Raw genomic sequence first — 54,313 nt, forward strand, 5'->3', positions numbered from 1 at the left:
AAAAATTAGGCTACCACACACCAAAAGAGTTTGGTGGCATGGCAGCCTAATAAGGGTGTTTTATTTGTGTCTCACATCGCTATGTCAGTCTAAATTCCCAGCTTTTTTACCATCTTGAGATTATTATCCCGAATCAATTCTTTTGTATAGGTATGGAAAAGGCAGTTTTATATACCTCAAGAATTAACTCTTTTGTACATGGACGTGGGTTACCTCCTGTACACACATCTGCCATTGCAGCGTCTGCTAAAGCATCTAGATCTTCTTCTTTGACACCAATTTCGTCCAATGATTGAGGGATGTTTAGATCAATGGATAATTGACGAACAGCTTCGATTGCAGCCGTACGATATTCGTCTTGCGTCATATCGTCAACCCCTTCAATCCCCATAGCACGCGCGATTTCCTTGAACTTTTCACCAGTATGATCTTTGTTGAACTCCATTACATATGGAAGTAATACGGCATTGGCTATACCGTGAGGTGTATTATAGAATGCACCTAATGGATGGGCCATACCGTGAACTACACCAAGACCGACATTAGAGAAAGCCATACCTGTCATGTATTGACCGAGAGCCATATCTTCGCGTCCTTTGGGATCATTATTGACAGCATCCCGAAGTGAACGGGAAATCAATTCAATGGCCTTTAAGTTTAACGTATCAGCAAGCTCCCAAGCAGCTTGTGTAGTATACCCTTCGATAGCATGCGTCAGTGCATCCATCCCAGTGGCAGCAGACAATCCATGCGGCATGGAGGACATCATATTAGGGTCAACTATTGCAACGACTGGGATATCATGCGGGTCGACACAAACGAACTTACGGCGTTTCTCTTCATCCGTAATTACATAATTGATCGTAGTTTCAGCGGCTGTCCCCGCCGTTGTCGCAACAGCAATCATCGGAACAGCTTTGTTTTTAGTTGGGGCCGTACCTTCCAAGGAAACAACATCAGCAAATTCTGGGTTATTGATGATAATCCCGATACCTTTACCAGTATCTTGTGGGGAACCTCCGCCTATAGCGATAATATAGTCAGCACCAGCCTTCTTGAAGGCTTCCACACCAGCTTTCACGATAGCAACACTTGGATTAGCTTTCACTTGGTCAAAGATTTCGTAAGGCAGGGTAGCATCATCTAGTAAATCAGTTACCTTTTTCACAACACCAAATTTAACTAAATCAGCGTCAGTAACAATCAATGCTTTTTGAAATCTACGATTCTTAACTTCACCGACGATTTCATTGATAGCACCAGCACCATGATAACTAGTCTCATTCAAGATAAAACGATAAGCCATTTTCTATGACCTCCATTTTCATTTTTTAAGAAACTGATCAATCCCTTGTAGTTGCTTCATACTGTTTGTGTATATTGGCCTCTCATACTTCCTCCGCCATATGGGCATCCCGAAAGTACTATCGCTATATGTGATTTTTCCAATGGGGAATATGATTTGGGAGACTGTGAATTCTTACCGAAGATGAAGATGTTCTGTTACTAAAAATACTATTTCTTTTCTTGATTATATTGAAGATAGACTACATGCGTTTGCAAGTACTCATCCAGCCCATGTTTTCCATCTGCTCCACCGATACCTGATTTTTTCCATCCAGCATGGAAACCTTGTATTGCTTCAAAGTTTTCACGATTGACATATGTCTCCCCGAATTCCAATTCCTTGCTTGCACGCATCGTTACATCAAGGTTTTGTGTATAGATGGAGGACGTCAAACCGAATTCACAATCATTTGCCAAGTTTAGTGCATCGTCCAAATCCTTAAACGTTGCAATAGGAAGAACTGGGCCAAAGATTTCTTGCTGCATGATATCCATATTATTATTTACATTGACGAGTACAGTTGGTTCATAGAAGTACCCTTTTTCTCTTGCGGCACGCTTTCCGCCTGTCAATAGCTTGGCTCCGTCAGCTACTGCTTCTTGTACCATTTGATCTACGGATTCCAGCGCATCTTTACTTATAAGTGGTCCCATATCGATATCTCCATCAATTAATGGGTCACCATACCTTACTTCTTTCATTGCATTTGTTACTTTTGTGATGAACTCCTCGGCAATGCTTTCATGTACATACACACGTTCAGTGCAGTTACATACTTGTCCTGTATTAATGATGCGGGAATCGATGACAGAACGTACCGCCAAATCGAGATTAGCATCATCCATTACAATGGCAGGAGCCTTTCCTCCCAATTCCAGGGATACTTTTGTAATATTATCGGCAGCAGCACGCATAACAGCAGCTCCAGCGTTATAGCTCCCCGTCAGACTGACCATACCTATGTCTTCATTTTTTGCCAATTCTTGTCCAATCGTCCGTCCGCTGCCGGTCACGATGTTTATCACACCTTTAGGCAAACCAACTTTTTCAATGATCTTTGCAAATTCCAAAGCATTATTAGGGGATAAATCACTTGGCTTCAAGACGATTGTATTCCCTGTGACCAAAGCAGGCGCTGCTTTGCGAGCAACCAGGAAAAACGGAAAATTCCATGGTAAAATACCAGCAATTACTCCAATAGGTTCCTTGTGAAAAAAAATCTGTTCATTCGGACGATCACTTTGGACGATTTCCCCTTCATAGCGTCTGGCCCAGCCAGCCATATAATCAATATAATCCGCTGTAAAGTTTACCTCAGTTTTAGCCAGAGCCAGCGTTTTACCCATTTCCTCTGAAATCGTTCTTGCCAAGATAGCTTCATTGTTACGAATCTCTTTGGAAATCTCCAGTAAGTAATTCCCTCTTTCTACAGCAGGGAGCTTCTTCCATGCTTTCTGTGCTCGCTTAGCAGAGTCAATGGCTTGTCGTACATCTGCTATCGTTCCTCTGGGAATCTCTGAAATAATCTCCTCCGTTGATGGATTGACAACGTTTATTGTCTCCTGGGAGCTAGAATCCACAAATTCCCCGTCTATGAACATTTGATACTTTTTAGTAGTAACCTCCATAATCCTTCTCCTTTCTACTTTCATGTAGTCGGAAATTACGTTTAAGTAATTTCCTGTCTTTTCACATGCTGCGAGTTCGTCCAGAACGATGTAAGCGTTATCATTTTTCTTCAAGCCATAACTCTTCTTTTGGTAGTCCAATGAAATCATTAACTCACATATAAACTATCTTTAACCTTTCTCAACCACCTTTCTTCTTATTCACTTGACATCCAGTCATCATACGACCTGATGTGTAAGATAATGCTATTTAACCATTGATTTGATACAATTGTCAATCCAATTGTTTATTTTTTCAGAAAGTTAATATTTATACGAATGCGCAAAGCTTCGAAATATATGTAACTCTTGAGAAAAGAGAAAGTGTTTCTCATCCAGTGGTGCGATCAACCAAATCAGGTGTATATCCCAGGAAATAATCAAACAAACAAGAACCGTTCATCATCCAGACGAACGGTTCTATCTTTTAAACTGTGAATTCTATTCCAATTTCTTTGTATCGCTTACCAATTGCTGAATGATTCCCTGCATCAGCTTGTCTCGGGTTGCAGCCATGCTGCTTACGTCAAATACTTCATCCAATTGATCATTTGATCGTTTCAGCTCTTTTACTTCATTATGGATCATTTCCATCTTCTCATCCAGTGCTGCGGCGGAATCGGCCGCTTCCTTTAATTCATTCGCCAGCCTGTTTGGTATTTCCTTATCGTATTTGTAGTAAATCTTATGCTCCAGACTGGCCCAGAAATCCATCGCTATTGTCCTGATTTGAATTTCCACACATACTTTCTCCTCCCTGTCAGACAAAAATACCGGTACTTTCACAATCAAATGCAGGCTCTGATAACCGTTTGGTTTCGGGTTCTTTATATAATCTTTCCGTTCTATAAGCTCAATATCTTTTTGTTTCTGGATCATTTCGCCTAATGCATAGATATCCGATTTGAAAGAACAAATGATCCTGATACCAGCGATATCTTTGATATTATCTTTTATATTATCTAAGGAAAACTCAATATTCTTCTTATAAATCTTCTTCAGGATGCTTTCTGGAGATTTTAATCGCGAACTGCAATGTTCAATCGGGTTATAATCATGAATATAAGAAAATTCGTCTTTTAGGATATTGATTTTCGTATTCACTTCATCCAAGGCAAACTTGTAAACGGCAGTGAATCTTGTCAGTTCTGTTCTCATTTGCTTAAGCTGCGTCAGATTCTCTTGTGTCAATGGTTGCATCATCTGATTTTCCCTTCTGATCTGCAATGATAATTTATAATTCTTTCATCTACTCAGTTTACCAATTCTTTCTTTACAAAAAAAGAAACGTCCTCTAAAAGAACGTCTCTTTCTTTACACTCAGCTTGTTTTTCTTTCTTTTTCTTTCTCATGAAGGAGTGCTTCCCCTTCTACGTCAATATTCGGTAAGATCTTATCGAGCCATTTCGGCATATACCATGCTGCTTTCCCTATCAAGGACATGATAGCCGGAACGATCGTCATTCGAACAACGAAGGCATCGAATAGGACACCAAATGTCAGTGCCATTCCGATAGATTTGATCATCGCATCAGGCGTCACCATGAATCCGATGAATACCGACATCATGATCAATCCTGCTGCCACCACGACTTTACCGCTATCACGCATACCAGCAAGTATCGCTTCTTTTGGATCTTTCGTTTGGGAATAGACTTCCCGCATCCGGCTGACCAGGAATACTTCATAGTCCATTGCCAGACCGAATAGGATACCAATCGCGATGATCGGCAGGAAGGCTAGAATCGGACTTTCACCTGGGAATCCAAACAGATTGATCATATTGCCATCCTGGATGACGAACGTGACGAAACCTAATGTTGCCCCGAGGGAAAGCAGGAAGCCCAGTACCGCTTTAAGCGGGAGAAGGATCGACCTGAATACAAGGACGAGCAGCACATAAGCCAATCCAACTATCAATAATGCGAAAATAGGCAATGCGTCATTCAATTTCTGTGCAATATCAATATTAACTGCAGCCGTACCTGTGACGAGCATATCCACATTTTCATTGGACATGTCCCTGATTTCATGGACGATATCTTTTGTTTCCTGATCATTCGGTCCAGTCTCCGGTGTCACACTGATGATGAACACATCGCCAGCTTCATTCGGCATTGCCGGTGTGACACTCCGCACGTTTTCCAAGTCAGTGATTTTCTCACTGATTGTTTGCAAATCCTGCTGGACTCCTTCGGCACTTTTATCTGCATCGATCTTAGCTGCAACAATCAGGGTGGAATGGAAGCCTTCCCCGTAAGCATCCGAAAGCAGATCATATGCCTTACGCTCTGTCGTGTCTTCTGCTTTTGCTGTTCCATCATCCGGCAATCCTAGATTCATATGCGTAAATGGAATAGCAATGACCAAAAGGATCACAACTGCAAGGAATGTAACGATCCATGGTCTTCTGGTAACGAACTTGCCCCAAGCATTTTTACTAGGCTGTCCTTCTTTTGTCCGTGTGATATTCTTCAGGAAACGGTTACCGCCGGTAGGAGAAATTTTGGTTCCAAGCATACCAAGTATAGCTGGCAGCACCGTAATCGATACAATTACAGCCAGCAAAATACTAATCGAAGCTGCTACGCCCATCACTGTCAGGAACGGAATGCCAGTAACAGCAAGACCTAACAAACCAATGATAACTGTCAAACCAGCGAAAACGACTGCACTTCCGGAAGTACCGACAGCGATAGCCACAGATTCCTTCACAGCATGTCCCTCTGCAAGCTGCTGTCTGTACCGTGTCATGATAAACAAGGCATAATCGATTCCAACTGCAATTCCAAGCATCGCCGCCAAAGTCAAGGAGACATTCTGCATCTCGAAGTAGTTGGAGCCTATCACGATTGTCAGCAAGCTTATTCCCAGTCCGATCAATGCAGATAAAATCGGCATGCCCGCTGCCAGGAAACTAGTGAATGTCACTGCCAGCACTAGGAAAGCCACGATGATCCCGACGATTTCACCTGCACCCAGATGCATGCCGGAGAATTCCACGTCACCAGTCAATTCCGTCTGGATCCCCGCATCACGAGCCTCTTCTGCCTTTTCTGTTACATTGTCGATCGAAGTTTGTGATACTTCTGCTGCTTCGTCTTTGAAAGTGACGGTACCGTAACCGACTGTTTTATCTTCATTTAAGTTTTGAAGCTGGGTTGGCGTTGCTACGGAGACAACGTCGGCATCCTCTTCTTGAATGCTGTTCAGCATGTCTGTAATAACTTTATTGGTTTCCTCCGAGTCGAGTGTGTCCCCATCTGATGCCTTGAATACAACTTGTACTTGTGCTCCTGCTTCAGAATCAGGGAAAGCATCTTTCAGCAGATCATTGGCTTCTTCAGCAGGCGTATTCGGAATCGACAGGTCTTCATTGAACGCCGTTCCCATTTGCACCGTTACTACTGCCAAAACGATAAGGATGGCCAAGGCGCCAAATACAACGCTCTTTTTATAGTTTACCGCCCAATTCCCCAACTTATATAAAAGCTGTGCGATTTTAATCTCCTCCAATTGTCTTTATTTATAAAGTACAATCGCGGCAACATTGACATCGTTGCAACGTTCTTATACACTTTCAGCATATTTAAAGCTTACGTTTGTACTTACATTTGTAAGTATACTAATGTATTAAATTCTTTCAATGATAATGTGATAATTTGAGCATAAAACGAACAATCTGAAGGGAAGTGTTAGCTTTTGAGAAAATCCAGACAGGATAGTTTGTATTCGCAGCAATATATCAGGGAAGCATTGGATCATTTACTGGAGGAAAACGATCTGGAAGATATCACAATCACAGATATTTGTAAAAAAGCAGGAGTTGCCAGGGTTACATTCTACAAGTACTACCATACGATTTATGATGTAATGTCAGCATCTGTCGAAGTATATGTGAAGAGTGCTATTGAACAACTTTCCAACATAAATCCACAAGAGAACATACAAGATATGCTTACAGATATGATCGCAGGGCTAGCGGAAAGCCCCATGTCATTAAAACGTCAAATAAATTCCAATACACATGGAATGGTGCTTGATTATTTCATTTACGCAATCGATCGGCTCTCACAAGCTGATACGGTCTTCAGCAAAAAGCTGACGCAAGCAGAGGTGTTATTCATAGCAGGCGGCATATTCAGTATCATCACATACTGGTTTAAGAATGACTTGCATGAGCCACCAGAATCCATAGCTGCGATGATTACGGATGTATTACCGAGCGCAGCTATAAAATAAACGGACAATATATAAAAAATTAGAAAAACGAGAAAGGATCGAACCCTTTCTCGTTTTTCTATTTAGAATCTCCGCTACTAAATTACCAATTCATCCTGCCCCATTCTTCTTTAAACGATTGATATCTTTACGGGGAGGATATCCAAACAGCCTCGCATATTCCCTGCTGAATTGTGACGCACTTTCATATCCTACGTGAAGGGCAGCTTCTATTATGTCTGCATCTTCATACAATAAAAGCTGACGAGCCTCCTGCAGTCTTATTTGTTTTTGAAATTGAATTGGGCTCATTGCCGTCACTTCCCTAAAATGCCGGTGGAGTGACGACACACTCATCCCTGCAATATCGGCAAGATCCTCTATACGGAAGGATTGATTAAACTCCCTTCTGATATGATCAATCACATCCCGGATACGCTGTGTATTGCTCCCTTGGATAGCCATCTGTCCCAAAGCACTGCCATGTTTTCCTTGCAAAACACGATAAAGAATCTCCTTTTTGATCAAGGGCGCAAGCACGGGGATATCTTTCGGTGAAACAAGCAGGCTAGTCAGCCGTACAGCAACATCCAATATAGGACGTTCGACTTCACTCACATACATACCACGCTTTGGATCTTCTGCTGTACTGAACTGCAAAGCACCTTCCTCCATCACCTCTAATATCTCTGCTGGTGTAAATTCCATTTTCATTGCCAAATACGGGGCAGAATCAGACGCTTTCAAAATCTGACCGGAAACGGGCAAATCCACCGAAGCCACCAAATAATGATTGGGACCATAAAGTAAGCGCTCGCCGCCTAACAGTAGTTCTTTTTCTCCTTGCACGATAATACAAACAGAAGGTTTGTAGACGCTGTGCACAGGCCCGTAAGCAGTTGAATGCTGGATGAAAAACAAGGAAGGGATGCTAGTCTCACAAATTCCCTCTTTCGGGGCCGATCGCTTGATCACTTCGGCAAGTGCCGATTGCTTATCAGAAGTTGCTTTTATCATAAAACCTCCCCCTTCTCCACATCATTATATTAATAGTATAAATCATTTCTTCCCGTGTGGCAGGATTAGGCATGTATCCGATAAGAATAAGATAACGCTCCTTTGCCATCTCACTGCATAATAGAAAGACAGTTCATCAATGCTAGGATAGGAGTCCAATAGAGATGCTTGAAAAAAACTTTTATGTAACCATTGAAACAGGATTTGCACGTTACGCAGCAGGCTTAATCAACGTTGCAGGAAAATTCTCATCCAACATACACATTCAGTGCCAAGGTAAATCTGTTGAATTAAAGAATGCTCCTGAATGTATCATGCAGATTATGAATCTTGGCATTTATACACATAGTTCCTTTATGATTAGAGCTGATGGAACCGATGAAATCCAAGCAATAGATGCAATCTCTGATCATTTTAGGATGTTGGATACAAGGAATGGCATGGTGAACTTGCAATATAAGGAATGATTTCGGTCAATGCTGTATCGCAATATATTAGCGATCATACCATCCGAATTTTCGGGCCAGATTTGCTCTGCTGTCGGATTTCCTTTGCAGATTCCTCTAAATTGGTATCTGCCAGCATCCAGAAAAATCATCGTATTACAGGCTAGTGTCTTCTTCCCTATCTCAACATGTGTACAACTCCATCTCATCCCCATAACCAAGCTGCTATTCGATAATTTATTCCAATCCATTAAGAAAAGGATTGGTGATATGGGAGGCATTAAATCCTTTCGACGCTTGTTTGTGATACTTTCCTGGTTTTATAGAGAAGCCAATATGGATGACCTTCCATTTCATGTAGTTGTCTGAAGCAAGCTTTCATTTATCCGTATTCTCTTTGCTCCAGTCTCTTATTGGTTGCAAGATAATGTTTCTCTGTCATTCGTTCATCCGCTCCTTACTCACATCGTATACAAGAATCATGCTATACTGTCATCACGCTATAACAAGCTATAACACATAGGAGCAAACAAATGATTACCATAAATAAAAACGAAGCAATTCCGCTTTCAAAGCAAATATATATGTCATTCGTAGATAAGATTCGATCCGGTTTATTGATGGACGGAACGAAATTACCCACGGTGCGGCAGCTGTCCAAAGATCTCGAGGTTAGTCTCGTCACGGTCATGAAAGCTTACAAACAGCTTGAAGAAGATGGTTTTTTGGAATTGAGCAAGGGCAAAGGCACTTATGTTAAAACCCAACAGCAGCCGGAAAGCGTTCATACAGCATCTGATTTGGATTGGCAGCTCAGCATTCCTGATTACTTGCATCGTTCTCAATATGCTCGTTTTCAAGATTCGGATGCGAATTACCATTTCTCTTCATCTATGATCGATCCGGCTTTGTTTCCGAATCAATATATGGATCAGCTGATTGCACAAGTATTCATGCAGAATCCACGCATACTGTCGCAATACGGCGGTATTCAAGGCGACCTGGCATTACGCGAAAAGATGGCACAAAATCTGCAAAAATCAAAAATCACCACTTCACCAGAGAACCTGCTGATCACTAGTGGTTCCCAGCAAGGTATCGACCTTGTTGCTCGTACTTTCGTTGGTCCGGGTGATGTTGTGATCATGGAAGCTCCGACCTATCCCGGTGCTATCGATGTCTTCCGCAGTCGTGGTGCCACCATTCTTACCGTCCCGGTTGATCAAGACGGTATGCGAGTCGATATGCTGCATAGTTTATGCGAGAAACACAATCCAAAATTGATTTATACAACGCCCACCTTCCATAATCCGACGGGTACGATCATGCCGCTGCGGCGACGAAAAATATTGCTTGATATCGCCGAAAGTCATCACTGCCTGATCATGGAAGATGATCCATTCAGCGATATCTACTTTGACCGCAAGCCGCCGCTTCCGATCAAAAGCATGGATAAAGCGGGTCATGTCATCTACTTGAAAGGTTTAAGCAAGACGATTGCACCAGGCTGCCGCATCGGTCTGATAGCAGCTTCCGGTTCCATCTTCAAACGGCTATATGCAGCAAAAGCGAATATGGATCTCGGCAGCCCGCTGCTTCCTCAAAAGGTGATTTTGCCACTCGTCGATTCCACCAAAATGGAACAGCATACCAAGCGGCTCCGTGCTGCCTTGAAGAGCCGCCGTGATAGTGTACTGAAAGTCCTGGCAGAGCAGGCTCCCGCCGGTGTAACATGGCTTAACCCCAAGGGAGGCTTAAATATCTGGATTCAGCTGCCAGCTTGGCTTGACAGTAATGATTTACTCACGGAAGCAAACAAACGTCATGTCTCCTTCCTGACAGGCTCTGCTTGTTTTGCCATTGAGAATGAGCATAGCACGTTTCGATTAAGCTACTCCTATGCCAATGAAAAACTGTTGGAAGAAGGCGTCCAGATCCTTTGTGATATTATGCAGGCGCTGAAGCCATCAAGCTCCTCTTCGCCTACGTTTTGAATAATCGAGTTAGAGTGACAATAAAAGATAGTTATCGGGATACAAACCAACCGCTCCACAAAAAGAAGGGTCAGCCCAATTCGGACTGACCCTTCTTTTTGGTTAGTTAGTTTAGCGCTTCAAAATGCTCTTATAATGTGAAAAGGTATCAAAACTGGCTTTGCCATGATACGCTCCCATGCCGCTTGCGCCAACCCCGCCGAACGGAAGGTAGTGGGAAGTCATGTGGCTGATGGTATCGTTGATAGCACCGCCACCGAATGAAACGCTATTTAGGATTTCATCATGGAATGCCTCATCTTCAGAGAACAAGTATAATGCAAGTGGCTTCGGTCGTTTTACAATTCGATCTATGATATCGGATGGATCGTCATATTCGAGAACCGGTAAAATCGGTCCAAAGATTTCATCCTGCATGATTGGATCATCCCAAGAAATGGAATCAAGGATTGTCGGCTCGATAATAAGCTGGGAACGATCGGATTTCCCGCCTACAACTATCTTTCCATTACTCAGGAAGCCAGCAAGACGATCAAAATGCCTATCACTTACAACATGTCCGAAGTTTGGATTTTGGACAATATTATCTCCATATGTTGCAGTGATGACATCTTTCAGTTTGGCCAGCAGCGGTTCTTTTACACTGCTATGAACAAGCAGGTAGTCTGGTGCGACACATGTCTGACCTGCGTTTGCGAATTTTCCGCGTGCGATTCGCTGAGCTGCTTCATCCAAATTCGCATCTGCATGGACGATTGTCGGACTTTTACCGCCAAGCTCCAATGTGACAGGCGTCAAATGCTTGGCTGCTGCTTCTGCTACGATTTTACCGACACCAGTGCTGCCAGTGAAGAAGATGTAGTCGAAGTCTTCTTTGAGCAGCGCCGTGCTCGTTTCCACTTCCCCTTCTACAACATGCAGATATTCATCCGGGAAATGATCATTAAAGATGCGCGAAAGAATAGCTGACGTTTTCGGTGTCAATTCAGATGGTTTTAATACCGCTGTATTTCCGCCAGCAATCGCTCCTACCAATGGAGAAACTGCCAGCTGGAATGGATAGTTCCATGGTGCGATCACCAACACAGATCCATAGGGTTCCGGCTTGATATAGCTTTTCGCCCCTTCATGGGAAGATGCTGTTGGTACTTCCTTTGTTTCCGCCCACGACGCCAAATTCTCCAAAGTGAAATCGATCTCACTCAACACAAGTCCTACCTCTGCTCGTCTAGCCTCCATTTCTGATTTGTTCAAGTCTTGCTTCACAGCATCCAAGATGGCTTGTTCATGCGCATGAATTAAATCTTTCAATTTATTTAATGTATTGATACGGAATTGTACATCCTTGGTTTCTCCGCTTCTAAAAAAAGTACGCTGTATATTCAAAAGGCCTTGATAGTTCTCCATGTTAACTCTCCTTTGCACCATTGAATGCCGTTGGGTAAACCATTTCTCGTTGTTACCCACTAGGTTGCATCCTATTAGTTGATGTATCAAACATTCAATGTGGAGAACTATAATACACCGTAAAAAAGATTGCAAGTGATGCGACTTCCCAAACTACAAAAAAACATACCCTTTACATCTCACTTAAAAGGTATGTCTTGAATAAGGATATAAGTATAAGCTTTTTCAACCGAAGAATAAGTCCAGCAAATTACTGCCATGAGATGATTCCTTATTATATAATTCCGAATAACCGCATTGTGTACACGAAATAACCAGAAATTGATTGTGCTGCACATCGAATAACTTCGACAGTCCAGTCCCTGTCATTGCTACTTCTTTTTGTGAAACATCTGTACCTCCGCATTTTATACAGCCACTCTGTTGCATAACGTCGCTCCCTTTATCTTTTTCTATCATACGAAGACAACTTGATACAGGTTTCACTTTGTTACCGAAGGAAAAACGTCGTCTAGACGATCTAACAAACGAAAAAGAAGCTGGCCCCAAAACCCAGCTTCCTTCTTTCAAACATTCGCTTTCGCAGCCTCCTCGACCATATCATGAAAATAAGCGATCAATCTCCTATCATCCGTAAGCTCCGGATGGAAGGCTGTCGCCAAGTAATGCCGATCCCTTGCTGCTACGATGCGGCCTGTATCTTCACTCAGCACTTCGACTCCTGGTCCAGCTTCGAGTATATATGGTGCCCGGATGAAAACTGCTGGAAAATCATCCGCCACTCCCTTGATGGGAAGATCAGTCTCAAAGCTATCCACCTGGCGCCCGAACGCGTTCCGTTCCACTTTCACATCCATCAGACCAAGATGGTTCGTTTGCTGATTGTTGATTTCCTTTGCCAATAAAATCATTCCAGCACAAGTGCCGAATATAGGTTTTCCAGATGTACCGAAAGCGCGTAATGGCTCCAGGAAATCATACCGGTCAATCAGTCTTCTCATAGCAGTACTCTCACCGCCAGGCAAAATCAATCCATCCAGTTCATCCAGCTGTTCCACGCGTTTGACCAAGACAGCTTCCGCTCCGACCGCCTCTACTGACCGTGCGTGCTCAGCCACCGCACCCTGGAGTGCCAATACACCGATTTTCATCGAGCAAATCTCCTTTCTTTTACCAGCCGCGCTCCTGCATTCTGTTTTCTGGAGAAAGGCTTGCGATGTCGATTCCCTTCATCGGTGTGCCAAGTCCTTTGGAAAGCTCGGCAATGAGCTTGTAATCTTGATAATGAGTCGTTGCTTCCACGATGGCTTTGGCGAATTTCGCCGGGTTATCAGATTTAAAGATACCGGAACCAACAAATACACCATCCGCTCCAAGCTGCATCATCAGCGCCGCATCTGCAGGTGTCGCCACACCGCCAGCAGCAAAGTTAACGACCGGAAGCTTGCCTGCTTCACGAATTTGAAGCAATACTTCATATGGTGCACCCAGTTCCTTGGCAAATGTCATCACTTCATCCAAATCCATGGAAAGAAGCTTCCGTACTTGGGATTGAACCATGCGCATATGCCGAACCGCTTCGACGATATTACCTGTTCCCGGCTCCCCTTTTGTACGAAGCATGGATGCACCTTCCCCGATACGGCGGGCAGCCTCGCCTAGATCACGGCTTCCGCATACGAACGGTACTGTGAATTCTCGCTTGTTCAAGTGATACTGCTCATCTGCTGGCGTCAGTACTTCACTTTCATCGATATAATCGACGCCCATGGATTCCAGTACCCGTGCTTCGACAATATGTCCGATTCGAGCCTTCGCCATGACCGGGATGGAAACAGCATTCACTACTTCTTCCACGATCGTCGGATCCGCCATCCGCGCAACACCGCCCGCAGCACGGATATCAGAAGGAACACGCTCAAGCGCCATTACCGCTACTGCCCCGGCTTCCTCCGCAATCTTCGCCTGCTCTGCATTCACGACATCCATGATGACGCCGCCCTTCTGCATTTCCGCCATACCTCGTTTAACTAAATCTGTACCTGTTTTCGCCATATTGACTCCTCCTGTTTCTCTTTCCCCATTGTCGGAAAAGTTTGATAGGAATATTGTACATATGATTACGGTATAACACGCAAGAAGATAGTATAACAAGTTAATCCCTTGCGTGCCTCGTTAAGAGCAGATTATATTCATTCCAAAAATGCGCGTACATCTCTTGATCGAATTCATCCTCAAACTTCTTTGATTTAGATTGATCAAAGAATGCCTTTGCTTGTAATGCAAATTGCAAAATCTCCTGTTTATAAATACTTTTAGGTAAAGTAAGACTCAAATGCGGATATACTATCTTTCCTTCTGTATTACTAGAGCTAGTAAACTTAACAAAATCTGATATTTCAACCTCCTCACCATCGTACTGCACTGACCAATGAATAGAAATCGGGCAGCCTGTCATCAAAATTGATCCGCATCCATGCAGAATCAATCCCTCCTTATGCTCTGGATTACACTTATAATCAGCGTCCAAAGTTCGCAGTAAAGCCAGTGCCGACTCGCTGATACCCCACTCTTCATTTGCGCCTGCTTTGGTAATTATCGTATCACCAACTTCCAGACGAATTTCTCCGTGTGAACATATGTCTTCTGATTCATTGGTTAGCCAATGTTGTTTTTCAATCCTTATTTTCATTTGTTCCTTCCTTCTTCAGACTACCTATCTTACTTATATAGCAAAAAGATAGATATCATTTTCACTGACTTGTATATTGGAATTATAACCATTGTTTCCATAAGGAGGATACTATTGAAAATAGAAAAAATAGAGTTGCAGATTAACCCATTCAAAGAAACCGTTGAATTCTACAAGGATACTTTAAGCTTTACTTGTATTGATGAGAATGCAAATTCAGCCGTATTCCAATTAGGAGCTAGTCAGCTGGTTTTACACAAAAGCGAGGATGATTCCCATTACTATCATTTCGCATTCAATATACCATCCAATATGTTCCAAAAGGCAAAACTTTGGTTAGCCTCGCGCGTTACACTTCTTACAGAAGATGGCCAAGATGAAATACATTTCAACACAAGAACACAAGCGTATGCCTGTTATTTTGAAGATCCGGCAGGAAATATCGTCGAATACATCGCAAGAACGGAAACATCATCTTCAAGTTCTGATCCTGATTTTTCTCCAAGTCACGTTCTATCAATTAGTGAAATCAATCTCTCAACAGATCGAATTTTAGAGTATGCCGACAAAATGAAGGAAATTGGAATCCCTGTGCGAGATGAGAGGGACATTTCCCTTTCCTCAATTACCTTCATGGGGGAATATGAAGATGGTGCTTTCATATTACTCGGTCCTTTAAACAGAAGATGGATTTTCTCTCACAAAACCTCCATCTCCTCCCCCGTTTTAATTCACACAGATCGGGGATTAGTAACAAATATGGCAACATAAAAAACAACGTTCAGTAATCTCTTTTTCATATTAAAAAAGTGTCGAATGGAAGCTCTCCTTCTCATAACTTAAGCCAGTTCCGCTTCGAAGAGTAAGCAGCACACACATTTCAGTTGACAAAAAAATCTATTTATGCTATAATTTACACAATTAAACAAAGCATATATAATAGGATTCTCCTGGCCAGGAGAATCCTATTTTCGTTTAAGGGAGTGCGTCTGTTTGAAAAAAGATCAGTCAAGTTTAACTTCTTTAATAGCTGCTTTTAGCCGCGCTTATCACAGCCAGTATGATAATCCGAAAATCTTCGATGACTTTATTGCAAAGCAATTGCTTACAGCGCAAGAGTTTCAAGACATCAGCACAAACATGGTACGCAACATTCAATTTTTCAATGAGGATATTTCAGCAAAGCTTGATCACAATGAAGAAAGTATTCTTCAATGGGTCATCCAAACTCAACTCTCTCCCACACCTTTGGCTCGAGCTGCATATTGCGAGCGTGTTTTACTTAACGAAATTACCTTAGGAGCAACACAATATGTCCTATTAGGAGCTGGCTTGGATACCTTTCATTTCCGCCATCCAGAATTAAGAAATAGCCTTGCTATCTTCGAGGTTGATCACCCTGCCACACAAGCTTTCAAACGTTCGAAACTGAAAAAAGCCAGCCTTGAGATCCAAGATAATCTTCACTTTGTCCCTATGGATTTCAGCAAAGCATTTTCTGTTCAAAATCTTTATGATGAAGGTTTTGGGTACGAAAAGACGTTCTTTAGTCTCCTAGGTGTATCTTATTATCTGACGAAAGAGGAGCTCTCTTATTTAATAAAGCAGTTATTTACCATTGTTCCAACTGGAAGTTCCATTGTCTTGGATTATGCTGATGAAAACCTTTTTACAGAAACGGGGTTGTCCAACAGAGTCCAGAACATGGTTAAGATGGCTGCAGCTAGCGGGGAGCCGATGAAAGCTTGCTACTCCTATAAAGAGATGGAGAGTATGCTAGGCGATGCGGATCTTCTGATTTATGAGCATCTCTCGCCTGCTAGAATCAACGAATTTTATTTTGCAGATAGGAAGGATTATCTCACTGCTTTTGAAACAATTCATTATGTCCATGCCGTGAAAAAATAATAGTCTTATAGAATCAGAGGAACATATCCATCGTATGTTCCTCTGATATTCATAAATTATCACCTATCCACCATCTATTTCCGGTAAACGATACTCACTACTTTGCCGAATCAAAAACATAAGCACTCCAAGCAATGTAATCGCACCCCCGACTATTTGCAGCGGCGTTATCTTTTCCCCTAGCAACCAGACTGCAAGCAAGGTTGCGCCGACCGGTTCCCCTAATACACTCATTGAAATTGTGGTCGTATTGACATAGTTCAAGAGCATATTGAATATGACGTGTGCTAATGTCGGGAAAATGGCAAGCAGGAAGAAGATTTTCCATTCATCAAAGTCATATCCTCCCATCGGTATGCCAGCTGCCAAGTTATAGATGTTCAGCCACACACCTGCTGACAGAAAAACACAAAAGCTGTATACCCAGTGCGATACTTTTTTGACATTCTTCTGTCCAATCAGCAAATAGCCGACAACAGCGATGACACAAAGAAAAGATAACAGATCTCCGATCAGGACAGAAACATCATTCAAACCAAAGTCTCCCCACCCTACCATGACAACACCAATGAAAGAGATGCCGATAGTAATGATGATGGCTCTGGAAGCCCTCTCTTTATAAAGCAGGAATCCGCCGACCATTGCGACAATCGGCTGAAGCGAAAGAATGATGGTCGAGCTGGCTACCGTTGTCAACTTCAAAGAGCTGAACCATAAAGCAAAATGGGCTGCCAAACAAGCACCTGACAATAAGAAAGCGAACGCTTCCGATCTGCCGATTTTTTTGAACTCCTTTCTTTTCATCCACACAATTGGAACCAGCAGCAGACAAGCTAAATACATACGATTCATGCTGAGGATCGACGCTGGCGCATCAGACCATTTTACGAAGATGGCTGCAAAAGATATGGCAATGATGGATATAACCAATAGAACAGCGGTTTTATTTTGTTTCACACAGCAGCCTCCTTCTAGGGCAATTCCGTGCATCGATTGCAATTATTTTAGACCTTGTTTGTCAAGTTGTCTTATATGATTATAAAAAAAGAGATCATGCAGATCTGCATGACCTCTTCCTGATTATAAGCAGCCGCCAAACTGGCGCTGTCTCGCTTCTGGATTCACTTGTTCATCTGCATGATAGGAAGAGCGGACCATCGGGCCTGATTCGCAGTGACGGAAACCTTTTTGCAAGGCGATTTCCTTTAACTCTGCGAATTCATCCGGATGATAGTATTTTTGTACTTTCAAGTGTTTGAATGATGGCTGCAAATATTGTCCGATTGTCATGATGTCTACTCGATGTGCCAGCAAATCGTCCATGGCTTGCAGAATTTCTTCTTTCGTCTCTCCTAAGCCTAGCATGATGCTCGATTTTGTCGGTGTATCCGGAGAAATGGTTTTGACACGATCCAGTAATTCAAGCGAGCGATCATAGGTTGCTCGATGACGGACAGAAGGTGTCAATCGCCGTACCGTTTCAATGTTGTGGTTGAAGATGTCAGGTTTGGCATCCATGAGCGTCTTGATGCTTTCATATGTACCTTTCATATCAGACGGCAGTACTTCGACTGTCGTATTCGGCATCCGGCGGTGAATGGCACGAACTGTTTCAGCGAAAACAGCAGATCCGCCATCCTCCAAATCATCCCGGGCAACCGCAGTTACGACTGCATGGCGCAGTCCCATTTTAGCAACAGAATCAGCGACACGTTCCGGCTCTGCCCAATCCAGCTCTGTCGGTTTACCGGACGTTACCGCACAGAAGCGGCAACCCCTTGTGCAAATGGAACCAAGTATCATGAATGTCGCTGTTTTCCGTACTGACCAGCATTCATAGATATTTGGGCACTTTGCTTCTTCACAAACCGTATGTAGATTCATTTCCCGCATCATTTTCTTCAAATCCATATAATCTTCATTCGTGTTGAAATCGATTTTCAACCACTCCGGCTTGCGGAGCATCCCTTCCCGTCGTTGTGCCATCGTTTTCTTTACCATTTCCGTTCCTCCTTAACGAGCGTATAAGAATTCATGATCTTGGTATTTCTCTTTGGCTAGTTGTTCGATTGCTACTAGTTGCTCATTATCCAGTTCAAGTCTTTCAAATGTCACCCCAAGTCCTTTTTGGAAACCATCATAAAAAGCAGCCCTTATATCCTCCATCGTTGTCTGCGGAGGGATGAATTCCTGCAGACTGGAAGCTTTGTTGCTGAAGCTTTTGTAAGCACGGTCTTTTACGCGATCGCTTGGATAGAGGAATAATTCCAGCAAATCCTCTTGTTTCAGCCAAATCGGAATCGATCCATGCTGAAGTAAGATACCTTTTTGTCTCGTTTGAGCACTTCCAGCTGCTTTCTTTCCATCCACATTGATCTCATACCAAGAAGCTTCCTCAAAGCAATTGGCAGTACCCTTTGGCTTCGAGTCAGCAGGTATGGCGAAATCTGCTTGGATCCCCAGATTGTCAAAACCGATCAGCAGTCCCTCTGATAAGACCTTATACGCCTCTTTGACGCTTGACGGTATTCCTGGATAATCCTCTTGTACAATGATGCTGTAAGTAAGTTCCTGATGATGGAGCACTGCCTGGCCGCCAGTTGGCCGACGCACCAGCTCGAAACCCCGCTTTTTTATTTCTTCCAGATTAAATCGTTTCTTTGTCTTTTGGAAATAGCCGACGGAAAAACCGCCAGGATTCCAGCCATAGAAACGTAACACAGGGCCGATCCGTCCCTCACGGTGCCATTGCATCAGCATCTCATCCGCCGCCATATTAAAGGCTGGGGTATGATCACCGTCGTCCCAGAAAACCCAATTCCGCACGCTGTCACCTTCTCTTTCGAAAAGTTCAAATAATCTTAACAATTTCATTCTAGACTTCTTGTCTCTGGAGACGCAACCGCTTTCTGAAAAACCTACTATTATACTAGGAAATATTACTCTTTTTACCAAAAGGTAATAACGAAGTATGGTAGAATGATAAAAATACAAAAAGTCGGGTGATGTATGATGGATAACAAAGCAAAAGTCATATATAAAAGAGGTACATCAGAGCTCAAACAAGATACGCATCGTGCAGCTGAGCTAACCTTTTCATTCAATAATTGTCCGCCGGATGAAGAGGACAAGAAAGAAGGGTTACTACGGGAATTGCTTGGCAAATGCGGGCGGAAGCTTTTTATTGAGCATAACTTTCACTGTGACCTCGGATATAATATAGAAGTAGGTGAGAATTTTTACGCGGGATTCAATTTCACCGTACTTGATATGGCAAAAGTTAACATCGGCAATAATTGCATGATCGGACCTAATGTCGGGATTTATACCGCTGGTCATTCCATCCAGCCAGCAGGCAGGACAAAAGAAGGTTATGCCATTCCTATCACGATAGGAAATGATGTCTGGATAGGCGGAAGCTCTACGATACTTGCCGGTGTCACAATCGGCGATAACGCCATCGTGGCAGCAGGATCCGTCGTAACGAAAGATGTACCAGCCAATACGATTGCGGCTGGTAATCCAGCAAAACATATAAAACATATCGAATAGAAAAAAGCCGTCAAAAATGACGGCTTTTTCTCATTCGTTCGGCCAAACCGTCTTCGCTACATCAACAATAAAGCGCAGTTTCTCCCATTGCTCTTCTTCTGTCAGTTTATTGCCATGATGCGTGGAGGCAAAACCGCATTGCGGACTGAGACAGATTTGGTCTAGAGAGATATATTCTGTTGCTTCCTTAATTCGGTTGATTATTGCTTCCTTCTCTTCCAACTCTCCGAATTTAGAAGTGACCACACCCAATACGACTCTTGGACCATCTTCTTTTGGAATATATTGAAGCGGTTCGAATGTTCCGGAGCGCTCGTCATCATACTCAAGGAAGAATCCATCTACCTTCTCTTTTGACAATAAATCTTTGGCAATGAGATCATAGCTGCCTCCGAACATATAGGTGGAGCGGTAGTTTCCGCGACAGAGATGCGTTGTCACCGTAAGATCTTCTGGCTTTCCATCCAATACACCATTGATTACGCGGCGTGCCAAATCGATCAAAAATTCCCTGGAGTGCTCTCCATCGAATGTTGTATCAGGGGAAGATAGTGTAGCAATATACACATCATCCAGCTGCAGATAGCGTACGCCTGCATCATAGAAGGCTTGGATGGCATCTCTATAGGCCTGAATGACATCAGCTGCGAAATCCTCGATATCTGGATAAATCGAATGGTCTCGAATATCTGTATGGAAAAGCTGATTTGGGCTAGGAATCGTCTGTTTTGCCACCGCCCTGCCAGCGACGAGGTCTTGGAATACTTTGTAATCCTCAAGAAATGGGTGATCCGGATTGAACGATACTTTTCCAGTATTTTTTATGTTGTAACGTTCTGTTTCTTCCCCTTTGAAAAGATAACCTGTGTCCGGAACATAGCCTGTGATTCCGTTAAGGTGCTCGAGAAAATCCGTGTGCCAGAATCTTCTCCGGAATTCTCCGTCTGTCACTAGTTCCAGCCCGACTTCGATCTGTTTGTCGACAATTCTTTTGATTTCTGATGTTTCGATTTCCCGCAGCTCTAGTTTGCTTATTTGTCCTTCCTTGAATTGCTGTCTTGCTTTGTGCAGTACATCCGGACGAAGCAAGCTCCCTACGTGATCTGCTCTGAATGGTGCTGTTTTTGTTTTGATTGTCATGTTCATCTCTCCCATTTTAATTTTTTACTGTTTCTGTTAATCGTTCAGCAGCCTTCAAGGCCTGCAGAAGATCCCCTATGAGATCTTCTGTATGCTCCAAACCGACAGATAAACGCAACAGCCCGTCTGTTATACCGCGTTTTTTTCGCTCAGCCTCCGGCATGGCAGCATGCGACATCGCAGCCGGATACGAAAGGATGGACTCTACCGCGCCGAGACTGACGGCGAAAATCGGAATGCGAAGCTGTTCAACGAATACCCTTGCATGCTCCTTGCTTGGCAGGACGAAAGATAGAACTGCTCCATTCCCACTGGCTTGCCCGGTATGTATCTCATGTCCGTCATGAGTGGACAGGCCTGGATAGAAGACATTTTCCACAAGCGGATGCTCCAGTAAGAAGGAAGCTATCCTTTGGGCTGTCTCCGTCGACTGACGCAGCCTCGTTCCTAAAGTCTTGATGCCTTGGAGCAGCAAATAGCTATCCTGAGCTCCAAGGATGGCTCCGAATGTATTCTGGATGAAGGCAAACCGTTCCCCAAGACTTCTATCCTTTGTTATAAGCAATCCTGCGATTATATCGCTATGTCCCGAGAGAAACTTGGTGGCACTATGAATGACTACATCCACTCCAAGTGCCAGCGGCTGCTGATACAATGGCGTCAAAAATGTATTGTCCAGGAAAGTTAAGCAATCATTTTGTTTCGCTATCCGGACAATGGCGCGGATGTCTGTCACCCTCAAGCAAGGATTGGACGGTGATTCCAGATAAATGAACTTCGTGTTTGGCTGGATGGCTGCTTCAACCGCATCCAAATCGGTTAAGTCCACGAAGGAATGACTGATCTGGAACTTAGGAAGGATCTCTGTCACAAACCGGTACGTACCACCATACACATCCTCGGTCACGACCACATGATCACCTGCCGACAGCAGCATGAATGCGGAGGATATTGCTGCCATGCCTGATGAAAAAGCAAAAGCATGTGTGCCTCCCTCCAGTTCTGCCGCCTTTTTCTCCAGTGCTGCTCGTGTCGGATTACCAGAACGACTGTAGTCGAATGGACCGAAATCATCGAAACTTTCCTGGTGATAAGTGGACGACAGATAAATCGGGACGTTCACGGAGCCTGTGAGCTGCTCTTTGTGTAAACCACGAATACACGCTGTTTCTAAATGTTGTTCTCCCATTAAGATGACCTCCTAATCCAATCTTTCGAATGCTTGCTGCAAATCTCCGATCAAATCATCCGCTTCTTCGATCCCGACAGAAAAACGAAGCAGCCGGTCGCATATTCCCCTCGCCTCTCTTTCTTCAACAGGAATATCCGCATGGGTCTGTGTCGTCGGATACGTGATGAAACTCTCCACTCCGCCAAGGCTTTCGGCAAATGTAATGATGTTCAGGCTGCGAAGGAACGGATCGACCCATTTGCTGTCCTTGACCCGAAAGGAAAGCATCCCGCCCTTACCTGCATAGAGGACATCCTTCACCTTCGGCTCCTCTCTTAAATACGCCGTGATGCGTTCAGCATTGATTTGGTGCTGCCGCATCCGGAGTGGCAGCGTCTTCAAACCGCGGATGAGAAGCCAGGCATCAAGCGGAGACAGTACCGCACCAGTGCCGTTGTGCAGGACCGACAGACGCTCTGATAGCTCTGCACCTTTACTCACGACGAGTCCAGCCAGTACATCGTTATGACCGCCTATATATTTGGTTGCACTATGGATGACGATATCTGCTCCTTGTGTAATTGGCTGCTGGAAATATGGCGTCAGGAAGGTATTGTCGACAATCAACAACAGATTGTATGCTTTCGCCAACTTCGCATACGCTTCAATGTCAATTTCCTGCATCAAAGGGTTTGTCGGTGTCTCCAGGAAAATCGCTTTTGTTTCATCCGTTATTTTCGCGGCTGTTTCTTCCACTGTTCGAAATGGAGCGTAAATTGGTGTCACTCCGAATGATTCCGAATAGAAATTGAACAGTCGATATGTTCCTCCATAAATATCCTCTGGCACAAGCAGCGTATCGCCACATCGAAAAAGTGATAATACGAGTTGGATTGCTGCCATACCCGAACTGCAGGCAAAAGCCCGATCACCTTTTTCAAGCGCAGCGAACCCATCTTCCAGAACAGACCTGGTCGGGTTCTTCGTCCGGGAATAATCATAACCGGTTGATTGCCCGATTCCGTCATGCGCATAAGCAGTGGAAAGATAAACCGGAGGATTAACCGCGCCTGTCACTCCATCACTTCGATTTCCTAACTGCACAAATGTTGTCTCCAAGCTACTTCCCATATTGTTTCTCACCCTTCTCTTGAAAAAAAGAACCTTCTCCCCAAAAAGGAAGAAGGTTCAGTGATGACCGAATCAGCTTCTTATCTTTAAGGCGGATACCTTTTGGATTTAGCACCGTGTCTTGACAGACTGGTTGCTGAGACATCATAGGGCCAATTCCCTCCGCCTCTCTTGATAAGAAAGTACTATTTATTTTTTAATATATAGTCATGTTAACATACAAGAAAATTCAGTCAATATTTTTTTGAAATTTTCCATCAAATATATAATTTCTATTGAATTTCTTAGCTGGACCACCAATCAAAGTACGAAAATAGGATTGACACCCAGAAGTTTTCGGTCTATCCTTTTCTTTACAACTGATATTTCTTATCCAGATTGGTGGAGGGAATGGCCCTACGAAACCAAAGCAACAGGCTGCAGACCGTAGTACTGTGCTAATTCCAGGTGTTTGACACTGAAGATAAGAAGAGCGGAAGCTTAAAATGGGCCCTCTTCTGACGGAAGAAGGGTCTTTTTTTAAGCATAAATCCGATTAAATTCATTGGAGATATCAAGATTATTACAGGAGGGTAATAGATGGAAACCATCAAGCAGGCATTAGCCGAAGTACATACTGATTTAGAAAATGATTTCCCCGAAGTTGTCGAATGGAGACGTTATTTGCATCAGCATCCTGAATTGAGTTTTCAGGAGACAGAGACTGCCCGTTTCATTGCGGATAAACTGCGCAGCTTCGGCTATGAGGATATCCAAACGAATATCGGCGGCCATGGAATTATTGCAGCTCTATCAGGGAAAGGAGCGGGGCCGACGATTGCCCTCAGAGCCGATTTCGATGCCCTGCCAATAGAGGATGAGAAAGAAACAGCGTATCGATCCAAGACGCCTGGCGTAATGCACGCTTGCGGACACGACGGTCATACTGCTGCATTGCTTGGGACTGCCAAAGCATTGATCAAACATAAGGACAGCCTCAAAGGAAAAGTTGTCTTCCTGTTCCAGCCAGCTGAAGAAGTCCCGCCTGGCGGTGCCAAGGCAATGATAGAAGATGGTGCACTGGACGGTGTCGACTATGTCTATGGCGCTCATCTTAACTCTGCTGCTCCTGTCGGGAAGATCGGTGTCGGCGAAGGATTCAAAATGGCTGCTGTGGATAAATTCTCGATCACCATCCAAGGAAAAGGCGGTCACGGCGCAGCACCACAGGAGACAGTCGATCCAATCGTCATCGGCAGTGATATCGTAAGCGCCTTGCAGAAGATTGTCAGCCGCAGGGTCAGCCCGCTGGAATCTGCAGTGGTGACATTGGGTGTTTTCCAGTCCGGTAACGCATTCAACGTCATTCCGGATACCGCAAAACTGGAAGGCACAGTCCGTACATTCCATGCTGACATCCGCAAGCAGGTCAGGCAGCAGATAGAAGCAATCGTTTCCGGGATTACGAGCGGATTTGGTGCAACTTATTCCATTGATTATTTGCATGGCTATCCTGCACTTTATAACCATCCAGAGGAAACTGCTTTATTGCAGCGGCTGTTCTCTGAACAATTCGGAGAAGAACAGGTAATCGACCTTGAAACCGGGATGGGCGCAGAGGATTTCGCTTATTACCTGCAGGAAAAACCCGGCAGCTTTTTCAAAGTCGGCTCCCGTAATGAAGATAAAGCCACACACTATCCGCATCATCATCCGAAGTTCGACATCGATGAACAAGCATTGCTCATCACAGAGAAAGCATTCACGAAAATCGTATTCTCGTTATTGGGAAGCTAAGGAGGAAATGTCCTTGAAAAAGAAGCTCGCACTTATACTATTCGGCTTAGCGGCCACTATCGCCCTGTTCGGGTGTTCCAGCAATTCCAGCAGCGGTTCCGGTGCAAGCGGCGGCGAACCTGTGGAAGGCGGCGATTTGAACGTTGCGATGACAGCAGATCCCGACACGCTTGACTGGATGTATTCCGGCGAAAGCGCTGCGAGAAAAATCGGCTGGCATATCTATGAAGGTTTGTTCGCATTGGATAAGGATTATCAGGCACGTCCCTTACTAGCTGACGGCTACACCGTCAGTGAGGATAAGAAAACATACACGATCACCCTTCGTGACGGACTTAAATTCCACAACGGGCAAGACGTAACTGCCGAGGATGCCAAAGCCTCGATCGAACGCTGGCTGAAAGTATCTTCCGTTGGTAAGATCACAACGACACATGTAGATTCTATCGAAGCAACAGATGACCTGACATTGGTCATTACGCTGAATGATCCGTATACTGCTTTGCTTACGGATTTAGCCGCTCCGAAAGCATCTGCTGTCATCATTCCAGCTGACATTGTAGAAGCTGCCGGTGAACAGCCGCTGACAAATGAGCAGCTGATCGGTACAGGTCCATTCAAATTCGATTCTTGGAAGCGCGGAAATGAAATCGTCCTTTCCAAATTTGAAGAATATCAATCACGCGAAGAAGAAGATTGGGGCGGCCTGACAGGTAAAAAGACAGCTTATCTGGATACGATCCATTTTAAAATCGTAAAAGACCCGCAAGTGATGCTCAATGGATTAAAAACAGACCTTTATGATTATGTACAGTCCATTCCGCTTGATTTGTATGATGTAGTCGATACGACACCAAATGTCGAACCTGCTATCTCCAGCAATGGCTATTCCGTCATCACACCGGATAAATCCGAGGCACCATTTGACGATATCAAAGTAAGGGAAGCACTTCATGCAGCGCTTGATAAAGAAGCGATCGCCAAGGCTACTTATGGCAACAGTGAATTTTATAATCTGGATGGTGCTTTATTCACTCCGGATCAAACCGCTCTTTATTCAGATCAAAACATCGATGACTTCGAAGCCTATGATCAGGATGAGGCGAAAAAGCTATTGGAAGACAGCTCTTATGACGGGCAGCCAGTGAAGATCATCTTCTCGAATGATCATGCAGAGTATAAGAAAATCGCTGAAATTGCCGAACAACAGCTGGAAGCAGCAGGCTTCCATGTCGAGCTTGAATCTTATGAATGGGCAACTTACTTAGAAAAATGGAGCGATGGCGCTAACTGGGATATGGTTGTCGTCGGCTGGTCTCCATTCTTCTCGCCAAACCAAGCCGGTATGGTGAGCCAGGATTCCAACAGCAGCGGCTGGTACAACAGCGAGCGCTGGCAGGAGCTTGTCGCACAGTGGGGGGAAGCTGAAGATGAAGCTGCTCAAAAAGAAATCCTTGCTGAGCTGAACAAGACGATCTATGATGAGCTGCCATTCGAAAAAGTAAGCAACCTTTCCACGTTGGATGCACATACTTCCAAGCTGCAGGATTACGAAGATTGGTATGGTCCGCGCTTTTGGAATACGTGGAAATCACAGTAATGCCCCGAGAAAATCGCCTGCGTTACCGCTGGCGATTTTCTTCCATTTTAAAACAAAGGAGTGACGCTAGTGCTTAACTATACGATCCGCAGGCTGCTGTCTGTCATACCTGTCATGCTCGTGGTCAGTATCATCGTATTCCTGCTCGTTCACCTGACTCCCGGGAACCCAGCATTCATCATCCTCGGTGAAGATGCATCACCCGAAGCCATTGCCCAGCTGGAAGAACAGCTTGGTTTGAATGAGCCTTTATATATTCAATTCTTCGACTGGTTAAAGCAAGTCATCACTGGCGACCTCGGCACTAGTGTTTATTCAGCCCAGCCAGTTACGGAATTGATTTTTGCCAATTTCGGCCCGACTTTCAGTTTGATGGTCTTGTCCTTGCTCTTTATCTTGATCATCTCCATTCCGATTGCGATCTTAATCGTGTCGTTACGTAAGACGATTCTGGATCCGTTATTCACAAACGTATCGCTGCTCGGTGTGTCGGTTCCGGAATTCTGGCTCGCCATCCTGCTCGTGCTGGCGTTTGGTGTGACATTCCCGGTATTCCCGGTTGCCGGTTATATGCCGCTTGCCGATGGTTTTGGAGCTTGGCTTTATCACCTGCTTCTGCCTGCTTTTGTACTGGCGCTTGTAGAGATTGGCATCATCGCCCGGATGCTCCGAGACAGCATGCTCGATTCCGTCAACCAGGATTACACAAAAACGGCACGAGCAAAAGGTGTACGCGAACGTGATGTATTGATGAAGCATGTTTTCGCCAATGCGCTCATACCTACAACGACTGTACTTGGCGCCACTGTGGCAGGGCTGCTCGGCGGGACGGTCATCATCGAAACGCTATTTACGATTCCTGGAATCGGACAGCTTTTGATCGACTCGATTCATCGACGGGATTATCCAGTGATTCAAGGCGTTGTGCTGTTCATCGCTGCTATCTATGTCTTAGTCAACCTTGTCGTCGATCTCTTATATGCATTCCTTGATCCAAGGATCCGCTATGACTAAGCCCAAGGAGGTACATAAACGATGATGTCCAAGAAACGGAACATGATTGCCCTGACGATTTTCTTATTGATCGCCTTGGCGACTATCACTGCCAATTGGTGGCTGCCGGTCTCCCCTACGGCGATGGATGCGAACCAGCGACTGCTTGCACCGTCTGGCACCCATTGGTTCGGCACCGATGATTTCGGTCGTGACATTTTCGCACGTGTAGTCGTCGCCGCCCGCGTGTCATTGGCTGTCGGCGTCATTGTGGCCATCATAGCGACAGTCATCGGCACATTGATCGGACTTATATCCGGCTATTTCCGCAAAACCGATTTTATCTTGATGCGAATTGTGGATGGCTTTCTCGCTTTTCCAGCCCTGCTTTTGGCATTGGCACTCGTAGCTGCACTTGGCGGCAGCATCACGAATATCGTCATCGCCCTGACGATTGCTTTCTTTCCGGTCATGTCACGTGTGGTACGCTCTGCTGTATTGCAAATCAACAACGCACAGTATATCGAAGCAGCCCGGACGACAGGAACCCGCGATCTCGTCATTTTACTCAAATATATATTGCCGAATGTACTCTCCCCCATCATCGTGCAAAGTACATTCATTTTTGCCAAAGCCATTCTGGCAGAAGCTGCGCTAAGCTTCCTCGGTGTCGGAGTGAATCCTTCAACGCCGACCTGGGGGAATATGCTGCAAGAATCACAGATTTATATCACAATCGCCCCCTGGTTCTCGATCTTTCCTGGTATCGCCATCGTCATTACCGTCTTGTCTCTGAACATTCTCGGTGACGGACTTCGGGATGCCTTCGATCCGCATAGCCTCAAGAGAAAGCGGAAACGCAAACCAAAACAAACAGCACCAGCTGCCTAGAGGAGGTTTCACAATGCTAGAAGTAAAAGATCTGCACGTCCACCTGGATACACCAGCCGGCCTCGTCAAAGCGGTTGACGGTGTATCCTTCCGACTGGAAGCTGGGCAGACCATCGGTATCGTCGGGGAATCGGGCAGCGGAAAAAGCGTCCTTGCTCATTCCCTGACAAAACTGAACCCCGAACCGCCAGCAACCTACCCGAAAGGAGAAATTCTCTTCGAAGGAGAAAACATCCTGACAATGGATAAAAAGCGCCTGCGCAGCTTGCGCGGGAAAGAAATCGCGATGATTTTCCAAGATCCGATGTCGAGTCTGAACCCTGTCTTTAAAATCGGCAGACAGCTGATGGAAGCCATCCAAACCCATCAGAAACTTCCCAAAAAAGAAGCCCGCCAAAAAGCGGTAGAGCTGCTGGCAGATGTCGGCATCCCAGATCCGGAACGCCGGATGCAGAATTATCCGCATCAATTCTCAGGCGGGATGCGCCAGCGTGTCCTGATTGCCATTGCACTTGCCGCCAGACCGAAGCTGCTCATCGCGGATGAACCGACAACAGCTTTGGATGTGACGATCCAGGCCCAGATCATTGAACTACTGAAAAAGATCCAAAAGAAGTATAGTACAGCCATCATCATGATTACCCATGACCTTGGCGTCGTAGCAAATCTAGCAGATCGGATCCTTGTCATGTATGCTGGAAAAATCGTCGAGTCCGGCAGTACAGCAAATATCTTTTATGATACGGCCATGCCATATACATGGTCCCTGCTGCGCTCGATTCCAAGACTGGATGCAGCCGGCTCCGAACGTCTGCTGCATATCGAAGGCCATCCGCCGAATCTGATACAACCGCCAACAGGCTGTAATTTCCATCCTCGCTGCCCATTCGCGCGAGATGCTTGCCTTCAGATCGATCCTCCACTCTCAGAATGCGGAACAGATCACTTTGCTGCTTGTGTTCTCAGCAAACAGCAGTTCGATGAAGAAAAACAAGCTGTAGCGGAGCAGAAAGGAGTGCTGCTATCATGACCGCTTTATTGGAAATCAAGGATCTACATGTTCATTTCCCTATCAAAAGTGGTGTCTTACAGAAGACAACAGGACATGTAAAGGCCTTGAATGGTATTGATTTGACTGTCAAAAAAGGTGAAACATTAGGTATTGTAGGAGAGTCAGGCTGTGGAAAAAGCACACTTGCCAGAAGCATCGTTGGATTGCAAAAGCCTACTTCTGGCGATATCCTCTTCGACGGAAAACCATATACTGATGCATCTTCCAAGGAACTGTACGAGCTGCGCCGCAATATGCAAATGGTTTTCCAGGATCCGTATACAAGCCTGAATCCGCGCATGAAAGTTAGCGAAAGCATCGCCGCACCTTTAAAGGCATACAAAAAGACCAAAAATCTGGAATCACGCGTCAAGGAACTGATGGAACTAGTCGGTTTGAATCCGGATGATCATTATAGCCGGCTGCCTCATGAGTTCTCCGGCGGGCAGCGCCAGCGAATCGGTATTGCCCGGGCAATTGCCCTGGAACCGCAGCTGATTGTCTGCGACGAGCCTGTCAGTGCACTGGATGTCTCCGTCCAAGCGCAAGTGATCAATCTATTCCAGGATCTGCAAAAGAAATTGGATCTGACCTATGTCTTCATTGCACATGACCTATCCGTCATCAATCATATCGCTGACCGTGTTGCTGTTATGTACCTTGGCAAAGTGATGGAAAAATCCCATCGGGAAACATTCCAGGCGCATGCCGAACATCCTTATACCAATGCATTACTATCTGCTGTTCCGCTTCCCGATCCTGACAAAGAACGAGCACGGGAACGCATCGTACTGAAAGGCGAACTGCCTTCCCCTGCCAATCCGCCATCCGGTTGTGTGTTTCACACCCGCTGCCCGAAAGCGACGGAATTCTGTAAGACTAACATTCCTGTTCCGCAAGAGCGCGGTGTAGCTGGCCAGGAAGTGGCTTGCTTCTATCCTGTTGGTGCGGAAGAGAAAGCAAGGATTACACTGTAATACAAAAAAATCCCCCTTACGCAAAGGGGGGTTTTTCGTTTATTAAACCATTACAATTTTCTCGCCGGCTTCTCCAAAGGAGCGTTGAGCATGATTGGAAACGATATTGGCTATCGAGAGTAAACCCAATCCACCTGCCATTGCAAAAAAGGCTGCTGGCTCTAATCCCACGACCCAATCCATCAGCGGATCCATAATGCCAAGGAACGCAATCAATACACCCAGAATCGTCAAAGAAATGATCATCGGAACAAAGCCTAGGCAATAATGGATACAGGAGATTAACAAAAGTATCCCGAATAGAAAGCAAGCTATGGCTAAATCTATCAAAAAGAAGCTAAGAAACGGGTAATCTTCTAAAAAGAAACTTGCAATATGCATCATATTGATGCTGACAATTCCAAAATCACTAAGAATAAATAACACATTCACCAGGAACAGACTTACTGCTATACCAGGTGTACCGATTATATAGAGTGATTTCAAGCATTGCTTTCTTGTGCTTCCCATCCCCACAGCAATCGGCAAAACAGATCTGAACCCTATCGCTACAAATTGACCAATAAAAAAATAAATCGGCCCCCAAATGGTGACAAGTACCTCTGTATCTTTAAAATCAATGAATAATCCAAGAGGGCGCCATAACAGTGAAAGTGGTACGGTTATTGAAAAGAAGACCCAGCCTTTCCAAAAAACCATCGTACATCCTCATAAAACATGCGGTTCGTTCCATACACGGCGTTCATGCCAGAATCTCCTCTGCATTCGTTATATTCAATAAGTAATCCTGCAGCAAAAAGTGTCAAATACTTTTTACATTTTGATATGGAGGTGAAATGAAAATGGATCGGGTTAAAATTGTTAATTCTTATGTAAAAATTCATCTTCTGGAAGTAACGTACGATTAGACACTGGGGACGATAACACGACCGACGTATTTAACTGTCCATATGGAACAAGTCGATCTACGAGCTCCTCTAATTCCTTTGTGGAAGAAACTACTGCTTTCATAAAATAACTATCTGATCCTGTTACTCGATGACACTCCAGAATCGCCTTCTCTTCTTTCACTATCTCCTCAAATTTGTGGCAAACCACTTTTAGATTTCCAATCTGAATGATAACAAGCGTGCCTTTCCCAATCTTCTCATGAGAGATACGAGCCGTAAATCCTTCTATTATTCCTTTTTCTTGTAACCGTCGGAAACGCTCATTTACACTTGGTCTGCTTAAATTAAGTTTCTTAGCCAAATCGATGATTGTTATACGGCTATCTTCCTGCAGAATCTCCAACATCTTACGATCGATATTATCCATCCACCACACTCTTTCATCTTTGAATATTAATTCTCTATATTTTATGCATAAATGAAAACATTAATCAATTATATTATGCATTTATACATATATAAATCTCAATTCCCCTTCTATAATTTAGTTTATACAAAATAAAGGGGCGAATGAATATGACAACACCTTTTAAACAATCCATTTCATCTTATCAAGGCATGGCACTTTATATTGGTGCTGTATTAGGTTCAGGTATATTAATTCTTCCTGGCATGACAGCAGGGATCGCTGGCCCTGCTGCACTGATCTCATGGATAGCAATGGCAATTCTAAGTATCCCATTAGCCTGTACATTTGCCAATCTTTCAATTGAATATCCAAGTTCCGGAGGGATAATGACTTTCGCCACTAAAGCGTTCGGCTACCATATAGGGGCAATCTCCGGCTGGATGTTTTTCATCGCAGGAAGTACAGGACAAATAATCGTGTCATTAACAGGTGGTACGTATATTGTTTTTGCGTTTGATTTACCGCACTATTTTGCATATATCATAGCAGCGATACTACTCCTGACGGCAATAATTGGAAACTACATTGGTATAGGATCTAGCAGCAAAATCCAGTTGACATTAGCAGGACTGACGTTTCTCATTCTAGTATCTACTATAATTATTGCTATTCCCACCATAGTTCCGGAAAATATCACGTTTGCTTTCACAAATGCAAGAGACAGCATTATTCCTATCGGACAGTCTGCCATGCTTATTTTTTGGTCTTTTTTTGGCTGGGAAGCCATTGCTAGCCTGGCACCTGAATTTAAAAGTCCCAAAAAAAGAAATATCATGATCTCGACGTGGGGTGCTATTTTTATCATTGGCATATTATATATAGGTGTAGCCTTATCAGTAGTAGGTACCGATTCTTATTCAAGAGATGGTGTAACGATCAATGAAGCTATGAATAATGCTGCAATCGCTCAAGTTATAGAGAAAGCAGCAGGACTAGACGGCTCGTGGACAACTGCAATACTTGCATTCCTTATTTGTTTAGGAACAAACAATGCTTTTATTGCCGGTATAAGCCGTTTAGGTTATTCTTTATCGTGCAATCGTCTAGCTCCTTCTTGGTTGGATTATGTTCATGATAAATATTCGACCCCAAGTCGCTCGATTCTATTAGTAGGCTTTATTGCAATCATCGGTTTAGTATTGGGTTTTGTTTTTGATATCAGATTGAATCAACTTGTTTATATACCTAATTCATTAGCGATAGCAACCTATGTAATTGGTACGGCCGCTGGAGTAAGGTTAATACATAATGCAAAGGGGAAAATACTAGCTGGGGTGGCTTGTATATTATGCCTTTGTGCCTACCCATTCGTTGGATCATTTATTTTAATCCCAATTCTCGTATCTCTATTGTGCGCTGGATTCATACTATGGAAGGAGAAAAAGGATGCCAGTGTATAACCGCAGGATATCAGGAAATTCATTGTTATCCAAATATAAAACAGCATGCAATCTAATATAGACGCATGCTGTTTCGTTTAACTATACGCATTCTATCTTTGTTAATAGATGCCAGTATACTATAGCGTATTAATATATGGTGTAATTCTGATCGGTTTGGGAACCTTCTATGCTTTTTATGTATGCATTGGCAATGTGATCGACGGGGACTGGTGTAAATCCCTTCAAGAAGGCACCATATTTAACTAGAGATTCTTCCGCAATATTCGCACTTACAGCATTTATCCGTATGCCATTCTTTAACTCGATTGCTGCTGATTTTACAAAAGATGCCACCCCGCCATTTGCCATAGCAGCCGATGCTCCATGTACAATCCCTTCACGACACCAGTTGTCAAAGTGAAGTTCCGTTAGGATTCAGATAATGCTGACCAATCAAAACTAAGTTGATTTGTCCGAGAAGTTTGCTTTGAACAGCTACCGCATTCACTTCCGGGGTCATTTTCTTCAAGCCTTTTGAAAGAAGCAGATCCTGTAGCGCTGACACAGCATCTATGTTCTGTATCCCCTTGAACATCTTTTCAATTGCTAGAGGAGAAGTTACATCTAATCGATAATCACTGCTGTTACTGCCGACCTTGATCACTTCATGGTAATTGTCTAATTTTTTGATTACTTCACTTCCTATTGCCCCTGTTGCACCAATAACGATTATTTTCATATTTATATCCCTAATAATGGTTAATAGGTTTGATCTTCTGCCACACTTTTTTAATTGACAACAATTCATGGCCATTGAATTCCATCTTATATATATCAGGCTTCGTTATATGTAATAAGAAACCCAAATCATATCGACTATCATAGTACCCCATCATTAATGTCATGATTGCGCCATGCGTAGCAATCGCAATTTTTTTCCCTTTATGGATACTCAGAATATCCTTCAGTACCGCTATCGCCCTGTTCTGACAAGCAGCATTCGACTCTGCTCTAGTTAAGGCGAAACTTGGATCCGCAAAAGACTTCTCCAACAGAGGAATCAATTCTTCGTCAGATATCCTCTTTTCACCAGAGACAAAGACACGTTCTCGAAGATCCTCCATTTCAATCACTTTTTTACCCACATGTTCCGCCAAATCACGGATTGTTTCGACTGCCCGCTTATATGGACTTGAAACAAAAACTTCTATCTCTTCCCCTTTCAAGGATTCGGTTATCCTGTATGCGTCCAGCTTTCCTATTTCAGTCAAACCTCTCGTTCTTTCGTTACCTTCCTTGGGAGATTCGCCATGTCTGACCATATAAATGACAGTAGTGATATTTTTCACCTCCAACCTTTTGGTGCATATAACTTTTTGTCCTAGTCAAATACGCTTTCTTTTTTGGGATTATGCAGAAATCCAAACAGCATGTTGATTTGTGCTTCCGTATTTCTTTTCAAGGACAAAGGTGGCAGTTCCGTTTCATCAAAGAATCCGATTTCACTCGTCTCCACACTCTCCTGCGCCCCTCCGCCGACAATCTCACATTGCAGGAAAATCTTGTAGTAGTGAAACATTTGCGGCTTGTCGGTATGCTTATCCGAATCCAGCACCGCTAAAAGTCTTTTCGGCACAACGTCGTATCCCGACTCCTCTTTGATTTCCTTTACCGCATTTTCACTGGCCGACAGCCCTAATTCACAGAATCCGCCCGGCAGCGACCAGCGCTCATCCATCTTCTCCTTCACCAGGAGAAGCTTTCCATCCTGGAAAACAACACCGCGTATATCCAATTTCGGAGTAGGATATCCCTTTTGGGCTGCAAGTATTTCTTTGACTTCCTCTGCTGACTGCCCTGTGTAGTTTGCGATAATCTCCGAGCTAAGCTGCTGCAGCTCCGCATATCTCTCCCGATCGAATACATCTTTTGAAAAATGTAATCCTGCCTGGGAGATTGCCTGTATTCTTCTTGCCCATTCCAACCATTTATCCAAGACTATCACCTATTATCCTGTTATCGTTTTTATGCTTCGTCCACTAGTTTATGCATCAGTTCCCAAACAGTGATAGGCTCTGCGGCATTTGGGTTTTGGCCGCACCATAAGGACATTGCTTCCTTATCGTTGTTCTGTGCTGCTGCGGAGCGAACGGATTTTGTCAAGGTATTCTGGATAGGGAAGTCAGGCAATTCCCACTCAACCTCCCGCATGTCACGGATAAAGTCATTCTCAATCCCCCTTGCAGATTTCCCGGAGAAAGCTCTCGTCAATGTCGTCCTGTCCTCTTGCTGCATCTGCAGGATAGCTTGCTTATGGATCTCATTGGCACCACTTTCTTTGCAAGTTAAAAATGCCGTACCTAGTTGTGCGGCTTGGGCACCCAAACATTGAGCTGCCTTGATGCCGCGGCGATCCATTATGCCTCCTGCAGCTATGACTGGGATCTTCACTTGGTCGACAGTTTGCGGAATGAGTGCCATCAACCCAATCATGCTTTGCTCCACATCAGCGAGAAAATTGCCGCGGTGGCCGCCGGCTTCACTGCCCTGCATGACAACAGCATCCATTCCTGACTCTTCTACTGCAAGTGCCTCTGCTAAAGTGGTTGCTGTGCCGATCGTATAGATACCTTTTTGCTTCATTGAAAGAATCACATCAGGAGCAGGAATTCCGAAAGTAAAAGAGCAAACCGGTACCTTTTCTTCGATCACAACATTTACCTGTTCATAAAAAGTTTCCAAGGTTTGCTCATAGGAAGTGAATTCATTTACCACTGATGTATCCAGTTTCTTTTGAAAGGGCTCAAGCGCTTCCTGTGCTTTCTCAATCAAATCTATTTCAATTTTATAAGGCGTCGGAACAAATAAATTGATGCCAAAAGGTTTGTTGGTCCCTGCTTTTACCTTCTGTATTTGATGGCGGGTGCTTTCACCATCCAGATAACCGGCACCGATCATTCCCAAGCCACCCGCTTCAGATACAGAAGCAACCAATTCTGCTGTCGTGATGCCCCCTGCCATTGGAGCTTGGATGATTGGACGGGATATGGATATAGCTTCCAATAATTGATTTGCCATATTTCACTCCTCCTTCATTATCACTGCATGACATTCCTGCGGATTAATCAGGCGTGGATTTTCTCCCATTCACTCAAATACATTCTTGCAGTTACATTATTTGGGTTTGCTATTTTCGTGATAAGCTCCAGACTATTTCCATCCAAATCATTGAAGTGGATCTTCGCATGTGCCATTCCATCATGAGCCATCACAAATGGCTCATGAGGACCAAAACCGAATGCCTCCCTTGGCTGATATCCTCTCTCTTTTAACCATCCAGATGCATGCTTCAAATTTTCCAAGCTCACTTGAAATGCGACATGTCTGATTGACGGGTGATATTCAAGCTCTGCTTTATCCGATTCCCAGAGACCGAGCCAGCTATGGTCTTTTTTGATCCAAAAGAAAGCTAATCTATCTTCATGGATATGGGAAAGCTCGAGTCCAAGTCCTTCATAAAATTCAATAGATTTCTTCAGATTGCTTACAGGTAAATGTGCTTCGTATAATCCTTCTATCATCTATAACGCTCCTTTCGATTCCCTACCCAAAATATAACAATCACTTGCTCTTTCCAACATGATAAGTGCTTCATACGCATATAGTTTTTATTTATAACTTTCTTGCCTCAATGAAAACTGGCTGTGGACCCACAGCCAACCAGCTTTTCATCCTTCACTTCAGACTTTCCGCCAACTTGGTAAAGATGACTCCAAGAGCATGTGCCCCGGCATCCGGATAACCTAGACTGCGCTCTCCCACCGTACCGGCGCGTCCCATCCGTGCAACAATTTCCCTTGTCTTCCTTGCACCATCAACTGCAGCCTCAGCACCTTTTTGAAAGGCAGTCTTCACATCTTCACCAGAAGCCGCACTCTGCTGCCAGCTGTCTGCACATGGAGCAAGAGCATCGATCAATGTCTTATCGCCCACTTCCGCACCGCGGCCGAAGGAACGTTCCCCAATATCCTGAATAGCTGCTACAACACGTTGCAGCGTATCAGCGAATTCCGTTACAGAAAGCTCCTGCTTGCCTTCTGCCGCTTTCCCTGCAGCTCGGAAAGCACCGCCCCATATCGGGCCAGATGCACCTCCGCAATGCTCCATGATCACCATGGAAGCACCGTCGAGGAAGCTCGCAATTGTCAGATTGTCTTGATCGAGAATCTGCTTCCACTCCCGTTTCAATTGACGGAAGCCTTTTGCCACACTATTTCCAAAATCACCATCTCCTGCGTGCGTATCCAGCTTATTGAACGCCGCTTCATTCTCAATGATGATTTCACTCATTTTATCAATTAAGTAAACGACGTTTTCCAGCGTGATGGAATCTTCTTTTACTTGTGCATACGAGCTGTCTGTTTCCACGTGGAAAGAAGCATCCGCATCTCCACCTGATACTTCCAACTCATCAAACGCCGGCTGCTCCAGTGGTCCATCGATTTTAAAAGCAGGTGTATCTGAATGGCTGGAAAGTAATGTACGCAACTCATCGTCAAGCGACATGATGGTCACCGAAACACCGGCCATATCGATACTAGTCATATAATTGCCGACGAATATCCGGTTTAATTTAATATTGCGCTCTGCCAGCTCCCGATTGACTGACTGGTTGAACAAGTACAGCTCCTGCAATGGCGTCCCGCCGAATCCATTGATCAGCAATGCTGCCTCTTCTTCAGGCTGCCCCTCTTTCAGCAAGTCATCGACCATGCGTTTTGCCAGCTCATCCGCTGACAGCACCTTTTCGCGTCTTATCCCTGGCTCACCATGGATACCGACACCGTACTCCATTTCATCCTCTGCCAGTTCGAAGGTCGGCTCGCCTCCAGGCAAGGTACAGGATGTCAAGGCTACGCCGATGCTGCGCGTCCGGGAAACAGCCTTCTCGGCAACTGTCTTTACTTGCTGCAAGTCGCGTCCCTCGGCAGCTGCTGCACCAGCAACCTTATGTACAAGGACAACACCAGCAACACCGCGTCTTCCGACTGTATATAGGCTATCCTCCACAGCGATATCATCATCCACTTTTACATAATCCACTTCCAGCCCATCTTCCTTAGCCAAGTGCGCTGCATTCTTGAAGTTCATGATATCCCCGCTGTAATTTTTAATGATGAGCAAGGTGCCCTTCTCACCCGCCGTCTCTTTGATTGCTTGATACACTTGAATTTGGGAAGGTGAGGCGAACATATCACCGCATATCGCGGCATCCAGCATACCTTCTCCTACAAAACCGGCATGCGAAGGTTCATGCCCACTGCCGCCACCACTGATCAGCGTCACCTTATCCGTTTGCGGTCGTTTCCTTTTAATCACTTTGTACTTTTTCAATAACTCGAGTTCCGGATGCGCCAATACCAATCCATGGCACATTTCCAAGACGACATCCTCTGGCTGATTGATGATCTTCTTCATCGGTTATCCTCCTCTTATATAAGCAAAAGTGTCTATCTTCCTTCAGCTTAACAGAACGAACCAACAATTGCACAAACTAGGTTGACAAGTCTGAAGATTTTGGATACAATCACAAAAAAAATAGTTTTCTTATCAAGAGAGGCGGAGGGACTGACCCAGTGAAGCCTCGGCAACCGACTGTAAACAGCACGGTGCCAATTTCAGAAGGATGAATAAATCCTGAAGATGAGAAGCGTGTACGGATGGCAGTTACATATCCGCGGCCCTTCTCTTTTATGGAGAAGGGCTGTTTTCGTATACGTCTTGATAAGCAAACTCTATTGGAGGATAAACATGACAGAGAATGTGAAATTTGCTTATTGGGTACCGAATGTGAGCGGCGGGCTGGTCATTTCCAAATTGCCGCAAAAGACGGATTGGAGCTTTGAAGCGAACAAACGCTACGCGCAAATCGCCGAACAGAATGGCTTTGAATACGCCTTGCTGCAAACACGTTTCATCGCAAGCTATGGGGCGGATAAACAGCTGGAGGCGATAACGCTTGCTTCTGCCCTTGCAAGCGTCACAGAAAAACTGAACCTTATTTCCGCTGTCCACCCTGGGCTTTGGCATCCTGGTGTCTACGCGAAGATGCTTGCCACTTTGGATCATATCAGCGGCGGCCGGGCGGCTGTCAATATCGTCAGCGGCTGGTTCAAACAAGAATTCATCAGCTACGGCGAGCATTGGCTCGATCATGACGAACGCTATCGACGTTCCGAGGAATTCATCCGCGTGCTTCGGTCATTGTGGGAAGAAGAACAAGCTACTTATCGGGGAGACTTTTATCGATTGACGGATGCCCCATTAAAGCCAAAGCCGGTGAATCAGATTCCGATATTCCAGGGCGGCAATTCAGACGTGGCCAGGGATATGGCAGCCCGCGTGTCGGATTATTACTTTATGAACGGCAATACGCTGGAGGGCTTCAAGCAACAAATTGAAGATGTTAAAGCCCGGGCAGCCAAAGAAGGCCGCGAAGTGAAATTTGCCGTAAACGGCTTTGCCATCGTCCGGGACACAGAAGAAGAAGCTGTATCCCTCCTTCGTGATATTGTCACGCATGCCGATAACGAAGCCGTCGAAGGTTTCCGGAAATCCGTCAAGGATGCAGGCCAAGCAACTCACACCAAACAAGGCATGTGGGCAGACTCCTCTTATAAAGATCTTATCCAATATAATGATGGCTTCAAAACCGGCCTTATTGGCACAGCCGAACAAGTTGCCGAACAAATCATCCGATTGAGAGAAATCGGTGTCGACCTTGTCCTGACCGGTCACTTTCATTATGAAGAAGATTTGGAGCGCTTCGGTCGTGAAGTCATTCCGCTCGTTCGTGCAAAGGAAGCAGCTCTGACGAATGTGAAACAGCCCACGTAATGTGGGCTGTTTACTTATTTACAGGAACAATCACTTTAAATCGCTTTTACAAAATCAAACCAAACCGGCATGGACGGAATCCGCCCTACCTACTTTACAATAGCCATTTGCTTCATAAAAAGGAACCAAGCATGTCAACGTAGCTCTCTGCCTTTGATAACTCACACACTTTTTCCAGTTCGTTTAACCGCTCTGCTACCATCCCTTTCCCTCTCAAATTTTCTGTATCCATCAATTCTCTAATTTTGGATGTGGTACAGTAAAATGGATATCCTTATATTTCTCTCCTGCCATTTAAAAATATAGACTATAATAGCGGTAGTAGATAAGGAGTGGTTGTATGCATGTAAAAGACTATCTAGTAAGCCGCTTTCCCGACCTTGAACTGGTTCCTAGTATTTACGGTAATTGGCATACTGGCATTCATATGGAGCTCGGCGGAGATATCATCAATTGCTGGACGATGACCAGCTCAATATGGATCGCTTCCATCTCGTCTATCATCAAACATTGATTATTTTCAACCGTTTATTCGATGCAGATGATGAGCTCTATCTTGTTGCCAATCTGTATAAGATGAAAAATACGAGAATAAAGAAAACGCGTACGATGAAACCTTATGTAAAAAAGAAAGATTTGCTCTATCAGATTCAGGTACAGACTTTGCCTTATCCTTTTGAAATCGAAGAGGAAGATGAAAAGCTTTTTGAATACCAGCAGCTTTCCCTGTGTTGTAAACCAGCTGATATCCAGATTCCCGCTATCCTTCAAGCTGCATGCAACGAAGACTTTCCTCCTCTCAAACCAAGATTCAAAAGCTATGTCAGCTATCCAGATATCTTTTTTGTCAACAAAAGCAAGGATATCATCTTCTTTGTATATGATGATCGAGGATGCGAGGTGATTGCCAAAGAGCAAGCGGCGCTCGACATCCTATCAAGCGACCTAGCCCCCTATAGATATGATGAAAAGACAGGGGGCTAACATCCTCCTGTTTTCTTACATGTCAGATAGATTATATTAGATTAGCTACATCAAAGTATTCTAATAATGTAACCTTGCGTCCTTCCCTATCCCATTTGTGATACTGCTCAAATACTTTCCATACATTGTTATCAAACTTTTTCTCGACCAGATACCTAACAGTAAAACCGCTCCGCCAGTAATCGTACATAATACTAGTTAAGCTGCCCTCATAGGAACTACTGCCGAAATCCTCCAAGGAATGATTTCCGTATTTGTCTTTAAAAATATTTATCAGTTTATATTCTATATTGCTGATATCCATAAACTCCTGCTCTGCTAACAGATATTTTCTGGATAAATAATCGCACATGCCTTCCTCGAACCAAATGCCGTCTTCTCGAACATCATCGAATTCATCCAAAAACAAATCAGAATGATGGGTTAATTCATGCCCTGCTATCGCCAGAACTTGATTGCTGGTGATCTGCTCATAGAATGCCTTTATTTCCGGATAATCAAGTCCTTCAAGCTGCTCGATAAAAAGTCTTTTCCATGCTGTAAGCTCCGGCGTCATATAGATGATACCCTTATTCGTAAAGGCTGGAATCGGCACTTCAGAAAACACCGATGTAGCCAGTTCAGGAGTTGTCCAGACGATCGCCTTTGGCAAGTCGATCAATTGATAATCTGTTTGCAATATACGCTGATAGACCGATAATTTTTCTTTGAACTCCTCTGTCAGGCGTTGATAATCGTTGTAATCCTCTGTATTCTCCAGAGAAAAAATATGCCTCATTCAAAAAAACTCCTTAGCTAATAGATTCACCCTAACATTAACATAATTATCCATAAAACAAATTGAATATATAACAAAACCTAACAATAAAAGTCCCGTTTCGCACCCTATGTCTATGTTAAAATAAGTGAACGTGCATTTCACTCTATCAATAAGGAACGGGAAACGATATGAATAAAAAAGACATCGCAACTATCCGGAGACAATTCAAAAAAGGCAATGATAAGCTCAAAATCTCAAATATATTCAATGTATATATCATGAAAGAATCCAGCGACATTTATCATCACGAAAGCATGCCATTCGGTATGCTGGATGAAGACCAGCAGGAGCTCTTCCTTGGCAATTTCAAAAAAGTACTGGCTGGACAGCTGGATGAAAAACTATTCGAACTGAAATTCAAACGTGATGCAGAGGACAGCAGTCAATTCATCCTGCATCGCGGCCTGCTCACGAATGATGTCGAGGAATGGACAAATGATATGCTGAAGCTTGTTGCAAAGATGCTGCAGGACAGGCAGTATGAGCATGATGTTGTCATTAGCTTCATCAAGGCAGAATACCTGAAAGCCCAGAAACGGCAAAGTGAGGAAGCAGAGGAAAACGCGAATGACACGATGTATTCCCACCAATTCCTGCTTTGCAGCATCAATAAAACACAGGAACCAAAGAAAGAACTCGAATTTGATTATGTGGAAAGAGAATTCAAATACAATGTCACAGTAAACCCTGTAATCAACCTGCAAGCGCCGCTAACAGGATTTTTGTTCCCTTGCTTCAACGACAGCGCCGCTGACGTGAATCATGTGCTGTACTCCACAGCAAAAGCATTCGAGCCGGATACCGCATTTATCGAGGACGTTTTAAATGCTGAAGAAATCATGACAGCAAGAGATGATAAAAGCGTCTTTGAAGAGATAGTCAAAGATATCACTGGCGATCAGCTTAATACCTCCGCCCTTGCAAGTGTATATGAGGAAATAAATCGTGTAGTAGAAGAGAATGAAGAAGACGAAGCACCAAAGCTTGATCGACAGGATATCCAACGCGTCCTGACAATGAGCGGCGTAGAAGACGTGACCCCAGAAAAAGTGGAAACCGCTTATCAAAAAGTCATTGATGATGAGAAATATGAAATGAAAGCCACCAGTGTGTTGCCCAAGTACAATTCCAAATCCATCAAAATCAAAACGAAGGTTGCCAATATTGCAATCAGCCCGGAAGATCTGCGTTACGTACGGCAAGTTGTCTTCAACAATAAACGCTGCATCATGATTGAAGTTGAGGAAGATACCGTCATTGAAGGATTCAAGATGGCAGAAGAAGCTTTGATAAATAAGGTTAATAGAGAAGAAGAAGCTGAACAGTTATAAAGAAAGGATGCTGCGCCATGCAGCATCCTTATTTGTAATTAAGCTTTCGCTTTCTTTCTTTTGATGATAAAGAGACCTGCACCTGCTGCCAGCAATACCACTCCCGCCAGCATGTACGTATACATGTTCGTTGCCGTGTTCGGCAGCTTATTTCCACTGCTGATTGGGCTCGTCTTGTCATCAGAGACTTTTACAATGCTGCCACCTGAGTTGCTGCCGTTGCCGTTATTATTTTGGCTGCTTGGCGGTGGTGTGCTGTCTTTATCGTCTTGATTATTTTTATCTTCGTCTTTCGGTTTATTGTCATCTTTTGGATTTTCCTGTGGCTTGTCGTCTCCTGGATTTTCCTCTTTATCACCGTCACCATTTGGATCTGGAGTTTCTTCTTTCGGTTCCTCTGGTGGTTCTGTCGGCTCCGGCTCTTTGCCTTCCAGATCCGTAATACGTCCCTCAATGACCGGGTTCACTTCACCATTCAAGTCCTCCACCATATAATCACGGAATTGCTCCCAGTCTATTTCCCCAAGGTCTTGCACACGGCCATCCGCATATGCTTGGGCAAATACATCGTAACCATCTCCGCCTTTTGCTGTGAAGTTATTCGTTGTTACAGCGTACATCTGACCAGGCTGGATATCTGCATACCCGTCCCCATCTTTCACTTGTATGCTTACAACACGGGAACCTGCTTCCTTCGTACTATCATAAGTGAACTTCATGCCGGAAACCTGCAGGAAGCCGCCGCTTTCTGCAGGAGCTAAATGGACGCTGTATTCCAGGATCTGTTTTATTTCATCACCGCTCAGCTGCACGACAGCAGGGTCATTACCAAATGGCAATACAGCAATCACTTCCCCGACTGTGATCGGACCTTGATCGATTGCTGCACGGATGCCACCGCCATTTTGCATGGCAATCGAAACTTCCGGCATTTTTTCCTGTGCTTTGGCAAGCATCGCATCCGTGATTAAGTTACCTAGTTCTGTTTCATCAGCCCGGACACTCACGTCACTATCAGAAAGTCTTGGATTCAGAAGAGGTTTCAGGGCAACAGCGCCTATTTCCTCGTTGGAAACTTGATCGACTTCATTCTTATACGAAGCAAGCACACTTACTGCATCCGGATCTGCTTGCTTTTCCGTGACGTCGATCAAACGCCCTTCATACCCTACGACTTGCCCTTGATCATTGAACTCGACATCTAATTCCCCGAGGTTTTCAGCATATTGATAGGCCTGTACAATGATAGTGGGATCTTTTGCCTCGCCGTTTTCATCCGTATTGACTACAGTTGGCTGCTCCAATTTTGTATGGGAATGACCCCCGACGATGACATCGATGCCATCGACTTGCTCTGCCAGCATCAGATCATTACCCACTGCAGGGTTGCTGTCATAGCCGATATGGGTAAGCGCCACAATCTTGTCTACGCCCATTTCCTCAAAAGCAGATACTGCTCGTTCTGCTTCTGCAGCGTAATTGGAGATTTTTGCGTTAACCGGGCTGGAAGTTTCCAGTGTTTCCTCAGTTGTCAGCCCAAAAATACCTATCTTCTCCCCGTTTATTTCTTTCACCATACCGTCATACACTGTGCTATCCTGTGCTTCTTCTGTGAACGTATTACTCACCTTGTTTCCAACATAAGCATCCCCAGAAAAATCGACGTTGGCAGAGACGAATGGGAAGTTAGCTCCTGCAATGAACGCAGATAGCGACTTATGACCATTTTCACTGGAGCCCAAATCGAATTCATGGTTCCCGAACGTCATCGCATCAATATCCATCATATTCATAAGTGCCAAATCAGCTTGTCCTTTGAACTGGTTAAAATAAAGTGTTCCCGAAAAAACATCTCCTGCGTTGAATAGTAATGCATCCGGATTTTCCGCACGCACTTCCTTAATCGCAGTAATCATATTCGGCAGCGGCTCCACATGTGCATGTGTGTCGTTCATATGCATGATTGTCAACGAGAAGTTTTCTCCGTTCCCATCATCTGCGTATGTACTAGTAGGTAAAACAATTGATGATAGGATTGTAATAATTGCAGCAACACTCAGCGAAAATCTTAAACGCTTCTTATACATCATATTTTAGATACCCCCAAATAAATAATAAAGTCGACAGATTATACAAATATCTGCCCTGCTGCATTTGTCGACTCTTCTCTATCAGTGTAGAGAATTACTATTAATTTATCATTAAGAGATTGTGAATATCTAAAAATATTTAAAAATCTACAAAATGATTAACATCGGACCATTAAATGGAATAAAGAACCATATATTTATGACATTTGTATTATTTATATATATGCAATTTAGAAAAAGTGGTATTAGCCCGACACATATTATGGTAACTTAATATTTGTAATTTACTTATTTTACATATTTTTCATAAGGAGGAAATACGATGAAAAGAGTGATAAAGTGGATGATCTGGGCATGTCTAGCCGTGATCTTAAGTACGCTGCCATTCAATCAAACTGTCCACGCAGAAAACAACTATAACTTGACAGGCTTTGCCCAAGGTACAACAGGGGGCGGTGTGCTGGAAGAGACCGATCCAGCGTACAAAAAAGTGTATAATGCGACCGATCTTGCCAAAGCATTAAAAAAAGGCTCCAATGTAAAAGTTATCGAAATCATGAATGACCTGGATCTGGGATGGAATGAACTTCCTTCTTCTGCCAAGACATCGCCATTCTCTCAGCATAATACACCGCTGACACATCCTGTGTTGAAAGAGAGCGGTGTAAGCAAACTTGCAATCGACAGCTTCGATGGATTGACGATTTTCTCAAAGAATGGCTCCAAGATAAAACACGCGGGCATCATCATCAAACGAAGCAAAAACATCATCATACGCAATTTGGAATTTGATGAGCTCTGGGAATGGGATGAATCCACAAAAGGAGACTATGATAGGAACGATTGGGACTACATCACGATTGAAGGTGCAAGCGAAGGAGTCTGGATCGACCATAGCACTTTCAATAAAGCCTATGATGGAATTGTTGATGTTAAAAAAGGCAGCAATGGCGTCACCATTTCATGGTCCGCATTCAAAGGGGATGACAAGGGCTCCAATAGCTGGGTGACGCAGCAAATCAATGCTATGGAAAAGAATAAAGCGTCCTACCCAATGTATGGATATCTTCGCAGCAGTGCAGTCGGCCTGAGCAAGAACGATATCATCGATATTGCTGCCGGACAAAAGAAATCCCATCTGATCGGAGCCTCATCCTTCGCATCTGATAATGCCGATCTGGAAATCACGCTTCATCATAATTATTACGAAAATATACAGGATAGGATACCGCGTCTTCGAGGCGGTAATGCCCATGCCTACAATATCGTCATGAACAATACAGGACTTGTAGAAGCCAAAAACAGAATTACATCCAGCATGAGTAAAGCGATTAAATCGAAAGGCTATCACTTTACTGTTACAAATAATGGTGCCATCTCCACAGAAGGCGGTGCCTTGCTTTTGGAGAAATCAGTAATCAAGGATGTCACACAGCCGATGAAAAACAATCAGAAGGATGCCGCCGATAGTTCTTATACCGGAAAAATACTAGCGCTGGATACGATCTACAGTAATGACGGCGATACATTCCGCGGCGACAGTACAACTAGCGGAAGTCCGCTGGCTCCGGAGCCGGCGCCGGCGATCACCTTCTCCTGGAATGGATTCAGCAAACTTCCATACAGCTATAGTACAGACGACCCGGCGAACTTGATTAATCAACTCACTGCATCTGATGGTGCCGGTGCTGGAAAGCTGAATCGCAGCGTATTTGATTGGATGGATACAAAGTAAATAATAGAAAAAATCACCTAAAAAAGAGCTAGGTACCAATTAGATGGTGCCTAGCTCTACTATTAATATGCATGTTCAGTTAAGGCCATGCCTTAACTGAACATCTTCATTCAGCCTCCGTCAATTCCTTCGCTGCCTCATAGAATATCTCCGTCGCCTTAGCTATATCCCTTGAATCCGACCATTCTTCCGGACAGTGACTCAGCCCGGCTTTACTTGGAATGAATAACATCCCAACATCGGTGAAATCAGAAAAGATCATCGCATCATGTCCCGCTCCGCTATTGATGGAGCAATAGGAAGCATCACTCATACTGCTCTTTTCTTTTAATAGTGTTCTGATATTTTCATTCAGCAACTTAGGCTGAATGTAAAGCTGCTCTTCAGCCAGGGCCTTAATTCCATTCCCTTGATGGTCGTTTATGCAATCCTTCATTTTCACAATCACGTTTTGCACGTTTTCTTCATTTCCGGATCGGATATCAACCGTAAATACAACTTTATCTGGAATAACATTTGCTCCATTGGGAAAGACATGAAGACGTCCTGTCGTAAGTACGGTACCATTTCCTTCTTCAATCGCGAGTGCAGGCAGTTGACTGATGATTTTTGCTGCAGTAACCAAAGCATCTGCGCGGCGGTCCATTGGAGTTGTTCCAGCATGTCCCGCCTGCCCTTTCACTGTCACTTCATATTGAGTCAAACCTACAATTGCTTCAACAACACCGATTTGGATGCTTTTCTCCTCTAATATTGGCCCCTGCTCAATGTGCAATTCAAGAAAAGCCTTCATTGTTTTTGGATCTCTTCCTTTTGGCAGCGATGGGTTTAAGCCTATCTTCCGCATTGCTTCTACTGTAGAGATCCCATCCCTATCCTTTAAACTGTTAAAATCAGCTTCACTCAGCAAACCAGTGATTCCTCGTGAACCCATCAATCCGCCGCCAAAGCGTGATCCCTCTTCCTCCACTAGCGCCACGATTTCAAGCGGGTATGTTGGCTTCAATCCATTCTTTTTAAAAAGGTCCGCCACCTCAAGAGCTGCCACTACTCCAGCAGGACCATCATATGCCCCTCCATTTGGCACAGAATCAAAATGTGAACCAATCATTACACTGGGAGCATCCGGTAAGGTACCTTCCAGCTTCCCGAATATATTGCCAAAACCATCTTCGACTACTTTCAAACCGGATGCTTGCATTTGTTCTTTGATATAATTGCGGGCTTGTAAATCTTCCCCGCTGTATGTGAGCCGAGTGGTACCATTGCCAGGTGTGGCGGTAAACTGTTCCAATGCCTCGATGTGTTTTTCAATACGTTCCTTTATTTCACTCATTCTTTCCATACCTCCATTATAAGAAACCGACGAAGATTCCTGCTAATACAACTGATACGATGGTGACTGTGATGAACCCCCCGACAAGCATCGGCGGAAGCATACGGCTCGTTAATACTTCTCTTTCCTTTTCATCTTCGGTCAAAGACTTGATTACTTCGTTTGTAATAATATAATCCGCCGGGAAACCGTAAAGTGCCGTCAGGGAAACAGCAAATGCCATATTCTTGCTGACTCCTAAAATCTTACCGGCAATGAAGGAAAAGATATACATCCCGATGAGTCCTATCACAATAGTTCCGATTAACGGATACAAGATTTCAAGCATCATGCTTGGAGTCGCCTGATTCAAACCGTCAAAGATGAATAACATCAATACTAAAATGGCAATTCCAAAACCATTCGCTTTTTGTAATGCCTGTTTTTCTAGGAAACCGACACTGGAAGCAATTACCCCAAACAACAGACAAAGCACGAACGGACTGATTTCCACAATTGGCGCCAGGGCAGTGGAGACAAGATACGCCGCATAAGAAACTAGTGCCAGCTTGAAAAACTTGAAGAAATCAGTGTTGTACTTATCAGGCAATCTCCATCGCGATGGAGCTGCTTCAACAGTGGCAGCCGTTTCTTCTTTTACCTTATCAGTCACATCTGTTTTTAGCTCGCCATTCCGATACAACTTCAGCAGTCGTTTCCCTTCCTTTTTCAGCACTACAGCCGTAATCGGATAGCCAGCAAATCCTTGTATCACGTAAATGACAATAGCAAAAACAGCTAACGACGAAAGCCCTGCCGCACTAGCTGCGTCAGACATGATCAAAGAGGACACCACCCCGCCGACTAAAGGCGGAATTGCCACGACCATCGTGTTGAAGCCGAATATCACTGTTCCGACAGTCATCAATAAAGCAACGATACCTAAAATACCAGACAATGCAATCACAATCGTTTTCCATTGTACTTTCAATTCTTTAAGGGAAAGCAAAGTACCCATATTGGTAATCAATAAGTACATCATCATCGTCGCCACAACTGGAGGCACACCTGCCAGCGACACGATATCTTTCGGGAAAAATGTCCAATATCCTAAGAGAAATAATATCGCACAAACGAAGACAGACGGCACCCAAGCTTTCGTTCGCACGGCAACCAGATCTCCAATGAATAAAATAAGGGTAAGTATGACTAATGCTAATAATTGCGACATGAGAGTCTCCTAACTACTTGATGTATTTTTCCATATATCGGAATATAGAATATTCAAATATATCAAACATGTTAGAATGATAATATAATTGTAGTTTTCAGTCAATTCAATTTAGTAATTTCTAAAGATATTAATGTTCAAACTAAATAGCAAAGACAGGATGTGTTGCACATCCTGTCTAATCTTCTTTCTCATACCAAATCTTTGTAAAATCAATCCACCCAAGAGAATTAAAATGCACATCTTTCACATAACTAGGATAAAAAGCAAACTGTTTTATCTTATAAAGGTGAATATGCCCATATTCATCATTGAGCTCATCTTCCAATTCACATAATCTGCGAATCGTTCTTCGTTCATTTTCACTCATTTCCGGTAAGCGAAACACGACATTCTGCGGTAAGTGATAGCGCAATAAACTATGGTTTCCATTGAAAGCAGCCAAATACGTATAAAGATCGTTTTCGTAGGTCAGATGTTCTCCTAAAAGAAAATCCGACTCTTCAAGGGGAAGTTCTTGCAGCTGTTCATATGAGCAGATCAATATGTGTAAATTTATACCTTCTTCCAACAGCTTTTTTTGTATCCAGCTGGCATCTGTTTCATTACCAGCTCCTTGATAACTCATTAAGGTAAGGGTTTCCCCCATATACTTGCTGCTGGCCAGTGCTGACCTCCCGACTTCTCTGGATGTGAAAATGTCTTCGTTCTTAAACTTTTCAACAAGACGAGATGCTTTTTTATAACGTGTACCACCTAAGTCTTTTATTATTTGTTCAGGTGCTAAAAAGTGATAGATTGCCTTTCTTAACATTCGATCCTCGGCAAGTAATCCTTTTTGTAAGTTAAGTGTAAGCAACTTGCTGCCCCTGTCTAAAAAAGTATATTCCTCGAAGCTCTGTATTGTTCTCCCTATATAGGGATAATGATAGAAATTCATTTCCTGATTGCTAATATGGCTGTCAAGAACAGTATGATTATCATAGAGTGCGGGTAGAAAGTACAAGTTGATTTCATCTAAAAATGGGCGCCTTAAGAAATAATCATCAAATACTTTTAATTTTAATTTTTCTTCATTATTTTCAACTATCCGGTAAGGACCAGTGCCAATTTGTTTTTCTTCAGCATTATCGTTACTTGCCGGCACAATACTTCCCCCTAAACAAGAGGCTAAATGTAAGAAGATATGACAAGGCTTATGAAACAAAAATTCGACTGCGTATCTATGGAGACTGTTAACTGCTGATAAATTCTGTACGATCCATTGATAAGGGGATGATCCATCCCGATGTCGAAGAAAACTATAACACACATCATCGGCTGTCATCTCTTTACCATTGTGAAAACGAACTCCTTTTTGTAAATAAAAGGTCCACTTGGTATAGTCTTGATTATGTTTCCAATGATGAGCGAGATGAGGGTGAAATTCGTTTGCATCTTCTTTAAATACAACGAGCGGACTGAATATGTGTCGCATCATATGATTTTCCGAACGCCGGCAAACTTTGGCTGGATCTAATCTCGGCAGCGGGCGGTACGATGGAAATTGAAGCTTTGCAATTTCATTTTCTTCTGCATATGTTGCTTCATTAAGATAGCTACGGAAAACCCAATCTATAAATTCCTGCTGTACCGATTTGTTTACATGTTGGTTCATTAAAAATTGAAGGGAGGAGTCAATGCTATTAGGACTTAGTAAGGCTTTTGCCTTCTCCGTGATAATCGAGTCCATATCTTTTAATAGTTTAATTGTTGAACAATTCCCTCTCCCCTTGCCTGGAACCCATTCAATCCATTGCAAAGCCTCTAATTTACGAATGATTATCTTCGCATTTCTAACAGAGCAGGACAGGATATCCGATATTTCGGCCATCTTAACTTCCAGTACTTTATCGGTGCAGTGCAACTCTCTGTATAACATTTCATAATGCTCAATTATTGTCATAAGACCAACCTTCCTAAAAAGGGGAAAAGAGTTAAAGAGAATTATACACTTTTTTTCCTCTTTTCAAAAGGTACACTAAAATGCAGGAGGGTGAATTTATGAGATTGGTAATTGCTTCATGGAATAAAGAAAAAGTACAGCAGATTAGAGCTTTTTTTAGTAATATTCGTTTAAATACGACTGTCATTGCACAAAACATCCATGATGTTGAGGAAAGTAAACTTACTTTTAGCGGCAATGCACATGTAAAGGTTGAAGCAGTAAAGGCACATTACCCAAATGACATTATATTAGGAGAAGACTCAGGATTATCGGTAGACTGCCTTAATGGTTTCCCAAGCGTAAAAACTGCTCGCTTTTTCCCTGGAACAGATAAAGATCGAGCCAACGAGCTTCTCCGCATGCTGGAAGATGTTCCTTCAAGTAAAAGAAGGGCAAATTTCACAAGCAGTGTAGCGATATTATTTCCCAATGGAGAAATGACCGATTGTCATGGGAGCATGCATGGATGGATTACCACAAGCAGCAAAAGGGATATCCGAGGATACGGTGATATATTTTTGCTTAGCGACGGAAAGGCTCTTTCTGATTTTGAGGAAGATAGTCTATCCCCCTTCCTTCATCGAAACCAATCTTTATACCAGGCACAACAGCACATACTTGAATGGATGGGAAAACAAAATCTATGAATCCATCAAAAAATAAAGTAATCGGAATTGCACTAATCACAGCTATTGCTTTACTCGGGGATGCTTTGTTCATTATTGTGTTACCCCTTCAATGGCAAGAATTCGGATTGATTTCTATTTGGCAAGTCGGCCTCTTGCTTTCCATCAACCGTTTTATCCGTCTGCCCATAAATCCATTAGTCGGGATGTTCTATCAGCGCTTCCAGTTGAGGACTGGTATCTTGATTTCTTTGATTATTGCAGTCTTTACAACAGCCAGCTATGGTTTCTTTAAAGAGTTCTGGCTCCTTTTCACCATGCGTGCATTATGGGGAGTCGCATGGTCTTTTCTAAGGATAGGTGGTTATCTGACCGTCATTGAAACTACGACCGAAGCCAACCATGGGAAAAATGTCGGACTTTACAATGGCTTATGGGGTCTGGGTGGCCTAGTTGGCATGCTTGCAGGTGGAATCTTGGTTGATCAGTCTTCCATTAAAATGGTGACAACGTTGTTTTCTCTCATAGGCATACTTACAATACCCGCTGTTATATATTTTGTGCCAAGTACAAAAAACAACTCTAAACAAATACAAGACAAAGCACATGTAAAAGAATGGATTAACCCTTATATTACATTGGTCCTTATAACTGGTGCGGTGATGGGATTCATTGTATTCGGTCTATTCGCGTCAACCTTAAGCAGATTGATTGAAGATGCCTATCATGCAGAATGGACAGTTCTGCACGTAACTATTGGAGCAGCTACGCTTACTGGTTTCATACAAGCTTTGCGCTGGGCTTGGGATCCTTTTATCGCTCCAAAGATTGGAGTTTTAATAGATAAAAGAAAGATTCCCGCACACGTGATCTTATTTCCGCTTTTTGCTGGGGGTATCATTATTAGTACCTTAGTCAGCATCAAGACTGTCGGCGTTTTAATTATTTTGCTTCTATTTTTTCAGATGGTTTCCACACTTTTTGTGACAACCACTGATGCTCTAGCAGTAAAAGCTGCAGCTAAATCCGATAAAGTAAAGGTGATGACTGCTTATACAATTGTTATTGACATTGGAGCTGCACTTGGTCCTCTGTTAGCTTTTATCGTGCTGGATATGTATAGCCTTAACTCCATCTACTACCTGTCTGGTATCATTATGATATCGCTGGGAATTAGCTGGTTGGTTTATATACACACACGATTAAGATAAGATGTTTTGCTTTATCAAAAGGCTGCCCTCGTAAAATATCAGCTTATTTTACGAGGGCATGTTCTTTTTGTATAGGAAAGAAACCATATGTAGCTAGTTGAAAAGTAAGGGTATAATGCGGAACTATTTTTCTTCATTCCTCTTTCAATATCTTCACATCAAGATAATAAAAAAAGACCCTGACTTTATGTCAGGATCTCTCTTTTACCGCTTGGCAATGCGGTAATTTAGTGATACCGGTGGCCGGGGTCGAACCGGCACTCCTTACGGAACACGATTTTGAGTCGTGCGCGTCTGCCAATTCCGCCACACCGGCATGTTATAAAATATTCTATGGAGGCGGCAACCGGATTTGAACCGGTG

50 protein-coding genes, 1 tRNA gene and 3 riboswitches are annotated in these 54,313 nt (G+C 43.7%); of the genes, 20 read left to right on the forward strand and 31 right to left on the reverse strand.

The features are described 5' to 3' along the window. Nucleotides 1-133 precede the first annotated feature (133 nt). The 4 genes from fucO to BLQ53_RS17565 all read right to left on the reverse strand — a co-directional run bounded on the left by fucO (nt 134) and on the right by BLQ53_RS17565 (nt 6,516). Nucleotides 134-1,306 (reverse strand): lactaldehyde reductase, encoded by a 1,173-nt coding sequence (gene fucO / locus BLQ53_RS17550; protein ID WP_093728612.1) that lies wholly within the window; start codon nt 1,304-1,306, stop codon nt 134-136. 209 nt (nt 1,307-1,515) lie between these two features. Continuing rightward, nucleotides 1,516-2,976 (reverse strand): aldehyde dehydrogenase, encoded by a 1,461-nt coding sequence (gene aldA, locus BLQ53_RS17555; protein ID WP_093728613.1) that lies wholly within the window; start codon nt 2,974-2,976, stop codon nt 1,516-1,518. 480 nt (nt 2,977-3,456) lie between these two features. Next, nucleotides 3,457-4,215 carry a GTP pyrophosphokinase gene (locus BLQ53_RS17560; protein WP_093728655.1) on the reverse strand — a complete coding sequence of 253 codons (759 nt, stop codon included), beginning with the start codon at nt 4,213-4,215 and terminating at the stop codon, nt 3,457-3,459. A gap of 120 nt (nt 4,216-4,335) precedes the next feature. After that, a complete protein-coding gene (locus BLQ53_RS17565) occupies nt 4,336-6,516 on the reverse strand; it encodes an MMPL family transporter (RefSeq protein WP_170829764.1) in 2,181 nt (726 codons plus the stop codon). A gap of 201 nt (nt 6,517-6,717) precedes the next feature. On the opposite strand from BLQ53_RS17565, the gene BLQ53_RS17570 reads away from it, so the two are divergent. Next, a complete protein-coding gene (locus BLQ53_RS17570; protein ID WP_093728614.1) occupies nt 6,718-7,257 on the forward strand; it encodes a TetR/AcrR family transcriptional regulator in 540 nt (179 codons plus the stop codon). A gap of 90 nt (nt 7,258-7,347) precedes the next feature. Here BLQ53_RS17570 and BLQ53_RS17575 read toward each other — a convergent pair whose 3' ends face one another. Beyond that, nucleotides 7,348-8,253: an AraC family transcriptional regulator gene (locus BLQ53_RS17575; protein WP_093728615.1), complete on the reverse strand. Its 906-nt coding sequence runs from the start codon at nt 8,251-8,253 to the stop codon at nt 7,348-7,350. Between the two features lie 164 nt (nt 8,254-8,417). On the opposite strand from BLQ53_RS17575, the gene BLQ53_RS17580 reads away from it, so the two are divergent. Together BLQ53_RS17580 and pdxR are read left to right on the forward strand one after the other, a co-directional pair. After that, nucleotides 8,418-8,720, forward strand: a complete 303-nt coding sequence (locus tag BLQ53_RS17580; RefSeq protein ID WP_093728616.1) for an HPr family phosphocarrier protein — start codon at nt 8,418-8,420, stop codon at nt 8,718-8,720. Nucleotides 8,721-9,232: 512 nt separating this feature from the next. After that, nucleotides 9,233-10,693: a MocR-like pyridoxine biosynthesis transcription factor PdxR gene (pdxR, locus tag BLQ53_RS17590; protein ID WP_093728618.1), complete on the forward strand. Its 1,461-nt coding sequence runs from the start codon at nt 9,233-9,235 to the stop codon at nt 10,691-10,693. A 111-nt stretch (nt 10,694-10,804) separates the two neighbouring features. Here pdxR and BLQ53_RS17595 read toward each other — a convergent pair whose 3' ends face one another. The 5 genes from BLQ53_RS17595 to BLQ53_RS17615 all read right to left on the reverse strand — a co-directional run bounded on the left by BLQ53_RS17595 (nt 10,805) and on the right by BLQ53_RS17615 (nt 14,792). Further along, nucleotides 10,805-12,100, reverse strand: coding sequence for an aldehyde dehydrogenase (locus BLQ53_RS17595; RefSeq protein WP_093728619.1), 1,296 nt, complete (start codon nt 12,098-12,100; stop codon nt 10,805-10,807). A 225-nt stretch (nt 12,101-12,325) separates the two neighbouring features. Further along, the gene (locus BLQ53_RS17600) at nt 12,326-12,529 is read right to left on the reverse strand and encodes a zinc ribbon domain-containing protein (protein ID WP_093728620.1); all 204 of its coding nucleotides are present in this window, start codon (nt 12,527-12,529) and stop codon (nt 12,326-12,328) included. A gap of 137 nt (nt 12,530-12,666) precedes the next feature. Then, nucleotides 12,667-13,251: a pyridoxal 5'-phosphate synthase glutaminase subunit PdxT gene (gene pdxT, locus BLQ53_RS17605; RefSeq protein WP_093728621.1), complete on the reverse strand. Its 585-nt coding sequence runs from the start codon at nt 13,249-13,251 to the stop codon at nt 12,667-12,669. 19 nt (nt 13,252-13,270) lie between these two features. Further along, on the reverse strand, nt 13,271-14,155 hold the full coding sequence (pdxS, locus tag BLQ53_RS17610) for a pyridoxal 5'-phosphate synthase lyase subunit PdxS (RefSeq protein ID WP_093728622.1): 885 nt from the start codon (nt 14,153-14,155) through the stop codon (nt 13,271-13,273). 100 nt (nt 14,156-14,255) lie between these two features. Next, entirely contained in the window at nt 14,256-14,792 is a 537-nt protein-coding gene (locus tag BLQ53_RS17615) for a hypothetical protein (RefSeq protein WP_093728623.1), read from the reverse strand. A 114-nt stretch (nt 14,793-14,906) separates the two neighbouring features. Between BLQ53_RS17615 and BLQ53_RS17620 the strand changes: the two genes are divergently transcribed. Together BLQ53_RS17620 and BLQ53_RS17625 are read left to right on the forward strand one after the other, a co-directional pair. Then, on the forward strand, nt 14,907-15,563 hold the full coding sequence (locus tag BLQ53_RS17620) for a hypothetical protein (RefSeq protein WP_093728624.1): 657 nt from the start codon (nt 14,907-14,909) through the stop codon (nt 15,561-15,563). Nucleotides 15,564-15,785: 222 nt separating this feature from the next. Further along, nucleotides 15,786-16,700, forward strand: coding sequence for a class I SAM-dependent methyltransferase (locus BLQ53_RS17625; protein WP_093728625.1), 915 nt, complete (start codon nt 15,786-15,788; stop codon nt 16,698-16,700). Between the two features lie 63 nt (nt 16,701-16,763). Here BLQ53_RS17625 and BLQ53_RS17630 read toward each other — a convergent pair whose 3' ends face one another. From BLQ53_RS17630 to BLQ53_RS17640, 3 genes are all read right to left on the reverse strand, one after another. Continuing rightward, nucleotides 16,764-17,657: a DMT family transporter gene (locus BLQ53_RS17630; protein WP_093728626.1), complete on the reverse strand. Its 894-nt coding sequence runs from the start codon at nt 17,655-17,657 to the stop codon at nt 16,764-16,766. 123 nt (nt 17,658-17,780) lie between these two features. Then, on the reverse strand, nt 17,781-18,701 hold the full coding sequence (gene lipA, locus BLQ53_RS17635) for a lipoyl synthase (protein ID WP_280137083.1): 921 nt from the start codon (nt 18,699-18,701) through the stop codon (nt 17,781-17,783). A gap of 12 nt (nt 18,702-18,713) precedes the next feature. Continuing rightward, entirely contained in the window at nt 18,714-19,574 is an 861-nt protein-coding gene (locus BLQ53_RS17640; RefSeq protein WP_093728627.1) for a lipoate--protein ligase family protein, read from the reverse strand. Nucleotides 19,575-19,712: 138 nt separating this feature from the next. Here BLQ53_RS17640 and BLQ53_RS19345 point away from each other — a divergent pair, with 138 nt between their 5' ends. Further along, nucleotides 19,713-20,252 (forward strand): sugar O-acetyltransferase, encoded by a 540-nt coding sequence (locus BLQ53_RS19345; protein WP_280137084.1) that lies wholly within the window; start codon nt 19,713-19,715, stop codon nt 20,250-20,252. A gap of 30 nt (nt 20,253-20,282) precedes the next feature. Here BLQ53_RS19345 and BLQ53_RS17650 read toward each other — a convergent pair whose 3' ends face one another. Genes BLQ53_RS17650 through BLQ53_RS17660 form a run of 3 tightly spaced genes read right to left on the reverse strand, consistent with a single transcriptional unit; the run spans nt 20,283 to nt 23,694 of the window. Then, nucleotides 20,283-21,392, reverse strand: coding sequence for a 5-methyltetrahydropteroyltriglutamate--homocysteine S-methyltransferase (locus tag BLQ53_RS17650; protein WP_093728629.1), 1,110 nt, complete (start codon nt 21,390-21,392; stop codon nt 20,283-20,285). Between the two features lie 16 nt (nt 21,393-21,408). After that, a complete protein-coding gene (locus tag BLQ53_RS17655; RefSeq protein ID WP_093728630.1) occupies nt 21,409-22,581 on the reverse strand; it encodes an aminotransferase class I/II-fold pyridoxal phosphate-dependent enzyme in 1,173 nt (390 codons plus the stop codon). A 12-nt stretch (nt 22,582-22,593) separates the two neighbouring features. Next, nucleotides 22,594-23,694, reverse strand: a complete 1,101-nt coding sequence (locus tag BLQ53_RS17660; RefSeq protein ID WP_093728631.1) for a methionine biosynthesis PLP-dependent protein — start codon at nt 23,692-23,694, stop codon at nt 22,594-22,596. Between the two features lie 77 nt (nt 23,695-23,771). Next, nucleotides 23,772-23,875, reverse strand: a riboswitch (SAM riboswitch). Between the two features lie 185 nt (nt 23,876-24,060). Next, a riboswitch (SAM riboswitch) is annotated at nt 24,061-24,164 on the forward strand. Between the two features lie 109 nt (nt 24,165-24,273). Between BLQ53_RS17660 and BLQ53_RS17665 the strand changes: the two genes are divergently transcribed. The 6 genes from BLQ53_RS17665 (at nt 24,274) to BLQ53_RS17690 (ending at nt 30,982) form a co-directional block, all read left to right on the forward strand. Beyond that, nucleotides 24,274-25,470 carry a M20 family metallopeptidase gene (locus BLQ53_RS17665; RefSeq protein ID WP_093728632.1) on the forward strand — a complete coding sequence of 399 codons (1,197 nt, stop codon included), beginning with the start codon at nt 24,274-24,276 and terminating at the stop codon, nt 25,468-25,470. Between the two features lie 13 nt (nt 25,471-25,483). Beyond that, nucleotides 25,484-27,070, forward strand: coding sequence for an ABC transporter substrate-binding protein (locus tag BLQ53_RS17670; protein ID WP_170829761.1), 1,587 nt, complete (start codon nt 25,484-25,486; stop codon nt 27,068-27,070). 69 nt (nt 27,071-27,139) lie between these two features. Then, nucleotides 27,140-28,084, forward strand: coding sequence for an ABC transporter permease (locus BLQ53_RS17675; protein WP_093728634.1), 945 nt, complete (start codon nt 27,140-27,142; stop codon nt 28,082-28,084). A 21-nt stretch (nt 28,085-28,105) separates the two neighbouring features. Beyond that, nucleotides 28,106-28,954, forward strand: a complete 849-nt coding sequence (locus tag BLQ53_RS17680; protein WP_093728635.1) for an ABC transporter permease — start codon at nt 28,106-28,108, stop codon at nt 28,952-28,954. A 13-nt stretch (nt 28,955-28,967) separates the two neighbouring features. Further along, on the forward strand, nt 28,968-29,984 hold the full coding sequence (locus tag BLQ53_RS17685) for an ABC transporter ATP-binding protein (protein ID WP_093728636.1): 1,017 nt from the start codon (nt 28,968-28,970) through the stop codon (nt 29,982-29,984). Beyond that, a complete protein-coding gene (locus tag BLQ53_RS17690) occupies nt 29,981-30,982 on the forward strand; it encodes an ABC transporter ATP-binding protein (RefSeq protein WP_170829762.1) in 1,002 nt (333 codons plus the stop codon). The genes BLQ53_RS17685 and BLQ53_RS17690 overlap by 4 nt, the downstream gene beginning before the upstream one ends. 42 nt (nt 30,983-31,024) lie before the next feature. Here BLQ53_RS17690 and BLQ53_RS17695 read toward each other — a convergent pair whose 3' ends face one another. Both BLQ53_RS17695 and BLQ53_RS17700 read right to left on the reverse strand, forming a co-directional pair. Further along, complete coding sequence (locus BLQ53_RS17695; RefSeq protein ID WP_093728638.1) at nt 31,025-31,681, reverse strand: hypothetical protein; 657 nt, start codon at nt 31,679-31,681, stop codon at nt 31,025-31,027. Nucleotides 31,682-31,843: 162 nt separating this feature from the next. Next, complete coding sequence (locus tag BLQ53_RS17700; RefSeq protein ID WP_093728639.1) at nt 31,844-32,299, reverse strand: Lrp/AsnC family transcriptional regulator; 456 nt, start codon at nt 32,297-32,299, stop codon at nt 31,844-31,846. Nucleotides 32,300-32,448: 149 nt separating this feature from the next. Here BLQ53_RS17700 and BLQ53_RS17705 point away from each other — a divergent pair, with 149 nt between their 5' ends. Continuing rightward, on the forward strand, nt 32,449-33,741 hold the full coding sequence (locus BLQ53_RS17705) for an APC family permease (RefSeq protein WP_093728640.1): 1,293 nt from the start codon (nt 32,449-32,451) through the stop codon (nt 33,739-33,741). 129 nt (nt 33,742-33,870) lie between these two features. Here BLQ53_RS17705 and BLQ53_RS19485 read toward each other — a convergent pair whose 3' ends face one another. The 7 genes from BLQ53_RS19485 to dhaK all read right to left on the reverse strand — a co-directional run bounded on the left by BLQ53_RS19485 (nt 33,871) and on the right by dhaK (nt 39,201). Further along, nucleotides 33,871-34,092 carry a Rossmann-fold NAD(P)-binding domain-containing protein gene (locus tag BLQ53_RS19485; RefSeq protein WP_425288319.1) on the reverse strand — a complete coding sequence of 74 codons (222 nt, stop codon included), beginning with the start codon at nt 34,090-34,092 and terminating at the stop codon, nt 33,871-33,873. Nucleotides 34,093-34,135: 43 nt separating this feature from the next. Then, nucleotides 34,136-34,462, reverse strand: coding sequence for an NAD-dependent epimerase/dehydratase family protein (locus BLQ53_RS19490; RefSeq protein WP_425288320.1), 327 nt, complete (start codon nt 34,460-34,462; stop codon nt 34,136-34,138). Between the two features lie 10 nt (nt 34,463-34,472). Next, nucleotides 34,473-35,063 (reverse strand): histidine phosphatase family protein, encoded by a 591-nt coding sequence (locus BLQ53_RS17715; RefSeq protein ID WP_093728658.1) that lies wholly within the window; start codon nt 35,061-35,063, stop codon nt 34,473-34,475. Between the two features lie 41 nt (nt 35,064-35,104). Next, entirely contained in the window at nt 35,105-35,719 is a 615-nt protein-coding gene (locus tag BLQ53_RS17720) for an NUDIX hydrolase (protein ID WP_425288321.1), read from the reverse strand. A gap of 29 nt (nt 35,720-35,748) precedes the next feature. After that, a complete protein-coding gene (locus BLQ53_RS17725; protein ID WP_093728642.1) occupies nt 35,749-36,801 on the reverse strand; it encodes an NAD(P)H-dependent flavin oxidoreductase in 1,053 nt (350 codons plus the stop codon). 47 nt (nt 36,802-36,848) lie between these two features. After that, the gene (locus tag BLQ53_RS17730) at nt 36,849-37,304 is read right to left on the reverse strand and encodes a VOC family protein (protein ID WP_093728643.1); all 456 of its coding nucleotides are present in this window, start codon (nt 37,302-37,304) and stop codon (nt 36,849-36,851) included. Nucleotides 37,305-37,458: 154 nt separating this feature from the next. Next, nucleotides 37,459-39,201 carry a dihydroxyacetone kinase subunit DhaK gene (dhaK, locus tag BLQ53_RS17735; protein ID WP_093728644.1) on the reverse strand — a complete coding sequence of 581 codons (1,743 nt, stop codon included), beginning with the start codon at nt 39,199-39,201 and terminating at the stop codon, nt 37,459-37,461. A gap of 126 nt (nt 39,202-39,327) precedes the next feature. Further along, nucleotides 39,328-39,433, forward strand: a riboswitch (SAM riboswitch). A 101-nt stretch (nt 39,434-39,534) separates the two neighbouring features. Between dhaK and sfnG the strand changes: the two genes are divergently transcribed. From sfnG to BLQ53_RS17745, 3 genes are all read left to right on the forward strand, one after another. Next, nucleotides 39,535-40,620, forward strand: coding sequence for a dimethylsulfone monooxygenase SfnG (sfnG, locus tag BLQ53_RS17740; protein ID WP_093728645.1), 1,086 nt, complete (start codon nt 39,535-39,537; stop codon nt 40,618-40,620). A gap of 340 nt (nt 40,621-40,960) precedes the next feature. Beyond that, a complete protein-coding gene (locus BLQ53_RS19255) occupies nt 40,961-41,134 on the forward strand; it encodes a hypothetical protein (RefSeq protein WP_244499393.1) in 174 nt (57 codons plus the stop codon). Continuing rightward, nucleotides 41,074-41,604, forward strand: a complete 531-nt coding sequence (locus BLQ53_RS17745) for a DUF3885 domain-containing protein (RefSeq protein ID WP_244499394.1) — start codon at nt 41,074-41,076, stop codon at nt 41,602-41,604. Before BLQ53_RS19255 ends, BLQ53_RS17745 begins: the two co-directional genes overlap by 61 nt. A 31-nt stretch (nt 41,605-41,635) precedes the next feature. Here the strand turns inward: BLQ53_RS17745 and BLQ53_RS17750 are convergent, their stop codons facing one another. Next, a complete protein-coding gene (locus tag BLQ53_RS17750) occupies nt 41,636-42,382 on the reverse strand; it encodes a hypothetical protein (RefSeq protein WP_093728646.1) in 747 nt (248 codons plus the stop codon). Nucleotides 42,383-42,552: 170 nt separating this feature from the next. Between BLQ53_RS17750 and BLQ53_RS17755 the strand changes: the two genes are divergently transcribed. Next, entirely contained in the window at nt 42,553-43,755 is a 1,203-nt protein-coding gene (locus tag BLQ53_RS17755) for a DUF4317 domain-containing protein (protein WP_093728647.1), read from the forward strand. 38 nt (nt 43,756-43,793) lie between these two features. On the opposite strand, the gene BLQ53_RS17760 is transcribed toward BLQ53_RS17755, so the two are convergent. Further along, a complete protein-coding gene (locus tag BLQ53_RS17760) occupies nt 43,794-45,845 on the reverse strand; it encodes a bifunctional metallophosphatase/5'-nucleotidase (protein ID WP_093728648.1) in 2,052 nt (683 codons plus the stop codon). Between the two features lie 322 nt (nt 45,846-46,167). Between BLQ53_RS17760 and BLQ53_RS17765 the strand changes: the two genes are divergently transcribed. Then, on the forward strand, nt 46,168-47,580 hold the full coding sequence (locus BLQ53_RS17765) for a pectate lyase family protein (RefSeq protein WP_093728649.1): 1,413 nt from the start codon (nt 46,168-46,170) through the stop codon (nt 47,578-47,580). A gap of 106 nt (nt 47,581-47,686) precedes the next feature. On the opposite strand, the gene BLQ53_RS17770 is transcribed toward BLQ53_RS17765, so the two are convergent. The 3 genes from BLQ53_RS17770 to BLQ53_RS17780 all read right to left on the reverse strand — a co-directional run bounded on the left by BLQ53_RS17770 (nt 47,687) and on the right by BLQ53_RS17780 (nt 52,071). Beyond that, on the reverse strand, nt 47,687-48,916 hold the full coding sequence (locus tag BLQ53_RS17770) for a Zn-dependent hydrolase (RefSeq protein WP_093728650.1): 1,230 nt from the start codon (nt 48,914-48,916) through the stop codon (nt 47,687-47,689). A gap of 16 nt (nt 48,917-48,932) precedes the next feature. After that, nucleotides 48,933-50,126 (reverse strand): hypothetical protein, encoded by a 1,194-nt coding sequence (locus BLQ53_RS17775; protein ID WP_093728651.1) that lies wholly within the window; start codon nt 50,124-50,126, stop codon nt 48,933-48,935. Between the two features lie 178 nt (nt 50,127-50,304). Further along, the gene (locus BLQ53_RS17780) at nt 50,305-52,071 is read right to left on the reverse strand and encodes an ABC transporter substrate-binding protein (RefSeq protein ID WP_093728652.1); all 1,767 of its coding nucleotides are present in this window, start codon (nt 52,069-52,071) and stop codon (nt 50,305-50,307) included. A gap of 98 nt (nt 52,072-52,169) precedes the next feature. Here BLQ53_RS17780 and BLQ53_RS17785 point away from each other — a divergent pair, with 98 nt between their 5' ends. Together BLQ53_RS17785 and BLQ53_RS17790 are read left to right on the forward strand one after the other, a co-directional pair. Continuing rightward, nucleotides 52,170-52,760, forward strand: a complete 591-nt coding sequence (locus BLQ53_RS17785) for a non-canonical purine NTP pyrophosphatase (protein ID WP_170829763.1) — start codon at nt 52,170-52,172, stop codon at nt 52,758-52,760. Beyond that, complete coding sequence (locus BLQ53_RS17790) at nt 52,757-53,950, forward strand: MFS transporter (RefSeq protein ID WP_093728654.1); 1,194 nt, start codon at nt 52,757-52,759, stop codon at nt 53,948-53,950. The genes BLQ53_RS17785 and BLQ53_RS17790 overlap by 4 nt, the downstream gene beginning before the upstream one ends. 234 nt (nt 53,951-54,184) lie before the next feature. Here the strand turns inward: BLQ53_RS17790 and BLQ53_RS17795 are convergent. After that, nucleotides 54,185-54,266: transfer RNA gene (locus BLQ53_RS17795), tRNA-Leu, on the reverse strand. Nucleotides 54,267-54,313 lie beyond the last annotated feature (47 nt).

The sequence above is a fragment of the Terribacillus halophilus genome (assembly GCF_900101385.1).
Lineage (GTDB): Bacteria > Bacillota > Bacilli > Bacillales > Amphibacillaceae > Terribacillus > Terribacillus halophilus.

Excerpts from the sequence above, each read along its gene's own strand:
- fucO (WP_093728612.1), bottom strand. The coding sequence starts at position 1,306 with ATGGCTTATCGTTTTATCTTGAATGAGACTAGTTATCATGGTGCTGGT.
- aldA (WP_093728613.1), bottom strand. The coding sequence starts at position 2,976 with ATGGAGGTTACTACTAAAAAGTATCAAATGTTCATAGACGGGGAATTT.
- BLQ53_RS17560 (WP_093728655.1), bottom strand. The coding sequence starts at position 4,215 with ATGCAACCATTGACACAAGAGAATCTGACGCAGCTTAAGCAAATGAGA.
- BLQ53_RS17575 (WP_093728615.1), bottom strand. The coding sequence starts at position 8,253 with ATGATAAAAGCAACTTCTGATAAGCAATCGGCACTTGCCGAAGTGATC.
- BLQ53_RS17580 (WP_093728616.1), top strand. The coding sequence starts at position 8,418 with ATGCTTGAAAAAAACTTTTATGTAACCATTGAAACAGGATTTGCACGT.
- pdxR (WP_093728618.1), top strand. The coding sequence starts at position 9,233 with ATGATTACCATAAATAAAAACGAAGCAATTCCGCTTTCAAAGCAAATA.
- BLQ53_RS17595 (WP_093728619.1), bottom strand. The coding sequence starts at position 12,100 with ATGGAGAACTATCAAGGCCTTTTGAATATACAGCGTACTTTTTTTAGA.
- BLQ53_RS17600 (WP_093728620.1), bottom strand. The coding sequence starts at position 12,529 with ATGCAACAGAGTGGCTGTATAAAATGCGGAGGTACAGATGTTTCACAA.
- pdxT (WP_093728621.1), bottom strand. The coding sequence starts at position 13,251 with ATGAAAATCGGTGTATTGGCACTCCAGGGTGCGGTGGCTGAGCACGCA.
- pdxS (WP_093728622.1), bottom strand. The coding sequence starts at position 14,155 with ATGGCGAAAACAGGTACAGATTTAGTTAAACGAGGTATGGCGGAAATG.
- BLQ53_RS17615 (WP_093728623.1), bottom strand. The coding sequence starts at position 14,792 with ATGAAAATAAGGATTGAAAAACAACATTGGCTAACCAATGAATCAGAA.
- lipA (WP_280137083.1), bottom strand. The coding sequence starts at position 18,701 with ATGGTAAAGAAAACGATGGCACAACGACGGGAAGGGATGCTCCGCAAG.
- BLQ53_RS17640 (WP_093728627.1), bottom strand. The coding sequence starts at position 19,574 with ATGAAATTGTTAAGATTATTTGAACTTTTCGAAAGAGAAGGTGACAGC.
- BLQ53_RS19345 (WP_280137084.1), top strand. The coding sequence starts at position 19,713 with ATGGATAACAAAGCAAAAGTCATATATAAAAGAGGTACATCAGAGCTC.
- BLQ53_RS17650 (WP_093728629.1), bottom strand. The coding sequence starts at position 21,392 with ATGACAATCAAAACAAAAACAGCACCATTCAGAGCAGATCACGTAGGG.
- BLQ53_RS17655 (WP_093728630.1), bottom strand. The coding sequence starts at position 22,581 with ATGGGAGAACAACATTTAGAAACAGCGTGTATTCGTGGTTTACACAAA.
- BLQ53_RS17660 (WP_093728631.1), bottom strand. The coding sequence starts at position 23,694 with ATGGGAAGTAGCTTGGAGACAACATTTGTGCAGTTAGGAAATCGAAGT.
- BLQ53_RS17665 (WP_093728632.1), top strand. The coding sequence starts at position 24,274 with ATGGAAACCATCAAGCAGGCATTAGCCGAAGTACATACTGATTTAGAA.
- BLQ53_RS17680 (WP_093728635.1), top strand. The coding sequence starts at position 28,106 with ATGATGTCCAAGAAACGGAACATGATTGCCCTGACGATTTTCTTATTG.
- BLQ53_RS17685 (WP_093728636.1), top strand. The coding sequence starts at position 28,968 with ATGCTAGAAGTAAAAGATCTGCACGTCCACCTGGATACACCAGCCGGC.
- BLQ53_RS17690 (WP_170829762.1), top strand. The coding sequence starts at position 29,981 with ATGACCGCTTTATTGGAAATCAAGGATCTACATGTTCATTTCCCTATC.
- BLQ53_RS17695 (WP_093728638.1), bottom strand. The coding sequence starts at position 31,681 with ATGGTTTTTTGGAAAGGCTGGGTCTTCTTTTCAATAACCGTACCACTT.
- BLQ53_RS17700 (WP_093728639.1), bottom strand. The coding sequence starts at position 32,299 with ATGGATAATATCGATCGTAAGATGTTGGAGATTCTGCAGGAAGATAGC.
- BLQ53_RS17705 (WP_093728640.1), top strand. The coding sequence starts at position 32,449 with ATGACAACACCTTTTAAACAATCCATTTCATCTTATCAAGGCATGGCA.
- BLQ53_RS19485 (WP_425288319.1), bottom strand. The coding sequence starts at position 34,092 with ATGGCAAATGGCGGGGTGGCATCTTTTGTAAAATCAGCAGCAATCGAG.
- BLQ53_RS19490 (WP_425288320.1), bottom strand. The coding sequence starts at position 34,462 with ATGAAAATAATCGTTATTGGTGCAACAGGGGCAATAGGAAGTGAAGTA.
- BLQ53_RS17725 (WP_093728642.1), bottom strand. The coding sequence starts at position 36,801 with ATGGCAAATCAATTATTGGAAGCTATATCCATATCCCGTCCAATCATC.
- BLQ53_RS17730 (WP_093728643.1), bottom strand. The coding sequence starts at position 37,304 with ATGATAGAAGGATTATACGAAGCACATTTACCTGTAAGCAATCTGAAG.
- dhaK (WP_093728644.1), bottom strand. The coding sequence starts at position 39,201 with ATGAAGAAGATCATCAATCAGCCAGAGGATGTCGTCTTGGAAATGTGC.
- sfnG (WP_093728645.1), top strand. The coding sequence starts at position 39,535 with ATGACAGAGAATGTGAAATTTGCTTATTGGGTACCGAATGTGAGCGGC.
- BLQ53_RS19255 (WP_244499393.1), top strand. The coding sequence starts at position 40,961 with ATGCATGTAAAAGACTATCTAGTAAGCCGCTTTCCCGACCTTGAACTG.
- BLQ53_RS17750 (WP_093728646.1), bottom strand. The coding sequence starts at position 42,382 with ATGAGGCATATTTTTTCTCTGGAGAATACAGAGGATTACAACGATTAT.
- BLQ53_RS17755 (WP_093728647.1), top strand. The coding sequence starts at position 42,553 with ATGAATAAAAAAGACATCGCAACTATCCGGAGACAATTCAAAAAAGGC.
- BLQ53_RS17760 (WP_093728648.1), bottom strand. The coding sequence starts at position 45,845 with ATGATGTATAAGAAGCGTTTAAGATTTTCGCTGAGTGTTGCTGCAATT.
- BLQ53_RS17765 (WP_093728649.1), top strand. The coding sequence starts at position 46,168 with ATGAAAAGAGTGATAAAGTGGATGATCTGGGCATGTCTAGCCGTGATC.
- BLQ53_RS17770 (WP_093728650.1), bottom strand. The coding sequence starts at position 48,916 with ATGAGTGAAATAAAGGAACGTATTGAAAAACACATCGAGGCATTGGAA.
- BLQ53_RS17775 (WP_093728651.1), bottom strand. The coding sequence starts at position 50,126 with ATGTCGCAATTATTAGCATTAGTCATACTTACCCTTATTTTATTCATT.
- BLQ53_RS17780 (WP_093728652.1), bottom strand. The coding sequence starts at position 52,071 with ATGACAATAATTGAGCATTATGAAATGTTATACAGAGAGTTGCACTGC.
- BLQ53_RS17785 (WP_170829763.1), top strand. The coding sequence starts at position 52,170 with ATGAGATTGGTAATTGCTTCATGGAATAAAGAAAAAGTACAGCAGATT.
- BLQ53_RS17790 (WP_093728654.1), top strand. The coding sequence starts at position 52,757 with ATGAATCCATCAAAAAATAAAGTAATCGGAATTGCACTAATCACAGCT.